This is a genomic window from Streptomyces sp. AN091965 (genome assembly GCF_022698285.1).
Taxonomy (GTDB): Bacteria; Actinomycetota; Actinomycetes; order Streptomycetales; family Streptomycetaceae; genus Streptomyces.
In genome coordinates this window covers 7,974,040-8,031,710 of record NZ_JALDMY010000001.1, presented here as the reverse complement: position 1 = coordinate 8,031,710, position 57,671 = coordinate 7,974,040, and the positions used below count along the sequence as shown (strand labels likewise).

The following is a 57,671-nucleotide window of genomic DNA, read 5'->3' as shown; positions in this document are numbered from 1 at the left end:
GACCGCGTCCCGCCCTTCGGCGACCAGGTCCCACAGGTCCTCCGGGGAGCGGACGCCGCCCGGGTAGCGGCAGCCCATCGCCACGACGGCGATCGGCTCCCCCGCGGCCTCCTCGACGTCGCGCAGGCGCTCGCGCGTCTCGTGCAGATCGGCGGTCACCCGCTTGAGGAAGTACCGGATCTTGTCTTCCGTCACCATCTGAAGTCCACCTCGTCGAGACGTCGCCGATGTCCGCTCGCGCCCGGGACGCGCCGCGGTGTCGGCCAGGGCCGTGTCCGCCGTCAGGAGATGCCGAGCTCCTTGCTGATGAAGTCGATGACCTCGTCGTCGCTCGCCCGGTCGAGACCGGCCGCGACGGCCGTGCGCCCGGACTCCTCGGCCCTGCCGCGCGTCCCCTCGCCCCAGCGCCGGGCCAGGGCGCGCAGGCGGGCCGCGATCCGGTCCCGCTCGTCGTCGTCGAGCCCGTCGCCGTCGAAGGACGCCGCCCAGTCGTCGAGCCGGGACAGGAAGGAGTCGGCCCGCGAGCCGAGGCCGGGCAGCAGCTCGGCCCCGATGTGGTCGCCCAGGGCGGCCGGGGTCGGATGGTCGAAGACGAGCGTGGTCGGCAGGGTCAGGCCGGTCGCGGCGCCCAGGCGGTTGCGCAGCTCCACCGCGGTGAGCGAGTCGAACCCGAGGTCCTGGAAGGGGCGTTGCGGATCCACGCTCTCGGGGGTCAGATGCCCGAGGACCAGGGCGATCTGGGCGCGCACCAGGTCGAGGACGGCCGCGCTCCGCTCCTCGGGCGCGAGCGGCACGAGGCGTTCCCGCAGCGCGTCCCCCGCGCCCGCCCCCGGGAGCGCGGCGGGGGCGCGGGCCAGGCCGCGCAGCGCCACGGGCAGGTCCCCGGCCGCGGCGGCGGCGCCCAGGGCCGAGGTGTCGAGCCGTACCGGGACGAGGCCCGCCGCGCCGGTGGCGAGCGCGAGGTCGAGCAGCGCGAGGCCGTCCTCGGTGGACAGCTCGCCGACGCCGGAGCGGCCCATGCGGTCCCGGTCCCGCCGGCCCAGGGCGGCCGCCATGCCGCCGCCCGCCCACGGGCCCCAGGCCAGGGACGTCCCCGGCAGGCCGGTGTCGTGGCGGTGCCGGGCGAGGGCGTCGAGGAAGGCGTTGGCCGCGGCGTAGTTGGCCTGGCCGCGGGCGCCGACGGCGGCCGTCGCGGACGAGAAGAGGACGAACGCGGCCAGGTCGGCGTCCCGCGTGAGCTCGTGCAGGTGCCAGGCGCCGTCGGCCTTGGGCGCGAACACCGTGCCGAGGCGGTCGGGGGTGAGGGACTCCAGGACGCCGTCGTCGACCACGCCCGCGGCGTGCACCACGGCCGTCAGCGGATGCTCGTCCGGCACCGTCGCGAGGAGCCGCGCCACCGCGTCCCGGTCGGCCACGTCGCACGCGACGGCCCGTACGGTCGTCGCGCCCGCCGGGGCGGGGCCGGTCAGTTCGGCCACGAGGTCCGCGATGCCGTCCGCGTCGGCTCCCCGGCGACCGGCGAGCAGCAGGTGCCGGGCGCCGTGGGCGCGGACCAGGTGGCGGGCCACCGCACCGCCGAGCGCGCCGGACGCGCCGGTGACCAGGACGGTGCCCTCGGGGTCCCACGCGGCGGGCAGGGTGAGGACGATCTTGCCCACGTGCCGGGCCTGGGCGAGGAAGCGGAAGGCCGCGGGCGCGTCGCGCACGTCCCAGGTGGTCACCGGGAGGTGGCGCAGGCTGCCGTCGCCGAACAGCCCGACGATCTCGGCGAGCATCGCGCCGACCCGCTCGATCCCGGCGTCCATCAGGTCGAACGCGCGGTAGGCGACGCCTTCGTGGCGCTCGGCGACCTCGGCGGGGTCGCGGACGTCGGTCTTGCCCATCTCGACGAACCGGCCGCCGGGCCGCACCAGGCGCAGCGACGCGTCGAGGAGGTCGCGCGCCAGGGAGTTGAGGACGACGTCCACGCCGCCGCCGCTCGCCGTGGTGAAGCGCGCCTCGAACGCGTCGGTGCGGGAGGAGGCGAGGTGCGCGTCGTCGACGCCGAGGGCGCGCACGGCGTCCCACTTGGCGGGGCTCGCCGTCGCGTACACCTCGGCGCCGAGGTGCCGGGCGAGCTGCACGGCGGCCATGCCGACGCCGCCCGCCGCGGCGTGCACGAGCACCTTCTCCCCCGGCCGTACGTCCGCGAGGTCCACCAGGCCCTCGTACGCGGTGAGGAACGCGACGGGCACGGACGCGGCCTCGGTGAACGTCCAGCCATGGGGCATCCGGACGATCAGGCGGTGGTCGACGACCGCCACCGGGCCGAGACAGCCACTGGCGAGCCCGAACACCCGGTCGCCCGGGGCGAGGCCCTCGACGTCGGGGCCCACTTCGCTGACGACGCCCGCGATCTCGCCGCCCAGGGCCCGCTGGTCGGCGACCATGCCCAGGGCCATGACGACGTCGCGGAAGTTGAGCCCGGCCGCGCGCACCGCGACCCGGACCTGACCCGGCGCCAGGGGCGCGGCGGCCTCCGGGCTCGGGGCGAGGACCAGGTCGTCGGCCGCGCCCCCGTCGGTGAGGTCGACGCGCCACCGCGGTACGCCGGCCGGGGGCACGAGGGTGCCCGCCGGTACGCCGCGGGCGAGGCGCGGCACGAGCGTCCGGCCCGACCGGAGCGCGACGTCGGGTTCGTCCCCGGCGAGCGCGGTGCGCAGCGCCTCGGTCGACGCGGGCGTGCCGTCCGCGTCGGCCAGGGCGAACCGTCCGGGGTGCTCCGACCGCGCGGAGCGCACCAGGCCCCAGAGCGCGGCGGCGGCCAGGTCGGTGATCCGCTCGTCGGGGGTGGCCGCGACGGCGCCGCGGGTCACGACGGCGAGGCGGGCGGGCGCGAGCCGGGGGTCGGTCACCCAGGTGCGGAGCACGGCGAGCACCGACGAGGCGAGGGCGCGGGCGGCGCCCGCCGGTCCGTCGGCCGCGGAGGCTCCCCCGGGCCCGGGGGTCTCGCCGTGGCTCGGCAGGAGCACCAGGTCCGGGACCCGCGCGCCGGAGTCGAGCGCGGCAAGGAGCGCCCCGGTGTCGGCGTACGCGGGCACGCCGAGCTCGGCGGCGAGCCGGTCGTCGCCCAGGACGGCGCAGTGCGGGGCCGGTTCGGCCGTGGCGCCGGGCGTCCGGAGCCAGCCGACGTGGAAGAGGGTGTCGTGGGTGCGGGTCGCGCGCAGTTCCCCGGCGGAGACGGTCCGGGTCACCAGCGCGCCGACCGACGCCACCGGGGTGCCCCGCTCGTCCCACAGGGACAGGCTCACCGCGTCCGTGCCCGCCGGGGCGAGACGCGCCCGCAGGGTCGGTGCGCCCGGGCCGTGGAAGGACACCTCCCGCCAGGAGAACGGCACCCGGACGCGGCCGTTCTGTCCCGCCGCGCCGTCACGGACGAGGGCCGCGTGGAGTGCGGCGTCGAGCTGGGCCGGGTGGAGTGCGTACCCGCCCGCGGCGGGCCGCGTACCGGCGGGGAGCGCGACCTCCGCGTACAGCTCGTCGTCCTTCCGCCAGGCCCGCGCGAGGCCCCGGAAGGCGGGGCCGTACGCGAAGCCCGCGTCGGCCAGGCCGTCGTAGAAGCCGTCGAGGGCGACGGGTTCGGCTCCGGCGGGCGGCCAGGTCTGCCCGGGGCCCGGCGGCGCGGGGGCGGCGTCGGGGGCGAGGTCGCCGCGCGCGTGGCACACCCAGGGTTCGTCGGGCGCCGCGTCCTCGGGCCGCCCGTACACGCCGAACGCACGGCGGCCCTGCTCGCCCTCCGCGCCGACGCGCACCTGGAGGCGGACGGCGCCGCGCTCGGGCAGGACCAGCGGGGCCTCCTGCGTCAGTTCGGCCAGGCGGCGGCAGCCCGCCTCGGCTCCGGCGCGCAGGGCCATCTCGACGACGGCGGTGCCGGGGACGAGCGCGGAGCCCAGCATGACGTGGTCGGCGAGCCAGGGCTCCGTGCGCCGGGACACCGTGCCGGTGAGGACGAGGCCCTGGGCGTCGGCGAGCTCCAAGGAGGCGCCGAGCAGGGGGTGTTCGAGCCCGGCGAGCCCGGCCGCGGTCACGTCCGCGGCGGCGCCGGAGCCGGAGCCGGTCCAGGGAAAGCTCCGGCGCTGGAAGGGGTAGGTGGGCAGGTCCACCGCGCGGGCCCCGGCGAGGAACCGGGTCCAGTCGACCCGTGCGCCGTGCGCGAAGGCCGTGGCGAGGGCCGTGCGCACGGTGTCGGCCTCGGGCCTGCGGGAGCGGGCCGTCGGGATCAGCACGGCGCCGGTGGCCGCGGGTTCCCCGGCGAGGCAGTCCTGGGCCAGGGCGGTGAGCGTCCCGGCGGGGCCCACCTCCACGAAGGTGCGGACGCCCGCCGCCACGAGCCGGCGCATCCCGTCGTCGAAGCGCACGGTCGCGCGGGCGTGGCGCACCCAGTACTCGGGCGAGCACAGCTGGTCCGCGCCCGCGATGTCGCCGGTCACGTCCGAGACGACGGGGATGCCCGGCGGGTGGAAGGTGAGCTTCTGCGCGACCTGGCCGAACGCGTCGAGCATCGCGTCCATCTGGGGCGAGTGGAAGGCGTGGCTGACGCGCAGCCTGCGCGTCCTGCGGCCCTCGCCCTCGAAGTGTCCGGCGAGGGCGAGCACGGCGCTCTCGGTGCCGGACACGACCACCGACGACGGTCCGTTGACGGCGGCGAGGGCCACGTCGTGCGGATGGTCCGCGAGCCACGGCGCGATCTCCGCCTCGGTGGCCCGCACCGCGACCATCGCGCCCGTGCCGGGCAGGTCCTCCATCAGCCTGCCGCGCGCGGCGACGAGCGTGCACGCGTCCTCCAGGGAGAGGACCCCGGAGACGTGCGCGGCGGCCAGCTCCCCGATCGAGTGGCCGAGCAGCAGGCCGGGGGTGAGCCCTCCGTGCGTGAGCAGCCGGTACAGCGCCACTTCGTACGCGAACAGGGCGGGCTGGGTGTACGCGGTGCGTTCGAGGAGCGCGGCCTGCGGTGTGCCGTCGGCGGCGAACAGGACGTCCCGCAGCGGCCGTTCGAGGTGCGGGTCCAGATGCTCGGTCACGGCGTCGAGCGCGCGGGCGAACTCCGGGAAGGCGGCAGCCAGTTCGCGGCCCATGCCCGGGCGCTGGCTGCCCTGGCCCGAGAAGAGGAACGCCGTCTCGCCGTCGGCCGCGGTGCCCCGCACCAGGCCCGGCGCGGGCCGGTCCTCGGCCAGGGCCGCGAGTGCGGCGAGCAGCTCTTCCCGGTCGGCGGCCCACACCACGGCCCGCTGGTCGAGGGCGGCGCGGGTGGTCGCCAGGGACAGGCCGAGGTCCGCGGTCCTGACCTCGGGCCGGGCGCGTACGTGTGCGGCGAGGCGCTCGGCCTGGTCCCGCAGGGCCTGTTCGCCCCGGGCGGAGACCACCAGCGGTACGGGTCCCGCGGGGGCCGTGGCCGCGTCGTCCGCGGCGGGCACCGGGGCCTCGGCCCGCGCGGGTACCGCTTCGGCGTCCTGGTCCGCCTGTTCCAGGATGACGTGGGCGTTGGTGCCGCTGATGCCGAAGGAGGAGACGCCCGCGCGGCGCGGGCGGCCGGTCCGCGGCCAGTCACGGTTCTCGGTGAGCAGCCGTACCGTGCCCGCCGACCAGTCGACGTGCGGGGTGGGCCCGTCCACGTGCAGGGTCCTGGGGAGCACGCCGTGCCGCATCGCCATGACCATCTTGATCAGCCCGGCGATGCCCGCCGCGCCCTGGGTGTGGCCCAGGTTCGACTTGACGGAGCCCAGCCACAGGGGCCGGCCCGCCTCGCGCTCCTGGCCGTAGGTGGCGATGAGCGACTGCGCCTCGATGGGGTCGCCGAGGGTGGTGCCGGTGCCGTGGCCCTCGACGGCGTCCACGAAGTCGGCGGAGAGCCGGGCGTTGGCGAGGGCCGCCCGGATCACGCGCTGTTGGGAGGGGCCGTTGGGCGCGGTCAGGCCGTTGGAGGCGCCGTCCTGGTTCACGGCGGAGCCCCGTACGACAGCGAGCACCGGGTGGCCGTTGCGCCGCGCCTCCGACAGCCGCTCCAGCAGGACGAGTCCTACGCCCTCGCCCCAGCCGGTGCCGTCCGCCGCCGCCGCGAACGCCTTGCACCGACCGTCCGGCGCGAGCCCCCGCTGCCTGCTGAACTCCACGAAGATGCCCGGGGTCGTCAGCACGGCGGCTCCCCCGGCCAGGGCCAGGTCGCACTCGCGCTGGCGCAGCGACTGGGCCGCCAGATGGACCGCCGCGAGCGAGGCCGAGCAGGCGGTGTCCACGGTCATGGCCGGGCCTTCGAGGCCGAACGCGTAGGCCAGGCGCCCCGAGAGGACGCTGGCGGCGCCGCCGGTGACCTGGTGGCCCTCGCTGCCCTCGGTCGCCGGGGCGCCGTTGCCGACGGTCATGAGGACCGAGCCGACGAACGTCCCGACGGCCTCGCCGCGCAGCGCGCCGGGGCTGATGCCCGCCCGTTCGAAGGTCTCCCACGCGGTCTCCAGGAGGAGGCGCTGCTGGGGGTCCATGGCGGCGGCCTCGCGCGGGCTGATGCCGAACAGGTCGGCGTCGAAGTCGCCCGCGCCGTCGACGAAGCCGCCTTCGAGGGCGTACGTCCGGCCCGGCCGGTCGGGGTCGGGGTCGTACAGCGCGTCGGTGTCCCAGCCCCGGTCCGCGGGGAAGGGCGCCATCGCGTCGGTGCCGGACTCCACCAGGCGCCACAGGTCCTCCGGGGAGCGGACGCCGCCCGGGTAGCGGCAGCCCATCGCCACGACGGCGATCGGCTCCCGGGCCGCGGCGGTCAGTTCCCGGTTCCGTGCGCGCAGCGTCTCGACCTCCTTGAGCGAGGCCCGCAGCGCCTCGACGAACCGCTCGTCACCAGGGGGCATCGTGGTCCTCCGTGTTCGCGTGCGCTCCGTTGTCCAGGGCCATGGCGAGGAGCCCCTCCGAGTCCAAGTCGTCGATCGAGCCCGGCTCCTCCGCTTCCCGCGGCGGCTCCTGCTGCCCGGCGGGGCGGCCCGCGAGCTCCAGGAGGGCGTCGAGGAGGCCCGCGTCCCGCAGCCGGGGCAGCGGGATCGCGGCCAGGGCCGCGCGCACCGCGGCCTCGGTGTCGCGCCGGGCCTCGTCCGCGCCGTCCCGCGGGGCGAGTTCGGCGGCCAGGCGCGCGGCGAGCGCGGCGGGCGTGGGGTGGTCGAAGACCAGCGTGGCGGGCAGCCGCAGGCCGGTCGCCGCGGTGAGCCGGTTGCGCAGCTCCACGGCGGTCAGGGAGTCGAACCCGAGGTCCTTGAAGGCCCGGTCGCGCCCCACCGCCTCCGGTGACGGGTGGCCGAGCACGGTGGCGGTCTCGGCCCGGACCACGTCGATCAGGTGCAGGTCGCGCTCCGCCGGGGCCAGCTCGGCCAGGCGGCGGCGCAGCGCCGCGGCCCCCGCGGCCCGGGTCGCGCCGCGCCGGTCCGTGACCCGGACGAGGCCGCGGAGGACCGGTGGCAGGGCGTCGCCGCGCGCCCGCAGCGCGGCCGTGTCCAGGCGCAGGGGAAGCGGCAGCGGCTCGGTGCCCGCCAGGGCCGCGTCGAGGAGGGCCAGGCCCTCGTCGGTGGCCAGTTCCCTCAGGCCCGAGCGCGCCAGGCGGGCCCGGCCCGCCCGGTCGAGCCCGCCCGTCATGGCGCTGGTGTCGGCCCACAGGCCCCAGCCCAACGACCAGGCGGGCAGGCCCTGTCGGCGGCGGCGCAGGACGAGCGCGTCCAGGAAGGCGTTGGCCGCCGCGTAGTTCCCCTGGCCCGCGCCGCCCAGGGTGGCGGCGGCGGAGGAGAACGCGACGAACGCCACGGGCCGGGCCGTGCGGGTCAGCTCGTCGAGGTGGAGCGCGGCGTCCACCTTGGGCCGGAACACCGTCTCGACGCGGTCCGGCGTCAGCGCCGGGATCACCCCGTCGTCCAGGACGCCCGCGGCGTGCACGACGGCGGTCAGGGGGTGTGCGGCGGGCACCGCGCCGAGCAGCTCGGCGAGCGCCGCCCGGTCGGCGACGTCGCACGCCGCCCAGGTCACCTCCGCGCCGTGGCCGGCCAGTTCGGCGCCGAGCGGCACGGCCCCCTCGGCCGCGTCGCCGCGGCGGCTCACCAGCAGCAGGTGCCGTACGCCGTGCGTGGTGACGAGGTGCCGGGCGACCGCGCGGCCCAGGGTGCCGGAGGCGCCCGTGACGAGCACGGTGCCGTCGGCGTCCCAGGGCGCCGCTCCCCCGTGCGCGACGGGGACGCGCTCGATCCGGGGCACGAGGATCCGGCCCGCCCGGAGCACGAGGTGGGGCTCGTCCGTGGCCAGCGCGGTGGCGAGGGCGGCGGTGGACTCCGGGTGACCGTCCGACTCGACGAGCACGAACAGGCCGGGGTGTTCCGCCTGCGCCGAGCGCACCAGGCCGTGGACGGCCGCGACGGCGGGGTCCACGAGCCCCTCGTCGTCGGGGTCGGGCGCGGCCGGGGCGCCGCCCGTGACGAGGACGAGCCGGGCCGAGGGGGCGGGGCCCGCCGGACGGGGCCCGCCGGGGCCTTCGGCGGCTTCGGCGGGACCCGTCCCCTCCGCCCCGCCCTCGGTGAGCCAGCCCTGCAGCAGCTCCAGCGTCCGGCAGGTCAGGGACCGCGCCCGGGCGGCGTCGTCGTCCGGGTCCGCCGCCGCGTCCAGCGGTACGAGGACCGTGTCGGGGGCGGGTGCGCCGGAGGCGAGGGCCGTGCGGTACGCGGCCAGGTCGGCGAACGTGCCTGCCGGGGCGGGCAGTTCCGTGGCCCCGTCACCGAGCACGGCCCACGCTCCGGGCAGGGCGGGCGCCGTGGCGGGGGCGGGCACCCGGGCGAGCCGGTAGAGGCAGTCCCCGGCGCCGCCCGCGGCCCGGAGCTGCTCGGGCGCGACGGGGCGCGCGGCCAGGGAGCGCACGCTCACCGCGGGCGTGCCGTCGGCGTCCGTCACCAGGACCGACACGTCCTGGGCCGCGCCGGGCGAGACGCGTACGCGCACGGCGGGTCCGCACGGCCCGTGGAAGTCCACGTCGTTCCAGGCGAACGGCATGGCCGCGCCGCCGGTGTCCGGGGTGCGCAGCAGACAGGAGTGCAACCCCGCGTCGAGCAGCGCCGGATGGGCGCGGTAGCGGTCCGCCCCCGCCTGGTCGTCGGCGGGCAGCGCCGCCTCGGCGAGGATCTCCTCGCCCAGGCGCCAGGCGGTGTGCAGGCCGCGGAACGCGGGCCCGTACGACAGGCCGATGTCCTCCATCCGGTCGTAGAACTCCGTGAGGTCCACGGGCTCGGCCCCCGGGGGCGGCCAGACGCCGTCGGGGGCGGGGGGCGCCTCGGGGCCCTCCTCGGTGAGCACGCCGCGGGCGTGGCACGTCCAGGGGTCCTCCGGGGGCGCGTCCTCGCGGCGCGCGTACACGCCGAGCGCCCGCGTGCCGTCGTCGTCGGGGGCCGCGACGCGGACCTGGATCCGCGTCGCGCCGCGTTCGCCGAGGACCAGCGGCGCCTCCTGGAGGAGTTCCCCGATGCGCGGGCACCCGGCCTCGGCCCCGGCCAGGGCGGCCAGTTCGAGGAAGGCGGTGCCCGGCACGACCACGGTGTCGCCCACGGCGTGGTCGGCGAGCCACGGGTGCGTGTCCAGGGACCAGCGCGCGGTGAGGACGGTCTCCGCCGAGCCCGCGAGCTCGACGCGGGCGCCGAGCAACGGGTGCGCCGCGCTGCCCAGGCCCGCCGCGGTGACGTCGCCGGAGCCCGCGGGCGTGTCCAGCCAGAACCTGCGCCGCTGGAAGGCGTACGTCGGCAGGTCCACGGCGCGCGGCGCGCGGCCCGCCCACGCGGCCGCCCAGTCGACGGCGACGCCGCGGGTGTACGCCTCGGCGACGGAGGCCGAGAAGCGGTCGAGGCCGCCCTGGTCGCGCCGCAGGGACCCCACGGCCACGCCCGTCCGCTCGGGCTGCTCGGCGAGGGTCTCGGCCACGCCCACGGTGAGCATGGGGTGCGGGCTCGCCTCGACGAAGGCGCCGTAGCCGCGGGCGAACAGCTCCCGCACGGCGGGCTCGAACCGCACCGGCTCGCGCAGGTTGCGGTACCAGTAGGCGCCGTCGAGCCCGGCGGTGTCCTGGAAGCCGCCCGTCACCGTGGAGAAGAACGCGACGTCGCCCGTGCGCGGGCGCAGCTCCGCCAGGTCGTGGCCGATCCGCTCGCGCACCGCTTCGACGTGGGGCGAGTGCGAGGCGTAGTCGACGGGGATCCGGCGCGCCCACGCGCCGGTCTCCGCGCAGCGGCCGAGGAGCGCGTCGACGGCCGCCGTGTCGCCCGAGACCACCACCGACGCGGGGCCGTTGACCGCCGCGAGCGAGAGGCGCCCGTCGTGGGCGGCGACCAGCTTCTCGGCCTCGGCGGCGGACAGCGCGAGGGAGACCATGCCGCCGCGCCCCGCGATCGCGGTCAGGGCGCGGCTGCGCAGGGCGACCACGCGCGCCCCGTCGGCCAGGGAGAGGCCGCCCGCGACGCAGGCCGCGGCGATCTCGCCCTGCGAGTGGCCCACCACGGCGGCGGGTTCCACGCCGTAGGAGCGCCACAGCTCGGCGAGCGACACCATGACCGCCCACAGCGCGGGCTGGACGACGTCGACCCGGTCCGGGTCGACACCGGCCGGGATGCCCCGTACGACGTCCACCAGGGACCAGTCGACGTACGGGGCGAGGGCGTCGGCGCACGCGGTCAGGCGCTCGCGGAAGACCGGCGCGGTCTCCCACAGGTCGGCGGCCATGCCCGCCCACTGCGCGCCCTGACCGGGGAAGACGAACACCGTCCTGCCCGGGTCACCGGCGAGCCCCTCCACGGCGCCCGGCGTCTCGCGCCCCTGGGCCACGGCGGCGAGGCCCGCGAGGAGGGCGTCCCGGTCGCCGCCCAGGACCACGGCCCGGTGCGCGAGGGCGGCCCGTGCCGTCAGGAGGGAGTGCGCGACGTCGAGGGGGTCGAGCCGCGGGTCGGCGGCGACGCGCTCGCGCAGCCGGGCCGCCTGGGCGCGCAGCGCGGGCTCGCTCCGGGCGGACACCGTCAGCGGGACGGGACCGGCGAGGCCGTGGGGAGCCGCCGGGGCGTCGCCGTCCGCCGTGGCGGGCGCCTGTTCCAGTACGACGTGCGCGTTGGTGCCGCTGATGCCGAACGAGGAGACCGCGGCCCGGCGCGGGCGGCCCGTCTCCGGCCAGGGGCGGGCCTCGGCGAGGAGTTCCACCGCGCCCGACGCCCAGTCGACGTGCGGCGAGGGCGCGTCCACGTGCAGGGTGCGGGGCAGCACGCCCCGGCGCAGCGCCATGACCGTCTTGATGACCCCGGCGACGCCCGCGGCGGCCTGCGGGTGCCCCAGGTTCGACTTGACCGAGCCCAGCCACAGGGGCCGGTCGGCGGGCCGGTCCTGGCCGTAGGTGGCGAGGAGCGCCTGGGCCTCGATGGGGTCGCCGAGGGTGGTGCCGGTGCCGTGCGCCTCGACGGCGTCGACGTCGGCCGCCGCGAGCCGGGCGGCGGCCAGGGCCTGGCGGATCACGCGTTCCTGGGAGGGGCCGTTCGGGGCGGTGAGGCCGTTGCTCGCGCCGTCCTGGTTGACGGCGGAGCCGCGGACCACCGCGAGGACGCGGCGCCCGGCGCGGACCGCGTCCGACAGGCGCTCCACGAGGAGGACACCGGCGCCCTCGCCCCACACCGTGCCGTCGGCGGCGGCCGCGAACGGCTTGCAGCGGGCGTCGGCGGCGAGCGCGCCCTGCCTGCTGAACTCGGTGAAGGCGTGCGGCGTGCACATCACGGTGACGCCGCCCGCGAGGGCGCGGTCGCAGTCGCCGCCGCGCACCGCCTGCACGGCCAGGTGCAGCGCCACGAGCGACGACGAGCAGGCCGTGTCCACCGTGACGGCCGGGCCCTCGAAGCCGAAGGTGTACGCGATCCTGCCGGTGGCGACGCTGCCGGACCCGCCGGTGCCGAGGTAGCCGCCCGCGTCGTCCGGCACGGTCGCGTGCCGCGTCGTGTAGTCGTGGTACATCAGGCCCGCGAACACGCCGGTGCGGCTGCCCCGGAGGCTGGTGGGGTCGAGCCCCGCGCGTTCCAGGGCCTCCCAGGAGACCTCCAGGAGGAGGCGCTGCTGCGGGTCCATCGCCACCGCCTCGCGCGGGCTGATGCCGAAGAACCCGGGGTCGAAGCCCGCGGCGTCGCGCAGGAATCCGCCCTGCGCGGCGTGCGCGGCGGAGCCGGGGTCCCAGCCCCGGTCGGTGGGGAAGGCGGAGATGGCGTCGCCGCCCCGGTCCACCAGGTCCCACAGCTCCTCGGGCGAGCCGACGCCGCCCGGGAACCGGCAGGCCATGCCGACGACGGCGATGGGCTCGTCGGCGGGGGCCGCGGCCGGTCCCCGCACCGGCGCCCGGGCCGGTGCGCCCTGCCCGGTGAGGCGGTCCAGGAGGTGCTCGGCGAGGGCCTGCGGGGTCGGCCGGTCGAAGACGAGCGTGGCGGGCAGGCGCAGCCCCGTCACCCGGGCGAGGCGGTTGCGCAGCTCGACCGCGGTGAGCGAGTCGAAGCCCAAGTCCTTGAACGCCAGGCCCGGTTCGACGGCGTCCGGCCCCGGGTGGCCGAGGACGGCCGCGACCTGGGCGCGGACCACGTCGAGGACCTTCGCGGCCCGGTCCCCCGGCGCGAGCGCGGCGAGGTCGCGCGTCAGGGCGGAGTCGTCGGCGGCGCCCGCGGCGGCACGCCGGGCCGGGGGCCGCACCAGGGCGCGCAGCAGCGGGGGCACGCCGTCGCGGGCGGCCCGGGCGCGCACGGCGGACAGGTCGAGGCGGGTGGGGACGACGACGGGCAGGCCGCCGGTGAGGCCCGCGTCGAGCAGGGCGAGGCCGTCCGCGGCGGTCAGACCGGTGACGCCGGAGCGGCGCAGCCGGTCGCGGTCGGTGTCCGACATCCGGGCCGTCAGGGCGCTGGCCTGCTCCCACAGGCCCCAGGCCAGGGACAGCGCGGGAAGGCCGCGGGCCCGCCGGACGCGGGCGAACGCGTCGAGGAAGGCGTTGGCGGCCGCGTAGCCGCCCTGGCCCGCGGTGCCGAACGTACCGGCCGCCGACGAGCACACGACGAACGCCGTGAGGTCCGCGCCCTCGGTCAGTTCGTGCAGGTGGACCACCGCGTCGACCTTGGGCCGGAACACGGTGTCGAGCCGCTGCCCGGTCAGGGCCGACACGACGCCGTCGTCGAGGACGCCACCGGCGTGGACGATTCCGCGCAGCGGCCGGTCGTGCGGTACGTCGGCGAGGACGGCGGCGAGGGCCGCGCGGTCGGCGAGGTCGCAGGCGGCCCAGTGCACGCAGGCGCCCGACTCCGTGAGCCGCGCGGTCAGTTCGGCGGCCTCGGGCGCGGCGGCGCCACGGCGGCTCACCAGGAGCAGGTGTCGTACGCCGTGTGCCGCGACGAGGTGGTGCGCCACGGCCCGGCCGAGCACGCCGGACGCGCCGGTCACCAGGACCGTGCCGTCGCCGTCGAAGCGGCCGGACGCCTCGGCCGCGGCAGGGGCCGCGTCCAGGGGGACCCTGCGGAGCCGGGGGACGTGTGTCTCCCCTGCCCGCAGGGCCAGTTGCGGCTCGTCGGCGCCCAGGGCGGCGGGCAGCGCGGCGGCCGAGGGCTCCCGGCCGTCCCAGTCGACGAGGACGAGCCGGTCCGGGTGCTCCGCCTGGGCCGAGCGCACCAGGCCCCAGGCCGCCGCGAGGGCGGGGTCCGCCGTGCCGCCGTCGTCCGTGGCGACGGCGCCCCGGCTCACCAGGACGAGCCGGGCGGTGGCGAACCGGTCGTCTCCGAGCCACTCCTGAAGGAGCGTCAGGGTCGCGCCGACGGCCTCCCGGGCGGCCGTGGGCAGGTCACCGGAGCAGGGCGGCAGCGGGGCGAGCACCACGTCCGGGACGTCCCCCGGTCCGGCGGCGACGGCCGCGAGGTCCGGCGCGCGGCGCACGGCGGCGCCGGTGGCCGCGAGGGCCGGGGCGAGCGCGTCGAGGCCGTCGAGGACCGCCCACGACCGGGGCGGCGCGGCGGCGGCGCCGGGTGCCCGGGCCCAATCCACGGCGAACAGCGCGTCCGTGGGCTTCCCCCCGGCCGGGCGCAGGGCGTCCAGGGGTACGGGCCGTACGGCGAGGGACTCCACGGACACGACGGGGGCGCCGGTCGCGTCGGCCGCCTCCAGGGCGACGGCGTCCGGGCCGAGCCGGGTGATCCGTACGCGCAGCCGGGTGGCGGCGACCGCGTGGACTTCGACGCCGGACCAGGAGAACGGCAGGCGCGGGCCCGCGTCCGCGTGCGCCCCGGCGTCGTCGAGGGCCACCGCGTGCAGCGCGGCGTCGAGCAGCGCGGGGTGGACCGCGAAGCCCTCCGGCTCCGTGTCGTCGGCGAGCGCGACCTCGGCGTAGAGCGCGTCGCCGAGGCGCCAGGCGGCCCGCAGTCCCTGGAAGGCGGGGCCGTAGCGCAGGGAGAGCTCCGCCAGGTCCGCGTACGCCCGCTCCACCGCGACGGGGGCGGCACCCGGCGGCGGCCAGGTCTCCGGGGCCCGGCCGCCGCCCTGTTCGGCGGGGGCGAGGGAGCCCGCCGCGTGGGTGGTCCACGGCGCGTCCGGGGTGTCCTCGAGCCGGGCGTGCAGGGTGAGCGCGCGGGCGCCGTGCGCGTCGGCGGGGCCCACGAGGGCGCGCAGCTGGACCCCGCCGCGCGGCGGGAGCACCAGCGGCGCCTGGAGGGTCAGTTCCGCCACGCGGTCGCAGCCGACCTGCTCGGCGGCCCGGACGGCCAGCTCAAGGAACGCGGTGCCCGGAAGGAGCACGGCCTCGCCGACCGCGTGGTCGCCGAGCCAGGGGCCGGTGTCGCGGGACACGCGCCCGGTGAGCAAGGTGCCGCCGGAGTCGGGCAGTTCGGTGGCCGCGCCCCACCACGGGTGGTCGAGCGGGCTCAGTCCGACGGCCGTGGCGTCGGCGGCAGCGGGGGCGGCGTCCAGCCAGTAGCAGTGCCGGTCGAAGGCGTACGTCGGCAGGTCCACGCGGCGGGCGCCGGTGCCCGCGAAGAGGCGCTCCCAGTCGGGGGACCGCCCGCCGGCGTGGACGGCGCCGAGGGAGCGCAGGAAGCGGTCGAGGCCGCCGTCGTCCCGCTGGAGCGTGCCCGTGACGAGGGCGTCCCCGCCGAGCTCGCCGAGCGTCTCGGTGAGGCCGAGGGCGAGGACGGGGTGGGGGCTGCACTCGACGAACGCCCCGTGCCCGGTGGCGGCGAGGCGCTCGACGGCGTCGGAGAGCCGTACCGTCCGGCGCAGATTGCGGAACCAGTAGTCGGCCGTCAGCTCCTCGCCCGCCAGGACGTCGCCGGTGACCGTCGAGTACAGGGGGAGCTTCCCCGCGCGCGGGCGCAGCGGCGCGAGCTGGGCGAGCAGCTCGTCGCGCAACAGCTCGACCTGCGGGGAGTGCGAGGCGTAGTCCACGGCGACGCGCCGGGTGCGGACGCCGTCGCGCTCGCAGTCGGCCATGAGGTCGTCGAGCGCCGCCGGGTCGCCGGAGACGACCACCGACGAGGGGCCGTTGACGGCGGCGAGGGCGACGCGGTCGCCCCACCGCTCCAGGCGGGCGCGGACGTCGGCGGCCGGGGCCGCCACCGAGACCATGCCGCCCGCACCGGCCAGCTTCCCGGCGATCAGGCGGGACCGCAGGGCCACCACGCGGGCGCCGTCCTCCAGGGAGAGCGCGCCCGCCACGCAGGCCGCCGCGATCTCGCCCTGCGAGTGCCCGACCACGGCCGCGGGCTCCACGCCGTGGGAGCGCCACAGCTCGGCGAGGGACACGAGGACCGCCCACAGCACCGGCTGGACCACGTCGACGCGGTCGGTGGCCTCGGTGTCGGCCGCGCCGGACACCACGTCCGTCAGTGACCAGTCGACGTACGGTCCGAGCGCGGTCGCGCAGGCGAGCATCCGCGCGCGGAAGACGGCGGAGGAGCCCATGAGTTCCACGGCCATGCCCGGCCACTGCGAGCCCTGGCCGGGGAAGACGAAGACGGCCTTGCCGAGGTCCCGCGCCACGGACTCGACCAGGTCGGGCCCCGGCTCCCCGGCGGCGAGCGCGGCGGTGCCGCGCAGCAGTTCGTCGCCGTGGCGGCCCACCACGACGGCGCGGTGGGCCAGGGGCGCGCGTGTGGTCGCCAGCGCGTACGCCACGTCGAGGGGGCGCAGGCCGGGGCGGTCCCGCACGTGGTCGCGCAGCCGGGCCGCCTGGGCGCGCAGCGCCTCGGGGGTGCGGGCGGACAGCACCCAGGGGACGGGGGGCGGGGCGGTGCTCCCGGTGCCCTCGCCGCTCCCGGCGTCCGGCACGTCGGGCACGTCCGGCACGTCCGGTACGGGCTCGTCCGCGGCCTCCTCGACGATGACGTGGGCGTTGGTGCCGCTGATGCCGAAGGAGGACACGCCAGCCCGGCGCGGCCGGTCGTCACGCGTCCACGGCCTGGCCTCGGTCAGGAGCCGGACAGCGCCCTGGGACCAGTCCACGTGCGGGCTCGGCTCGTCGGCGTGCAGGGTCCGGGGCAGCGTGCCCGCCCGCAGCGCCATGACCGTCTTGATGACGCCCGCGACGCCCGCGGCGGCCTGGGAGTGGCCGATGTTCGACTTCAGCGACCCCAGCCACAACGGCCGCTCCCGGTCCCGCTGTTGTCCGTACGTGGCGAGCAGGGCCTGTGCCTCGATGGGGTCGCCGAGGCTGGTGCCCGTGCCGTGCGCCTCCACGGCGTCGACGTCGGCCCCGGTGAGTCCGGCGTTCGCCAGGGCGGCGCGGATGACCCGCTGCTGGGAGGGGCCGTTCGGCGCGGTGAGCCCGTTCGACGCGCCGTCCTGGTTGACGGCGCTGCCGGTGACGACGGCGAGCACGGGGTGGCCGTGCCGCCGCGCGTCGGAGAGCCGCTCCACCAGGAGGATGCCGACGCCCTCGGCGAGTCCCGTGCCGTCGGCTCCCGAGGCGAACGCCTTGCACCGGCCGTCGGGGGCGAGCACGCGCTGACGGCTGAACTCCAGGAGCGTGGCCGGGCTCGACATCACCGTGACGCCGCCGGCGAGGGCGAGGTCGCACTCGTTGTTCCGCAGCGCCTGCACGGCCAGGTGCAGGGCCACGAGCGAGGAGGAGCAGGCCGTGTCCAGGGTGACGGCCGGCCCTTCGAGGCCGAAGGTGTAGGCGACGCGGCCGGAGGCGACGCTCGCCGCGCGCCCCGTCTCCAGCTGCCCCTCGTACTCCGTGAGCGTGCCGGGGAGCCGTGCCGTGTAGTCCTGGCCCATCATCCCGGTGAACACCCCGGTGCGGCTGCCGCGCAGCGCGTCGGGGGTGAGCCCGGCGCGCTCGAAGGTCTCCCAGGAGACTTCGAGCAGCAGCCGCTGCTGGGGGTCCATCAGCAGGGCCTCGCGCGGGCTGATCCCGAACAGGCCCGCGTCGAAGGACGTGACGTCGGCGAGGAACCCGCCCTCGCGCGCGTAGGTGGTGCCCGGCCGGTCCGGGTCGGGGTCGTAGAGCCCCTCGGTGTCCCAGCCCCGGTCGGTGGGGAGCGCGGAGATCCCGTCCGTGCCCGAGCCGACGAGGCGCCACAGCTCCTCGGGGGACGTCACGCCGCCCGGGAAGCGGCAGGCCATCGACACCACGGCGATCGGCTCCCGGCCCGCCGCCCGGACGGCCCGCAGCCGCTCCCGGGTCTGGCCCAGCTCGGCGGTGAGGCGCTTGAGGTAGTCGAGCGTCCTGTCGTCATCGGTCATGTCGAACGTGCTGCCCTTCCCGGGAAGATGTCGGACCTCGTGGGCAGGGGGCCCGTCGCGGCGCGTTCGGAGTGGTGCGCCGCGGGGCCCCTCCCCTCACGCCCCGCCGAAGCGCAGCGGCAGGGCGTCGGGGCCGGACACGCCGGTCGAGGGCCGCCAGGTGATCGGTCCGGTGACCCGGGGCGCGTCGAGCCGGGCGGACAGCGCCTGGAGGGCCTCGGCGAGTTCGAGGCGGGCGAGGGCCGCGCCCAGGCAGAAGTGCGTGCCGCCGCCGAAGGCCAGGGTGCCCGCGTCGCGCTTGACGGTGATGTCGAAGCGGTCGCCGTCCTCGAACACCAGGGGGTCGCGCTGCGCGGAGTGGGCGCACAGCCACACCGGGGTCCCGGCGGGGATGAGCAGGTCGTTGAAGGTGAAGGTCTCGGCCGCCGCCTTGGTGGCGACCACGGTCGTGGTCGGGCACCAGCGCAGCACCTCCTCGACGGCCTGGGGCGCGAGTTCGGGCCGCTCGCGCAGCAGCGCCCACTGCTCGGGGTACTCGGAGAACGCCACCATGGCGTGGCCGAGCTGGTGGCTCGTCGTCTGGTACCCGGCGACGAGCAGGGTCGCGATGAGGGTGCGCAGTTCGCGGTCGTCGAGCGCGTCGTCCTCCTGCTGGGCGCGCAGGATGTCGGAGAACAGGTCGTCGCCGGGGTTCTCCTTGAGCTTCTGTACGACCTTCTCGAAGTAGCCGTACATGCCCGCGAGGCCCTCCTCCACCTCGAAGACGCGGCTCTGGTCGGGGCCGAGCGCGAGGACCAGGTTGGTGTTCTTGCACCAGCGGCCGACGACGGCGTGGTCCTCCGGCGGGAAGCCGAGCATCTCGCACACCACGGCGGCGGGCAGCGGGTCGGCGTAGGCGGACACGAACTCGCACGCGCCCCCGGCCGCCACGAGCTCGTCGGCGAGGCGCTCGGCGGTGGCGCGGATGAACGGCTTGAGTGCGTTGATGCGGCGGGAGGTGAACCCGTGCGTGACCAGGCCGCGCAGCCGGCGGTGGTCGGGCCCCTCCAGGCTCTGCATGAAGTCGCGCATGAACTCGCGCACCAGGCCTTCGGAGGGCCCGACGAGGTCCACGACCTCGCGGAAGCCGGACACCAGGCGCGGGTCGCGGGACAGGCTGTGCGCCTCGGCGTAGCGCAGCACGAGCAGGCCGAGGGGGGTGCCCGCGATCCAGGACCGCTCCCTGGCCTCGGCGACCTCGGCGGAGTCCCACACGAACGCCGGGTCGGTGATGTCCAGGAACGGCAGGTTCTCCCAGGCTGTCTCGGTCTCTTCGACGGTCGTCATGCTCGGTCCTCTTCTCGCGGATCGGGGAGGCGGGTGCTGCTCGGGACGGGGGTGCGCTGCCGCACCGCATTGTGTTCAGGGGCTCTTGGTGCCTTCTTGGAGCCGACTTGGATCTTGGTCGGGGCGCCCGTCACAGGAGGTCGGCGGGCACGTCGGCGTAGCGGGCGGTGAGCGTGGCGGTCAGGGCGGCGACGTCCGGGTCCGGGGCGAAGGTCACCTCGTCGACGGAGGCGACGGGCCGTACGCCGAAGGCCGCGTTGGTCGCGAACGCGCCGCGCAGCGCGCCGAGTCCGGCCCGGGTGACGGCCCTGTCGCCGACCGTCACGCCCGCCCCGGCGGCCGCGTCCCGCAGCAGGCGCGCGGTCACGCCGGGCAGGCAGCGCCCTCGGGGCCACAGCAGCCGGGCCCCGTCCCAGAAGCAGATGTTCCAGGTGGTGCCCTCCAGGACGTGGCCTTCGCGGTCGAGCAGCAGGGCGTCGTCGAAGCCGCGCCGCCGGACGTCCGCGCGCAGCCGCAGCGTGCCGAGGAGCCCGGTGTGCTTCACCTCCGGCAGCTCCCGTACGTACGTGGCGGTCGTCAGCCGCAGCGGCGGCGCCTGCGCGGCGGGCGCGGGCCGGGTGCTGAGCAGCGCGGTCGGGGCGGCCGTGCCGGGGCCTTCGAGGGTGGTGTCCGGCGCGCACACGGTCACGCGGACCGTCACGGGCGCCTCGTGGGCGCGGGCGACGCGCCGCAGCGCCGCGCGGACCCCGTCGGTGAGCCCGGTGACGGTGTGCGGGTCCGTGCCGAAGAGCGTGCGGCAGTCGTCGGCGAGGCGGCGCAGGTGCAGACCGAGCCCGCGGACGCGGCCTTGCTCGATGCGCAGGGTGGTGAAGTGGCCGTAGTTGTACAGGGCGAGGCCCGCCAGGTCGCCGGGGGTCGCGGGGCTCCCGTCGACGCGGGTGACGGCCACGGGGGCCCGGGGCGCGGCGGCCGGGGCAGGGGTGTGCGGGGCCGTCACGGGGCGCTCCGCTCGGGGTCGCCCGCCGCGTCGAGCTGGGCGTGCGCCCGCACCAGGGCCTGGCCCTTGAGGAGCACTTCGTCGAACTCGTCGTCCGGGTCCGAGTCGAGGACGATCGCGCCGCCCGCGCCGATGACCGTGCCCGCGGCCGAGGTCACCGCCGTGCGGATGACGATGTTGAGGTCGGCGCCGCCGCACAGCCCGAAGTAGCCGATGGTGCCGGAGTAGATGCCCCGGGCCTCCTGTTCGAGGCGGTCGATGATGGCCATCGTCCGCAGCTTCGGGGCGCCGGTCATCGAACCGCCGGGGAAGCACGCCCGGACGCAGGCGACGGGGTCCACGTCGTGCCGCAGCCGCCCGCGGACCGTGGTGACGAGCTGGTGGACCGTCGCGTACGACTCGGTGACCATGTACGCGGGGACGCCGACGGAGCCCACCTCGCAGACCCGGCCGAGGTCGTTGCGGAGCAGGTCGACGATCATGAGGTTCTCGGCCCTGGTCTTCGCCGACGCGGCCAGGGAGCGGCGCAGTGCCTCGTCGCTGACCGGGTCCGCGCCCCGGGGGGCCGTGCCCTTGATGGGCTTGCTCTCCACCGTGCCGTCGCGTTCGACGCGCAGGAACCGCTCCGGGGACGAGCAGACGACGCTGACCTCGCCGAGGCGCAGATAGGCGGCGTAGGGCGCGGGGTTGAGGGCGCGGAGCTTCAGGTGGTAGGCGAGCGGGTCCTTCAGGGGCGGCAGGCGGACCCGGTTGGTGAGGCAGATCTCGTAGCTCTCGCCGCTGCGCAGCTGGTCGAGGCAGTCCTCGATGTCGTCGACGTACGCGGCGCGGTCGCGGCTGAGGACGGCCCCGTCCGACGGCGTGGCGGCCACCGGCGCCGGGGCGGGGGCGGGCGCGGCGTCGGGCAGCGCCCGCACCTGCTGTGCCGTGTCCCGCACCCAGGCGCGGGCGGCGTCGAGGTCGCCCGCCGCGGGGGCGCTCAGGGCCAGGACGTAGGTCGTGTCCTGAAGGTGGTCCACGGCGACGAGGCGGTCGGCGAACAGCCAGGCCGCGTCGGGGGTCTCGGCGCTGTGGACGTTCGGGCTGCCGCACTCGCCCTTGAGTTCGTAGCCGAAGTAGCCGACGTAGCCGCCGTTGAGGTCGAAGGGCAGGTCCGGCGTGGTGAGGCCGCGGGCGCGCAGCCGGCCCTGGAGCACCTCGAATATGGTGCCGGGCTCGGCGCGTTCGCCGGTGGCGTCGCGGACCGTCACCGAGGTGTCGCCGGTGCGGTAGGTGAGCGTCTCGGCGAGCGGGCCCCGGTCGTCGCCGAGGAAGGAGAACCGGGCGGGGCCGACGCCGGGCGCGCTGCTGTCCAGCCAGAAGGCGCGGGCGCTGTCCGCGTAGCGCGCGGTGAACAGGGCCTCGGTGTCGACCGCCCGGTCCACGACCTCGACCACGGCCTGGAGGTGGGTGCTGGGGGCGCCGCCGAGGGGCGGGGACCAGTGGGCGCGCTCCGGCGGGGCCGCGGCGTAGTGGCCGCCTATGAGTTCCGCGAAGTTGCGCAGGAGCTGGGCGCCCCACTCGCTCGCGACGGACTCCGGGTGGAACTGCAGGCCCCAGCGCGGCAGGGTGCGGTGCCGCAGGGCCATCACGGTGCCGTCCTCGGCCCAGGCGGTGGCCCGCAGCACCTCGGGCAGCGGCTCGGTGACCCGCAGCGAGTGGTAGCGCACCGCGGTGAACTGCTGGGGCAGGCCGTCGAAGAGGTCCTCGCCGCCGTGCCGGACCCGGGTCAGATGGCCGTGCCGGGGCGTGCCGGGCTCGACGCGGCCGCCGTAGTGGTGGGCGATCGCCTGGTGCCCCAGGCACACCCCGAGCACCGGCACGTCCTGCCAGCTCTCCAGGACCTCCTGGACGAAGCCGAGGTCGGTGGGGCGCTGGGGGCGGCCGGGCCCCGGGGAGATCACCACGCAGTCGAACGCCGCCGGGTCGTGCTTCGCCCACGCCGGGTCGTCGTTGACGAGGACCGTCGGTTCCTTGCCGTACACCTGGGCGAGGAGCTGGAACAGGTTGTAGGTGTAGGAGTCGTAGTTGTCGATCAACAGCGCGCGCATCGGGCTTCCTTCCCCGGTTCCAGCGGGACCGGATCGTGGCGGACGGGGCGCGGGGGCCTATTCGGCGAGCATGTCGTCGATGAGGTCGAAGACCTCTTCCCGGGAGGCCGAGCCGAGCTGGGCCAGGACCGCTTCGTCGGCGCCCGGCCGCTCGCCGCCCGCGGCGGGCTCAGGCCCGTCGTCCGCGTCCGGTACGAGCAGCGTGCGCAGGTGCCGCCCGAGCGCGAGCGGCGTGGGGTAGTCGAAGACGAGCGTGGCCGTCAGGCGCAGGCCGGTGGCGCCGCCGAGCCGGTTGCGCAGTTGCAGCGCGCGCAGCGAGTCGAAGCCGATGTCGGTGAAGGGGCGGCGCTCGCCGACGGTCCTCGGGTCGTCGTAGCCAAGGACGGCCGCGACGTGGCCGCGGACCAGGTCGAGCAGGAGCTCGTGCTGCTCGGGAGCGGCGAGGCGGCCGAGCCGGTCGGCCAGGGAGTCCTCGCCGGGCGCCGCGCCGGCGTCGGCGGCGGCGCGCCGCACCGGGGTGCGGGCGAGCCCGCGCAGCAGGGGTGACACCTCGTCAGCGGCGGTGCCGCGCAGCCCGGCCGGGTCCAGGCGCAGGGGGAAGACGACCGGTTCGCCGGTGGCGCGGGCCAGGTCGAACAGGGCCAGGCCCTGGTCGCTGGAGAGCGGCTTGACGCCGGAGCGGGCGATGCGGCGCACGTCGGTGTCCGCGAGGTCGCCGGTGAGGCCGGAGCGCTCGCCCCACAGGCCCCAGCCGAGGGCGAGCCCCGGCGCGCCCTCGGCGTGGCGCCGGGCCACCAGGGCGTCCACGAACGCGTTCGCCGCCGCGTATCCGGCCTGTCCGGCCGGGCCGAGGGCGCTCGCCACGGACGAGAACGCCACCAGCGGCACGCCGGAGCCCGCCGTCAGCTCGTGCAGGTGCCAGGCCGCGTCCGCCTTGGGGCGCAGCACGCGGTCGACGCGCTCCGGCGTCTGCGCGGCGACGACGCCGTCGTCCAGGACGCCCGCCAGGTGCACGACGGCCGTCAGCGGGGCGTCGTCGGGGAGCGCCGCCAGGGCGCCCGCCAGGACGTCGCGGTCGCCCGCGTCGCCCGCCACCACGTGGAGCTCGGCGCCCGCCGCGCGCATCTCCGCCACGAACCGGGCCGCGCCCGCGCCCGAGGTGCCCGAGCGCGCCACGACGGTCAGCCGGCGCACCCCGTGCGTCACCACCAGGTGCCGGACCAGGACGCGGCCGAGCGTGCCGAGGCCGCCCGTGACCAGGACGGTGCCGTCGGTGCGCCAGGCCGGCGCGTCGCCGGGCCCGGCCGGGGCGGGCACGCGGGCGAGGTGCGGGGTCAGCGGGGTCCCGGCGCGCACGGCGAGCTGGGCCTCGGCGCTGTCCACGGCGGCGGGCAGCGCGGCCAGGGACGCGGCCGTGCCGTCCAGGTCGAGCAGGGAGATCCGGTCCGGGTACTCGGCCTGCGCCGACCGCACCAGGCCCCAGACGGCGGCGAGGGCGGGGTCGGGCGATGCCTCGGGGGCGGCCGCGACCGCGTCCCGGGTGAGCACGGTCAGCCGGGTGTGGGCGAGCCGGTCGTCGGCCGACCAGTCCCGCACGGCGGCCAGGACGCGGTGGACGGCCCGGTGCGCGGCCGCAGCCAGGTCGGTGCCGCGGTCGGTCGCGGGCTCCGCGAGGACCACGGCGTCGGGCGGGGCGTCGCCCGCGGCGAGACCGGCGCTCAGGGCGGCGACATCGGGGTGGGCGGTGCGGGCGATGCCCCGCGCGGCGAGCGCGTCGTCCGCGGCGGCGTCGTACGGCCCGATCCAGGCCCAGCGTGCGGTGCCGGGCCCGCTCGGCGCGGGCAGCGGCTGCGGCCGCCACTCCAGGCGCAGCAGCGAGGCGTCGGCCAGGGCGGCGGCCCGGCGCAGCGCCTCGGCGGTCACCGGGCGCATCCCGAGGGCCTCGACGCTGACGACCGGGCGCCCTGCGGGGTCGGTGGCGGTGAGGGACAGCGCGTCAGGACCGGTGCGCCGGACGCGGGCCCGCAGCCGGGCTGCGCCGGTGGCGTACAGGGTGACGCCGGTCCAGGAGAACGGCAGCCGGGTCGCACCGTCGCCGTCGCCCGCGCCGGGCCCGCCGGGCAGGGCCGCCGCGTGCAGCGCGGCGTCGAACAGGGCGGGGTGCAGGCCGTAGCGGTCGGTGCCGCCCGCGGCCTCGGGGAGTTCGGCCTCCACGTACAGCTCGTCGTCGAGGCGCCAGCAGCGCCGCAGGCCCTGGAGGGCGGCGCCGTAGTGGAGCCCGGTCTTGGCCAGCTCGCGGTAGCAGTCGTCGAGTTCGACCTCCTCTGCCCCGGCGGGCGGCCAGGCGGCGGGCGGCGCGGCGGCCGGGCGGGCGGCGCGCGTCAGGGTGCCGCCCGCGTGCCGGGTCCACGGCTCGTCGATGCCCGCGTCCTGCGCCCGGGAGTACAGGGTGACGGCGCGCCGCCCGCCCTCGTCGGGCCCGGCGACGCTCACCTGGACGCGTACGACGCCCTGTTCGGGCAGGATCAGCGGCGCTTCGAGGACCAGCTCCTCCAGGGCGTCGCAGCCCGTCTGCGCACCGGCGTGCAGGGCGGCCTCCACGAGCGCCGTGCCGGGTACGACGAGGACGTCCGCGACGGCGTGGTCGGCGAGCCACGGGTGCGTGCGCGCGGACACGCTGCCGGTGAGGAGCGTGCCCCCGCTGCCGTCCGCCAGCGGCACCGCGGCGCCGAGCAGCGGGTGGTCGACGCCGTCGAGCCCGGCCGCCGCCACGTCCGCCACGGGCGGGGCCGCGTCCTGAAGCCAGTAGCGGCGCCGCTGGAAGGCGTACGTCGGCACGTCCGCCGGGCGCGGCGCGGCGTGCCGGAAGGCCTCCGTCCAGTCGACGGCCACGCCGTGCGCGTGGGCCTCGGCGACCGCGGTCAGGAACCGGGCGGGGCCGCCCTCGTTGCGCCGCAGCGACTCGACGGTCAACGCGTCGTGGGCGCCCGCCTCGTCGGCGGTCTCCTGGATGCCGATGGTGAGCACGGGGTGCGGGCTCATCTCGACGTACGTGGTGTGCCCGGCGGCGAGCAGCCGCGTCACGGTGCGGTGGAACTGGACGGTGTCGCGCAGGTTGTTCACCCAGTACGTGGCGTCCAGGGCCGTGGTGTCGAGCGGCTCGCCGGTCACCGTCGAGTGGAACGGCACGGCGGCCGGGCGCGGCCGGATGCCGGAAAGGGCCTCGACGAGCGTGTCGCGGATCTCCTCGACCTGCGCCGAGTGCGAGGCGTAGTCCACGGGGATGCGGCGCACGCGCACGCCGTCCCGCTCGAACGCCGCCATGGCCGCGTCGAGGGCGGCGGGATCGCCGGAGATCACCACGGAGCGGGGCCCGTTGACCGCCGCGACGGACACGGCGCCGGCCCACGGCGCGAGGCCGCGCCGCACCTGGTCGACGGGGGCCACGACGGAGACCATGCCGCCGCGCCCCGAGAGGACCCGCAGGGCGCGGCTGCGCACGGCGACGACGCGGGCGGCGTCGTCCAGCGAGAGCGCGCCCGCGACGTGGGCGGCGGCGATCTCGCCCTGCGAGTGCCCGATGACGGCGGCGGGCTCCACGCCGTAGGACCGCCACAGGGCCGCGAGGGAGACCATCACCGCGAACAGCGCGGGCTGGACGACGTCGACGCGCTCCAGGGTGGGCGCGCCGGACTCGCCGCGCAGCACCTTCGTCAGGGACCAGTCGACGTGCGGGGCGAGGCTCGCGGCGCAGGCCTCGATGGACGCGCGGAAGACCGGTGAGGTGCTCATCAGCTCGGCCGCCATGCCCGGCCACTGGGAGCCCTGGCCGGGGAAGACGAAGGTGACGCGGTCGCGCGCGGTCGCGGTGCCGACCGCGGTGTGTTCGCCGTACGTTCCGTCACTGGAGTCGGCGAGGGCCGCGAGGCGCGTGGCGGCCTCGGCGCGGTCGGCGGCCACGACGACGGCCCGGTCCGCGAGCGCGGCCCGTGTCGTCGCGAGGGAGTACGCCAGGTCGGCGTCGGGCACGGCAGGCGCGTCGGGCCCCGGGGCGAGGAACTCCGCGAGGCGCCGCGCCTGGGCCCTGAGCCCGGGCGCGCCGTTCCCCGAGACGAGCCAGGGCAGGGGTCGCCCGGGGCTGTCCGCGCCGTCCGTGGTGCGCGGGGCCCTGCCGTCGGGTTCGGGGTCCGCCTGCTCCACGATGACGTGGGCGTTGGTGCCGCCCACGCCGAAGGAGGAGACGCCCGCCCGGCGCGGCCGTCCCGTGTCGGGCCAGGGCTCGGCCCCGGCGAGGAGCCGGACCGCGCCCGACGACCAGTCGACGTGCGGTGTCGGCTCGGTGATGTGCAGGCTGCGCGGCAGCACCCCGTGCCGGATCGCCATCACCATCTTGATGACGCCGGACACCCCGGCGGCGGCCTGGGTGTGGCCGATGTTGGACTTCAACGAGCCGAGCCACAAGGGCTGTTCGACGGGGCGGCCGCGCCCGTAGGTGGCGAGCAGCGCCTGCGCCTCGATGGGGTCGCCGAGCTGGGTTCCGGCGCCGTGGGCGTCCACGCAGTCCACGTCCGCCGTGGTGAGGCCCGCGTGGGCGAGGGCCTGGCGGATCACGCGCTGCTGGGCGGGGCCGTTGGGCGCCGTCAGGCCGTTGGACGCGCCGTCCTGGTTGACGGCGGAGCCGCGGACCACGGCGAGGACGCGGTGCCCGTTCCTGACCGCGTCGGAGAGGCGTTCCAGGAGGAGTACGCCCACCCCTTCCGACCAGCTGCTGCCCGCCGCGTCGGCGGAGAACGAGCGGCACCGCCCGTCCGGCGCGAGCCCACGCTGCCTGCTGAACTCGACGTACCCCCAGGGCGTCGCCATCACGGTGACGCCGCCCGCGAGCGCGAGCCGGCACTCGCCCTTGCGCAGCGACTGGGCGGCCAGGTGCAGGGAGACCAGGGAGGACGAGCAGGCGGTGTCGACGGTGACGGCGGGCCCTTCGAGGCCGAGGGCGTAGGCGAGGCGCCCCGAGGCCACGCTCGGCATGCTGCCCACCACGCGGTAGCCCTCGGCGCTCGGCGGGACGTGCCGGATCCGGGCGCCGTACTCGCTGTACATGATGCCGACGAACACGCCGGTGCTGGTGCCGCGCAGCGAGGTCGGGTCGATCCTGGCCCGTTCGACGGCCTCCCACGCGGTCTCCATGAGGAGGCGGTGCTGGGGGTCGATCGTGACGGCCTCGCCGGGGCTGATCCCGAAGAAGTCGGCGTCGAAGTCGGCCGCGTCGTACAGGAATCCGGCGTGCTGGGTGACGGTGGTGCCCACGTGGTCCGGGTCCGGGTCGTGGGCGACGGTCCAGCCCCGGTCGCGGGGGAACGCGGAGATCGCGTCGGTCTCGGAGTGCACCAGGCGCCACAGGTCGTCCGGCGAGCGCACCTCGCCGGGCAGGCGGCAGCCCATGCCCACGATCGCGACCGGCTCGTCGACGGCCGCGTCGGCGGCGGTGGCGTCGGCGTCGCCGGTGGCGGGTTCGCCGAGCACCCGTGAGCACAGGTGGGCGGCGAGCCCCTCCGGCGTCGGGTAGTCGAAGAGGGCGGTCGCGGACAGGGCGACGCCCGTGGCCTCGCCGAGGCGCTCGCGCAGCCGCGCGGCGGCCCGTCCGCGCACGCCCTGCGCGCCGAACGCCCGGGCGGCGTCCAGCGGCGCCGGGTCCGTCCGCTCCAGGGCGGCCGCCGCGTGGGTGCGGATCAGGTCGAGCAGCAGCCGGTGCCGCTCGACGTCCCCGGCGTCCGCGAGGCGTCGGCGCAGCGCCCGGTCGCGTCCCTCGTTGCGCTCCATCGTCGCCTCCTCGGTCATCGGCCCACCATCGCGTGGTCGGCGACGGGCTCCATCGGCTCCGCGCTGTGCAGGATCCGGCCGGTGCGCGCCACCAGGGCGCCGAACTCGTCCGGTGTGATCGCCTGTTTGCCGTCGCACAGGGCGGTGTGGCCCGCCTCGTTGACGTCGACCATCACGCCGTCGGCACCGGCGACGGCGGCGGCCGCGGCCAGCGGGGCCACCAGGTCGCCGTGCCCGCAGGCGTGGCTGGGGTCGACGATCACCGGCAGATGGCTGAGCCGCTTCAGCAGCGGCACGGCGGTGATGTCCAGGGTGAAGCGGCTCGCGTCCTCGAAGGTGCGCACGCCGCGCTCGCACAGCAGCACGCGGCCGTTGCCCGCCGCGAGCAGGTACTCGGCGCTGTGCAGCCACTCCTGGACGGTGCAGCCGAAGCCGCGCTTGAGCAGCACGGGGCGGCCGGTCAGCGCCGCCTCGCGCAGCAGCGGGTAGTTCTGGGCGTTGCGCGTGCCGATCTGGAGCACCTCGGCCACTTCGGCCACGGCCTCGACGTGGGCGACGTCGACGACCTCCGTGACGACGCCGAGCCCGGTCGCGGCGGCCGCGTCGCGCAGCAGCGCGAGCCCGTCGGTGCCGAGCCCCTGGAACGCGTAGGGGGACGTACGGGGCTTGAAGGCACCGCCCCGCAACAGGTGCGCGCCCCGGGCCCGTACGCCCCGGGCCACGGCCATCAGCTGGTCCGCGCTCTCCACGGCGCAGGGCCCGGCTATCCAGGTGAAGGAGCCGCCGCCCACGCTCAAGGCGTCGGCCACGCGGACGGCGCTCGGCTCGCCCGTGGCCGCGAGGCTGCCCAGGGGCGGCGCCTGCGCGCTGTCGACGACGGCCTCGACGGCGGCCGTGGCGCGCAGCAGGGCCACGAACTCCTCGCCCGCGGGCGAGGCCGGGGCGAGGTCGGGGAAGGTGACGAGGGCGTGGCGGCCGGCCCGGCAGTGGAACGACCGGTGTCCGTCGTGCCGCCACGCGGAGGTCAGCCGAGTCTGCTCGTCGATCGGCACATGGGGGCGGAGGCGGGCAACGATCATCAGGTCACCTTTCTGCGGCTGTCGGAGGTCGGCCGTGCGGGCGGCCGTTGACGGGCCGTGCGGGTCCTCGGGCGGCCCTCGGTGCGCGGGCGCGGCCGGGTGCGGGCCCGCCCCCGCCCCGGTGCCGGCGCTCGCCGGACGCGGCCTCAGTGGGGCGTCGCCGCGCCGGGCGACCACGCGGGCCGTTCGGGGAAGTCGAAGTCGACCTCGCCCGCCAGGCCCAGCTGTTCGACCATCCGCTGCGCGCCGGAGAAGTCGCGGACGAGCCGCCGCCCGGTGGACGTCGCGCGCAGGTCGCCGACGATCTCGTCGGCGCCGTGGACGCCCGCGGTGGCCAGTTCGAGCCGCAGCGTGGACAGGTCCTGCTCGGCGAACGCCTCCAGGGCCAGCGGCAGACAGCGCACCAGGGTGCGGCGCTGCGCGGCGTTCATGCGCGCGTACAGCTCTCTGACGACCTCGGTGACGACCGAGCCGTGTGCCGTCTCGTCGCGCAGGTGCAGGGTGGTGATCAGGGAGTGCGCGGGCTGGATCGACTCGTCCCTGGCGAGCAGGGCGAGCAGGGAGTTGATGCAGGTCTCGGCCACCGCGCCCCAGACGAGCACGGCGACGTGGCGCTCCCACTCCTCGGGCATCGTGGCGAGGAGCCGGCACAGCCGCCGGTAGGTGACGAGCGGGGGCTGCTCCGGCCGGGTGCGGACGTCGCGCAGCTCCCGGGTGCGGGCGATGGCGAGCATGTGCATATAGGTGTGGAAGCTCTCGTCCACGACGGCCTGCTGCACGCTCTGGCGGATCAGCGGGTCGTCGCCGCCCGGGAAGACACCGCACATGACCAGGTCGAAGGCGGGCTCGGCGATGAGGTGTTCGGTGGCGATGACGCGTTCGTTGTAGCCGATCCACAGGCCGGTGAGGACCTGTCGCCGCTGGTCCGGGCGGGCCGCGAGGAAGCGGGGGTGCTCCGCGAACGGCACGATCTCCAGCGGGTAGTCCGGCAGCGCCGGGTCGTAGTCGGCGCTCTCCTCCATGGCCTCGGGCCTGGTGGTGACCGCCGCCCGGCGCGGCCAGGCCCGCACCAGGCGGCGCAGTGTCGCGCTGCCGATGCCGTTCTCCTCGGCCCAGCCCCGGGCGGCCCAGGTGGTCACCCCACCGGGCACGCCCGACTCCTCGTATCGCATCGGTCCTCCCCGCCTTCGCACCCGTGGCCCGTGGTGCCGCTGCATCGTCACCGGCCGCTCTTGGCGGTTTCTTGGAGGCGACTTGGCGCGGGCCGACCGAGGCTTTCTGGATGCGGATCGGGGATGTCAGGATGAGGTCCAGGCGCGGTGACGCGGGTGTGTGGCCCCGGCGCGTGCACCGCCAGGAGTGAGCACCACGCCGTCGTTCCCCTTCGGCCCCGCCCGGTGTCCCGGGCGCCGCGCCGTCCCTTCCGGTTCTTCGCGCGCCTTGTCCGCACCCGCGCTGTTCCGGCCTCGTGCGAGGCCGCCGCGGCCCGCTCCCGTCCGCTGTGTTCGCTCCCTCGCTTCTCCGTTGTCTCCGGCACACCACTGTGAGGACGCATCATGCTCGTTCCGCTCACCATGGCCGACTTCCTCGACCGCGCCGAGGCGGCCGCCGCAGGGCGCACGGCGCTCGTCGACGAGCCGGAGCAGCCGGCTCTCCCGGTGCCGACGACGACGTACGGCTCGCTGCTGCGCCGCATACGGGCCTGGCAGGCGGGTCTGGACGCGCTGGGGATCGGCGCCGGCGAGCGGGTGGCCGTCGTCAGCCCCAACTGCTCCCGCCTCCTTGAGCTGTTGTACGCCGTCACGGCGAGCGGGCGGATCTGCGTGCCGGTCAACTACCGGCTCACGCCCGAGGAGATCGCGTACGTCCTGCGCCAGTGCGACGCCTCGGTGGTGTTCGTCGACCCCGACGTCGAGGCGGTCCTCGGCTCGGTCGACGTGCCGAAGCGGTTCGTCCTCGGGGAGCAGACCGAGGCGGAGGTCATGCGCTTCGACGTCGAGCCGCGCCCCTGGGAGCGGCCGGACGAGAACGCGGTGGCGACCCTCAACTACACCTCGGGCACCTCCGCGCGCCCCAAGGGCGTCGCCCTGACGCACCGGAGCATCTGGCTGAACGCGATGACGTTCGGCGTGCACGGGCGGATCTGGGAGGGGGACGTCTATCTGCACACCCTGCCCACGTTCCACTGCAACGGCTGGGGCGTGCCGTTCCTGCTCGCCGGGCTCGGGGCGCGGCAGGTGCTGCTGCGCCGGATCGACGGTACGGAGATCCTGCGCCGGGTCCAGGAGCACGGCGTGACCCTGGCGTTCGGGGCGCCCGCCGTGTGGGACGCGGTGATCCGGGCGGCCCGCGACTGGCCGGGCGAGGTGCCCGGGCGCGGCAGGACCCGGGTGGTGTGCGCGGGCGCGCCCGTCGACGAGCGGCTCGTCGCCCAGGTCGAGGAGACGCTGGGCTGGGAGTTCCTCCAGGTCTACGGCCTGACCGAGACGACCCTGCTCACCTTCAACCGGCGCCTTCCGGGGGCGCCCGGCAGCGGCGGCCTGACACGGGCGGGCGCGCCCGCCCTCGGCGTACGGCTGCGGACCGGTGAGCGCGGCGAGGTCCTGGCCCGCTCGAACATGGTCCTCGACGGCTACTGGCAGGACGAGCGGGCCGACGGGGACGCCCTGCGCGAGGGGTGGTTCCGCACCGGTGACGCGGGCTCCTTCGACGACGAGGGGCACCTGCTGCTCTTCGACCGGCTCAAGGACGTCATCGTCACCGGCGGCGAGAGCGTGTCGTCGGTCGAGGTCGAGGACTGCCTCCTGGGCCATCCGGCCGTCGCGGAGGTGGCCGTCATCGGCGTGCCGGACGAGCGCTGGGGCGAGACCGTCAAGGCGGTGGTGGTGCCCGCCGCGGGCGCCGAGGCGCGCGCGGCGGAGATCATCGCGTACTGCAAGCAGCGCCTGGCCCGGTACAAGGCGCCCACCTCCGTGGACTTCCGGGACGCGCTGCCGCGCACGAGCAACGGGAAGGTGCAGAAGAGCCGGCTCCGCGAGCCCTACTGGGCCCACGAGGACCGGCGCATCCACTGAGGCGGCCCCGTCGCGGCGGGGGCGGAGTGCCGCCCCCGCCGCGACGGGCCCCCTCCCCCGGCGCACGCCCGCGTCAGTGCAGCACGCACACCCGCCCGACGAACTCGTCGCGCAGGATCCGGCCGAAGAGCGCACGCAGTTCGCGTCCCGGGTCCACGCCCAGCTCCTGCGCGAGGGCCCGGCGTATCCGGTGGTAGACGCGGACGGCCTCCGCCTGCCGGCCCACCTCGCACAGGGCGACCATCAGGAGCCAGCCGAGGCGTTCCCGCGTGGGGTACCGGGCGCTGAGCGCGGCCAGTTCGGCCACCACGCCGCCGTTGTCCCTGCCCCAGGCCAACTCGGCCTCCCACAGGGCCTCCCAGGTCATGAGCCGCAGTTCCTCCAGGCGCGTGGCCTCGCGCACGGCGGGTTCGTAGTCGCCGAGCTCCGCGTACGGCGCGCCGCGCCACAGGGCGAGGGACGCCTCCAGGGCCCGGCACGCCTCCGGGTAGCGGCCCGCCCGCAGCAGCCGCCGTCCGGCGCGCAGCTGGCCCTCGAAGCGGCAGGCGTCCACCCGCTCCGACTCCACCGCGAGCAGATAGCCCTGCGGCTCCCTGCGCAGGACGCGGTTGCGGCCCCGGGGCGGGCCGTCCGGCTCCAACTGGCGGCGCAGATGGGACACGTAGCTGTGCAGGCTCGCGACCACGTTGCCGGGCGGGCCCGCGGGCCAGATGGCCTCCGTGAGCCGTTCGGTGCCGATCACCTGCCCGGGCGCCAGCAACAGGGCGGAGAGGACCGCGCGCTGCCGCGCGGGGCCCAGCGGCAGCGGCCCCTCGGCCGACCACACCGCCAGCGGCCCAAGAATGTTGAAGGACAGATTACCCGGTAACACCGTGGGAAATTGTGTAACAGCTTTCACAGCATTCACAGTCATAACGTTTTCCCCCTGGTGCCACCCGTTCCCCATAACCACCCGGTTTCCCCCTCGCGAAGATCGATACGGTGTCGGCACCGGCGGTCAAGGATCCTGGCCGACCTGCTCCTGTACTTTTCGCTGCGCACTGCATGAGTAAAGAGGGGGAAGCGTTCCCCACATGACCGCGCGTTACTCTAGGCCAGGTTCCCGAAAGGGCACGCCCCTCGCTGATGCGCCGCCGTGGCGTAAAACTGAGGGTTCTTCAGCAGTTTCGCCTGGGATACATTGGGAAGTTGCGTAATCCTGTCGAAGATCTTGACTTCCCTCCCGTCATGGCAGGCCCGGGGCGAGAAGAGGACCGGAGAAACGCAAGGGATCGCGAGCACGTGCCCTGAGGTGACGAGATTGCATTGTTCACCCCTTCCTCAGGCGCGGTGAAACGATCACGCAATTCAAGCCAGCCCCACGCCCGCCGGAACCACCTCGTCGAATAAGCAACTACCCCGGGAGAAGGCCCGCCCTAAACGAGGCGCAGAGCGGCCGATCCTCCCTGGGAAAGGGGAGAATCCGCCACCCCATTGCCGTGCGCCCGGCACTGCGCCGGTGTGCGCCCGGAGGCCCCTGTGGTTGACGGTTCATTTTTGGCGTCAATTTTTCGCTATCGGGCGGACGCCGTCGGCGGCCACTCCCCGGACGCCAGAAAGCGCCGGACGGACTCGGCCGCGCGCCGCCCCTCCGCCGTCACCACCCGTGCGGGGGTGACGGCATGGGCCACATTCCCGACCGCGAACACTCCAGGAAGCCCCGTACGGAAGGCGGCGTCGACATCGGGGAAGCGCGTGCCGGGCGCGAGCGGCACACCGCCGCGCCGCGCGAGCTCGTGGTCGGGGACGAAGTCACCGGTGAACACCACGGTGTCGCAGCCGAGGTGGGCGCTCCGCCCGGTGCGGTGGCGCAGGCGCACGCCCGAAAGGCGTCCCCGGCCGACGAGTTCGACCACGTCCGTCTCCGTGAGCAGGGGGATCCCGTGCCACAGCCGGGCCACGGCGGCGCGCGGGGCCGGGGCCTCGGTGCGGGCCGAGGACGTCACGTGGGCGACCACGTCGACGCCCGCGCGCCGCAGCGTGCCCAGGGCCGCGTACGCGACGGCCGCGCCGCCGACCACGACCGCCCGGGCGCCGACGTGCTGCCCGAAGAGGTGGACGGCCTGCTGGAGTTCGCCGGTGGTGTAGACGCCCGCGGGCCTGCTGCCCGGCACCAGGCGCGCGGCGCGCGGCCGTTCGCGGGCCCCGGTGGCGAGCACGACGGCCCGCGCGGTGAGCCGCTCCAGGCCCTGCGGCGAGGTCGTGTCGAGAGTGCGGGGACCCGCCCAGGCGGTGGCCGTGACACCGGTGCGCACGGTGGCGCCCGCGCGCACGGCCGCCTCGACGCACCGGCGCGCGTACCGGGGCCCGCTCGTGCCGGGGACGGCAAGGCCCGCGACCGTGCGGTCGCCGAAGCCGCCGTGGTGGCAGTGGCGCGGGACGCCGCCCGCCTGCCGCTCCCGCTCCAGGACCTCGACGCGGCCCGCTCCCGCCGCGGCGAGCCCCGCCGCGGTGGCGAGGCCCGCCGGGCCCGCGCCCACGACGAGGACGTCGACCGCGCGTTCACGCCGCATGGGGGCCTCCGACCGCTCGCCGTCGCTCGTCCTGTCTCTGTTGCTGTCGCTCATCGCCGTACCGACCGGTCGCGTCCGTCGAGGAGTGCGCGTACGGCCGCTCCGCAGGAGAAGCCCTGGCACCGGCCGCCGCGCGCCCGCGTGCGGCGGCGCAGCCCGTCGACGGTGACCGGCGGGACCGTGCTGCGCAGGGCGTCGCGGATCTCCCCGTGGGTGACGCGTTCACAGTGGCAGACGACGGTGCCGTACGCGGGATCGGCGGCGATCAGCTCCGCGCTCTCGTAGGGGCGCGGGAAGGCCTCGCCCAGGTTCGGCATCCGCACCGGCGCGAGGTCGCGGGCCCCGCCCAGGCGCAGCCCCGCCCCGGCGAGCAGGTCCGTGACGTGCGCCGCGATGGCCAGGGATGCCGTCAGGCCGGTGGAGCGGATGCCGCCGACGGTCACGTAGCGCTGCCGGGGCCAGGCGTCGATGCGGTAGTCGTCGTGCTCGGTGGCCGCGCGCAGCCCCGCGTACACGGCGGTGACCTCCTCGTCGAGGAGCGGCGGCAGGACGCGGGCGCCCTGGCGGCGCAGCCCGGCGAGCCCCTCGGCGGTGGAGCCGGTGGCCCGCTTGTCGTCCAGGTCCTCCGCGGTGGGGCCGAGCAGGACGTTGCCGTACACCGTCGGCGCGACGAGGACGCCCTTGCCGAGCGCCGTCGGCACGGGCAGCAGGATGTGGCGCACCAGGTCGCGGGCGAGCTTGTCGAAGACGATGAGCTGGCCGCGCCGGGGCGTGACGGTGAAGGTGTCGTGGCCCAGCATGCGGTCCACGGTGTCGGCGTACAGGCCCGCCGCGTTGACGAGGTGGCGGGTGCGCAGGGGGCCGCGGCCGGTGCTGAGGACGTGCCCGTCCCCGTCCGTGGCGACCGCCGTCACGCGGCAGCCGAGGTGCAGGTCCGCGCCGGAGCGCACGGCCTGCGTCGCGTAGGCGAGCGGCGTCGTCCAGGGGCAGATGACGCTCTCGCCGGGCACGTCGAGGGCGCCGAGCGCCCCGGGGCCGAGGTGGGGCTCGCGGGCCCGCACGGCGGCGGCGTCCAGCAGCCGGGCCGCGTGGTAGCCGTTGCGCACGGCCTTGGCGAGGAGGCCCGGCAGCGCGGCGAGCTGCTCCGCGTCCCAGGCGACCAGGAGCGCGCCGACCGGCTCCACGGGGATGCCGGTCTCGGCCGCGTAGGCGGCGAGCAGCCGCTGCCCCTCGCGGACGAGCCGGGCCTCCAGGGAGCCCGGCGCGGCGTCGAAGCCGGTGTGCAGGATCGCCGTGTTGGCCTTGGACGTGCCCTCGCCCACGTCGTCGGAGGACTCGACCACCGCGATCCGCAGCGGGTATCGGGCCAGTTCGCGGGCGATGGCCGTGCCGACGACGCCCGCGCCGACGACGGTCACGTCGTACGGGTCGTCCGGGAGCGCGCCGGAGCGGGTGACGCGGCCCTGCCGCGCGGCGGTCGTGCGGTCGTGTCGCTCGGTGCTCATGGGGTCCGGTCTCGTGCGTCGGAGGTCGTACGGGCGGGTCCGTTCGAGGCGCGCGCGGCCCGTCGGTCGGGAGGCGGCGGGCCCCGGCGCGCGGCGGTCAGGACGGGGGCGTGCGCTCCAGGAGTGCCGTGACCTCGGCGCGGAAGGCGGCGCGGCGCGTCGCGGCCTCGTCCGGGCCGATCCGCGGCTCGTAGACGGTGACGGGCCGCCACGCGGGGACGACGTCGTCCAGGCCGAGCCCCGAGTCGAGGCCGAGGCGTGCCACCGCGCCCACGCCCAGGGCCGTGACGTCGGGCAGGGCGGAGACCTCGACGGGCCGCTGGAGCAGGTCGGCCTGGGTCTGCATGAGCAGCGCCGAGCGGGTCAGGCCGCCGTCGACGCGCAGGCTCCGCAGGGGCTCGCCGAGGTCGGCGGCCGCGGCGTCGGCGAGCTCGGCGACCTGGGCGGCGAGACCCTCGCACAGGGCGCGCACCAGGTGTCCGGGGGCGGTGTCGAGGCCGAGCCCGGTCAGGGAGCCGCGCACGTCGCCGCGCCACCAGGGGGCGGCGAGCCCGGCGAGGGCGGGCACGAAGGTGACACCGCCGCTGTCCGGCACGGCCGCGCCGACCGGGTCGAGGTCCCGCGCGCCCTTGATCACGCCGAGGTCGGCGAGCCAGCGCACGGCGGACGCGGCCGTGTAGACCTGGCCGTCCAGGCAGTAGCTGCTGCGGCCCGCGAGGCGCCAGGCGACGCAGGCGACCAGGCCCGAGGCGCCCCGGCGCGGCCGGGCACCGGTCTGCGCGAGCAGGAACGCGCCGGTGCCGTAGGTGCACTTGGCGGTGCCGGGCTCGGTGACGTCCTGGGCGAGCAGCGCGGCCTGCTGGTCGACGAGGAGGCCGGTCAGCGGGAGCTCGCCGCCGAAGGCCCGGGTCGTGCCGACCTGTCCGGCGGCGTCCACGACCCGGGGCAGCTCCTCGCCGTCGAGGCCGAAGAGGGTGCGGGCGCGCGCGGACCAGGTGACGGAGTCCAGGTCGAGGAGCTGGGTGCGGCCCGCGGTGGCGGCGTCCGTCACGAAGGCACCGGTGAGCCGGTGGACCAGCCAGGCGTCGCTGGTGGTGACCACGCCCCCGCGGGTGAGGTGGCGGCGTATCCACGCCATCTTGGGGGCGGCGAAGTACGGGTCGAGCGGCAGTCCGGTGAGGTCCTTCAGCTCGTCGGCGTGCTCGGCGAGTTCCGCGCACAGGGGTTCGGCGCGGCGGTCCTGCCAGACCAGGGCGTCGGTCAGCGGCTCGCCGGTCGCCGGGTCCCAGGCGAGGACGGTCTCGCCCTGGTTGGCGAGGCCCACGGCGGCGACCGGCTCGCCCGCGCGGTCCAGGGCCTCGCGTCCGGCGTCGAGCACGGAGGCGAGGAGTTCGCCGGGGCCGACCTCGACCCGGCCGCCGGGCAGATGGCGGGGGCGGACGGGCGCGCTGCCGGAGGCGATCACTCCGCGCTCGGGGCAGACGACGAGGGCCTTGGTGCCGGAGGTGCCCTGGTCAACGGCCAGAACCGGGCCGCCGCCCGTCATCCGCGGCCTCGTCCCCGCCCGGCGGCGCGGGCCGCGCTGTAAGTCGTGATCACGGCGGCAGCCTGCTACAGGGGCCAGGGGGCCGTCAAGGGACGCGCATCGCCCAAAGTACGCAATAGGGGCCGCTGTTGAACAAGTGAGAAACCAAAGTGCGCAACGGCGTGCCGCGTTGACACAAGTTGGTCAAGAAAGATCCGAGGACTGCCCAGTAATCGGAAGTCTCCGCTCTACACTGACCGCCGAACAACAACACCCTCTCGCACATCAGTTCATCACTCACGGAACCCGCAGACCACAGCCTCCTGCCCCAGCCCACCGCCCCACGGAAAGACCGCAGACCCACACGGACCGCGGCGCACCCGGACCGGACCGCACCCGCAGTGCGGGCCGATCCGCTCCGCCGTCAGAGCCCAGAGGACCCCCGATGCCCCTAGCCCGCCCGGTGTATCACCCGGCCGGTCACGACGCGCCGCTGCGCGCCGTGCTCCAGGACCTCAAGGCAGGCCGCTGGGTGTCGACGAGGAACCTGCTCACCGAGACCCCCGACTGGGGCCTGTGGACCCAGCGCACCCAGGTCCTCGCGGCCGCCGTCGCCGGCTCCGACGTGGTGCGGGCCTGGCTCGCCGAAGAGCCGCGCAGCGTCGCCGCCACGGTCCTGCACACCCGGGTCACGGTGGAGCGCGCCCTGCGCGCGCACCGGGCGGGCCACCGCCACACCAACGACCTGTGGCGCGAGGCGACCACCGCCTGCCGCATCGCCTCGCAGACCTCCCCCGAGGACCCCGTTCCGTGGATCTGCCTGCTGGCGCTCGCCCAGCTCGACGAGGGCCAGCGGTGGGACGAGCACCGGGTCGCGGCGCCGGAGCCGATGCTGTTCCCCGGCCCGTGGCAGATCCTCGCCGAAGCCGACAAGCGCGACCCCGGCAACCGCGAGGCGTACCACCGCATGCTCCAGTTCGCCTACCACCGCAGGCCGGGCGCCCCGCTGACCGAGGCGGTCAACTTCGTGCACTGGGCGTCCGCCGCGGCACCCGCGGGCTCGCCCCTGCACGTGCTCCCGCTGTACGTACGGGTGGAGCGCTACCGCCGCGAGGGCGGCAGCGAGCGGGCGCTCGACCTGCACTGGATCGCGGAGGACGCGACGCGCGGCGCGCTGCGGGCGCTCCAGCTGTGGTTCGACCACACACAGCCCGAGGCGGCCTCGCTGCTCGACCTCAACTACCTGGCGCACGCGCTGTGGGGCGCGCACCACTTCCACGACGCGGTGCGGGTGTTCGAGGCCCTCGACCCCTTCTACGCCGTCGTGCCGTGGACGTACCGCACCACGTCACCGGGCGACGCGGAGGCCGCCGCCGAGTCCTTCGTGCAGGCCCGGGCGCGGTGCTACCACGCCGCGCGCGGCGCAGGGCCGCGCGGCTGACCCACCGGGCGGCGCCCCCGCGACACCGTTGCGCCACCCCTCTCTTGACACACCCCTCACACCCCTCACACCCCCGCACCCCCGCTCTCCCCGGAGGTTGATCCGTGTCCCGCACCACCGTGTCGAGTTCTGCCGCGATACCACCGCTCCCCGATGAGGAGCAGCGGCTCAGGGAACTCGGCTACCAGCCCGTCCTGGCCCGCCGCATGGGCGGCTTCGGCAACTTCGCCATCAGCTTCTCCGTCATCTCCATCCTGTCCGGCTGCATGACGCTGTACGGCTTCGGCCTCGGCACCGGCGGGCCCGCGGTGATGATGTGGGGCTGGGCCGGAGTCGGCCTGATGGTCCTGTTCGTGGGCCTGGCCCTGGCCGAGGTCACCAGCGCCTATCCGACCTCCGGCGCGCTCTACTACATGGCGGACCGGCTCGGCGGCAGGCGCTGGGGCTGGTACACGGGCTGGCTCAACCTCCTGGGCCTCCTCGGCGCGATCGCGGGCATCGACTACGGGGCGGCCCTGTTCAGCGGCGCCCTGCTGAGCATGCACACCGACTTCCACCCGACGGCCGGATCCACCTTCGTGATCTTCCTGGGCATCCTGCTCGTGCACGCGCTCCTGAACCTGTTCAACGTCCGGCTCGTGAGCCTCCTCAACTCCATCTCCGTGTGGTGGCACCTGGCGGGCGTCGCGGTGATCGTCGGCGTCCTCGCGATCGTCCCCGACTCGCACCAGTCGCCGTCGTTCGTGTTCGGCGAGTTCGTCAACGACACCGGCTGGGACAGCCCGCTGTACGTGTGCATGATCGGCCTGCTGCTCGCCCAGTACACGTTCTCCGGCTACGACGCCTCCGCGCACCTGTCGGAGGAGACCAACAACGCGTCCGTGACCGCCGCACGCGGCATCGTGCGCGCCATCTGGGTCTCCTGGCTCGCCGGGTTCGTGCTGCTCGCCGGGCTCACCTTCGCCATCCAGGACTACGTGGGCACCCAGGAGAGCGCGACCGGCGTACCGCCCGCGCAGATCTTCATCGACGGGCTCGGCACCTCCGGCGCCACCGCGCTGCTGCTCATCGTGATCGTGGCCCAGCTGTTCTGCGGCAACGCCGAGACGGCCGCGGCCAGCCGCATGGTCTTCGCCTTCAGCCGCGACAACGCCCTTCCGGGCTCCGCGGTGTGGCGCAAGGTGAGCCCCAAGACGCAGGTGCCGGTGCCCGCCGTGTGGCTCTCGGTGGGCCTCGCGGGCGTCATCGCGCTGCCGTCGCTGTACTCCGAGACCGCGTACGGCGCCGTCACCGCCATCAACGTCATCGGCATCACGCCCGCCTACGCCATCCCGGTGCTGCTGCGTCTGAAGGCCGGTGACCGGTTCCAGCCGGGGCCGTGGAACCTGGGCCGCTGGAGCAAGCCCGTGGGCTGGATCGCGGTGTGCTGGGTCGCCTTCGTGACGGTCCTGTTCTGCCTCCCGCAGTCCTCGCCGGTGAACGCCGACACCATGAACTACGCGTCCATCGCGCTCGCCGTGGTCCTGGTCCTCGCCACGATCTGGTGGTTCGTGGCCCGCCGCACCTACAACACCCCGGCCGCGTACGGCACGGACAAGGAGCAGGCGGAGATCGCCGAGGGCATCGTCTAGCGCCCGTACCGCGCGGGGCGGGGCCCGACCCCCGTCCGGGCCCCGTCCCGCTCCGCCCCTGCCCTCGCTCCAGTCAACCGGCGTACGCCGGTGCGGAGTGAGGAATTCGACCACGTTCGAATTGGCCGGGTTCCGCGTCGCGCCCGCCACGGACGGCGCCTAGCATCCGGTGACGTGATCCACGCGCATCTGGACGCGGAGTCCGTCGGCCGGATCCGGCTCGCGATATCCCCGGTGAACGAGGCCGTCTGGTGGCTGCGGTACGCCGTGAGCGGCGGGCGGCACCCGGTGTTCGGCGACCCGGGGGCCGCGGCCCGCTGGGCGCTGCGCCGCCCCGACGTGCGCCTGGTCGCCCAGTGCCTGTCCGTGCCGGGCGGACCCACGTACATGCCGGACCTCCTGACGCCCAAACCCGCCGTGGGGCCCGCCCGTCGGGCGTTCGCCGACCAGGTGCAGGCCATCGGCGCCGCCTCGCCGGAGGAGGCCGCGTTCCAGGTGTGCGAGATGCGCTTCCTGAACGGGCCCGTGCCCGGGGACGTGCTCGACGCGGTGGAGTCGGGCACGTTCGCCGAGCGGGCGGCCAACGGCCTGCGCGAGTTCTGGCAGGACGCCGTCGCCGACGGCTGGAGCGGCCTGAAGTCGGTGCTCGACGCCGATCTGGCGGCCCGCGCCGCGGAGTTGGCCACGTACGGCGTCGGCCACGTCCTCAGGTCCCTGCACTCCGACGTCACCTGGGCCGACGGCTGTCTGACGGTCCGCAAGAACTATGACGAGACCGTCCGCTTCCAGGGCGCCGAGGTGGTCCTGACCCCCATGGCGGCGTCCTGGCCCCGGGTCAGCGTGCAGCTGGGCGTGCCGGGCAACGCGGTGCTCGGTTACCCGGCCGCGGGCATCGGCGCGGCCGCCGACCGCCCCCGGCGCCCGGCCGTGTCCCGGCTCCTCGGCAGGAGCCGGGCCGCGCTGCTCGGTGATCTCGCCGCGCCCCGCACCACGGGCGAACTCGCCGCCCGGCACCGGCTCGCGCCCGCCACGGTCTCCTACCACCTGGGCGTGCTGCACCGCTCGGGCCTGGTCCTGCGCGAGCGCGACCGGAACGTGGTCCTCTACCGCAGGAGCGCGGAGGGCGACGCGCTGCTCGGCGACTGAGGCCCGGCGGACCCCTCGCGCGGGACCGCGCCCGCCGCGACGAGGACGTCGGCCGTCTCCGGACGGGAGCACGCGCGCGCCCAGTCCAGCGGGGCCCAGCCCGAGCCGTGGTCCTCGCGGAGGTTCGGGTCCGCGCCGTGCGCCAGCAGTTCGCGCACGGTCGCGGTGTGCCCCCAACAGGCCGCTGCGCACAGGGGCGTGCCCTCCGCGCCGAGCCCGGCGCTCTCGGCGTCCGGGGCGGCCCCCGCCCTCAGGAGCACCCGGGCGACGGCCGTCCTGCCGGTCACGGAAGCCTCGTACAGCGGGGTGGTGCCCTCGCTGTCGGGGCGCTGCGGGTCGATTCCGGCCCGCAGCAGCGCCCTGACCTGAGAGGTGTCGCCGGCCAGGACGGCCTCGAAGAAGCGGCGGGAGTATTTCTTCCGCTTGCGTTGATTCACGGGGCCGAGGCTAATCGCCGGACAGCGGGCGTGACCAGCGAATTCAGGCGTCGAAGCGCTCCGTGTACGCCTCGGTCGGCGGGTAGGGCGACGACCTGGTCATCCCGGCCGACCAGAAGCCCGAGGTGCCCGGAACGCGCGCGACGTCGTTGACGTACGGCGAGGGGGCGGGTCCCGCGGGGCCGCGCACGACGGTCCAGGTCCCCGCGTCGTGGCGCAGATACGTACTGCGGCTCTGGTCCTGGTAGTTCCAGGCCGAGATCCACGCCGGTCGGCCCTGGGCGTCGCCCGCGATCGAGGACAGCGAGCCGAGCGTGAAGCCCGCCTCCACCGTGTGCCAGGCAGTGCCGTCCCAGTGCCGCAGGATGGGGTTGCCGGGGCGTCCCGGCGGCCCGCCGACGCCGAACTCGTTGCCGACCGCCCAGACGTCGTCCGCGGCGACCGGGTGGACGTCGGCGATGGTCTGCCGGAGGCCCAAGAACGACGGCAGCACCGTCCACGAGCCGTTCCAGCGGGCCACGAACCCGACCCAGCCGCCGCCCGACGCCTGGTCGCCGCAGACCCAGACCTCGTCCGGCGTGCGCGGCACCACCCGGTACAGGTTCACGCCCGCCGCGGGCAGCGGGTCGAGCCACCGCCACCGCTTCCCGTCCCCGAGCAGCAGCCGGGCCGAGCCGCCCCGGGTGCCGCTGATCCACACCCGCCGGTCGGAGCCGACGGCCACCGCGCTCAGCCGCACGTCCGGCTCGCCCTTGCCGGGGAACGCGGCCTCCCGCCAGGTGGTCCGGTCCCAGCGGAGCAGCGGACTCGCGCTGCCGGTGGGCGAGCCCACGCTCCACGCCGCGTCGGCGCAGACCCCGGCGACGTCGCTCAGGCGTCCCGCGTAGGCCAGGTGGGACAGGTCGGTCTTGGCCCAGGCGCTGCCGTTCCAGACCATGGCGAGGGCCCGCGCGGGCGACGAGCCGCCCTGGCCCTCCTCGCCCACGGCCCAGGCGAGGCCGGGCCCGGCGGCGGCGATCCGGCGCAGCTGCGCGGCCGGGGTGCTGCCGGGCGCGGGCACCGCCTGCCAGCCCCCGGTACGCGGCGCCGACGCGGCGGCGCGCACCGCCGCCGGGCCGAGCGCGATCCCCGACAGCGCACCGAGCGTCCCCGACACGAATCGTCTTCGTCTCACGGCTGGTCCCCTCCCCACGGTTCGGGCGGACAGAAGGGACCACAGTGGGCCGTCACGGCTGGCGGGGTCTAGGTACGCGGGTGACAAACCGGGGCACCCGCCACCTTCCCCACGGCTCGCGGTCGTTGAGGATGCGCCGGCACAGCCGGTGGTCCTGCCGGGCCCCGTTGACGCGGGGAGAGGCGGGAGGGAGGCCGAACTCCGTGCCGGGGATCGCTCCCGTCACATCCCGCCCGCGACGCGCAGCACCGCGCCCGTCGCGTACGAGGCGTCGTCCGACAGGAGCCACGACACGGCGCCCGTGATCTCCTCCGGGCGGCCGGAGCGGCCCATGGGGATGCGGTCGGCGAGCTTCGCCGGGCGCTGCGGGTCCTCGTGGAACTCGGTCCAGATGATGCCCGGGGCCACGCAGTTGACGCGGATGCCGAGGCCCGCGACCTCCTTGGCGAGGCCGACGGTCATGGCGTCCGTGGCGGCCTTCGTTGCGGCGTAGTGGACGTACTGGCCGGGGCTGCCGAGGGTGGCGGCCGCCGAGGAGACGTTCACGATCGCGCCGCCGCCGGTGCGGGTCATGTCGCGCACGGCGCGGCGGGCGCAGAGCAGATAGCCGAGGACGTTCACGTCGAGGGCGCGGCGCATGCCCTCCGCGTCGGCCTCGGCGAGGGGGCCGTTGGGGCCGCTGACGCCCGCGTTGTTCACCAGGCCCGTGACCGGGCCGAGTTCGGCGGCGGCGGTGTCGAAGAGCCGGTCCACGTCGCGCTCGTCCGCCGTGTCGAGGGCGACGGTGACGCAGCGGCGGCCGGTCGCGCGGACGGCCTCCACGGCCTTCTCGGCGGCCTCGGCGTCCGAGCGGTAGCCGATGGCTATGTCGTGTCCGTCCTGTGCGAGCCGCAGGGCGACGGCGGCGCCGATGCCGCGGCTGCCGCCGGTGATGACCGTCACGTTCACGGGTGCCTCCGACCGTTCGGGATCTTGTGGCCGCAGTGTAGGCACAGCCGTGCGACCCCGGGGCCGGGAGCGGACGAGCGGGAGAAGGGGCCCGCTCGCCCGCCGCTCAGCTCACGGGGCGAGGCACCCCGTGGCCGGCACCTCGGCCGGGACGCCGGGGTGGGCGAGGTCCACGAGGCCCGCCACCTCCTGGACGGCGCAGTCGACGGTGGCCACCGGGTCCGGGACGGCACTCGCGGGCCCGGCGAGGGCCCCGAGGACGGCGAGCGTTCCGACGGCGAGGGCAGCGATACGGCGCATGAACAGCCTTTCTGCGGACGAGACGGGTGATCTCCGCAGGGCTGCCCGCCGTGTTGTCCCGATATCCGCCCCGTCACCCGGAAGAGGCCGCTGAATCGATCCCGCACGGCGCGCGGGGCGCGCTACACCTTCTCGGGTGCCTCGGGCGCCGTCTGCTCCGCCGGGAGGCTGTCCATGAAGGAGCTCACCGAGAACACCGCGTTGCCGGGGCCCGCGGGGCCGTATCCGGGCGGCGAGGAGAGCCCGAACTCCGCCATCGTCGCGCGGTACTCCTGGAGCAGCCGCACGTGGTACTCCAACGGCGCGCCCAGCGGATTGGCCTTGCCGAGCGGCGTCGTGGGCTCCGGGCACCAGGTGGTGAAGCGGGGCGTGATGCCGTGCGCCATGAAGTAGCGCAGGCCCTCGACGGTGGAGTCGATGGCCTCGTCCACCGTCGTGAAGCCGAACGGCTCGGCCATTTCGACGCCCGCGACGAAGTTCGGGATGACGTTGCGCGCCCCGAAGACCTCGGCGGAGTCGAGGATGCGGCGGTGCCACTCGTCGCGGCCGACGTAGCGCTCCTTGCCGGGGCAGTACAGCTCGAAGAGGCGGCGGTCCCACACCTCGTAGTTCGGGTGGTAGATGCGCACGCCGTAGTCGTGGAAGCGCTGGACGTCCTCCTTGGGCAGCGCCTGGGCGACGACCTTGCCGATCCAGCGGCCGGGGAAGCGCTCCTCGATGGCCTTGGCGTACTGGCCGTAGAAGTCGGCCTCGTCCTTGCCGCCGATCTGCGAGGTGACGGCGCCGCCGGTGAGCGTGTACGCCGTGGAGGCCTTCGCGGTGTCGTACTTGTCGATGATCTCCAGCGCCTCCAGGACCTCCTCGACGGGCTTGACGCCCGTGTAGGGGCGGCCCGCCGCCTTGTGCTGACGCCAGTTGTGGTTGATGTCGCAGTACTGGCACTCCTCCTTGGCGCCGAAGTACTGGCAGACCCGGAAGACCGTGAGGTAGATCAGGTAGCCCCACTGGATGGTGGGCGCGACCTCCATGACCGACTTGCCGTTCGCGAGCTTGTGCCGGTAGTACTCCGGCATCGGCGGCACGCCGACGTCGGAGATGCGCTGGCCGTCCAGGTAGAGGCCGAGCACGCCGTCCTTGTCGGCGGCCACGCGGTACGGGGACGACGGGTTGACGCGCACGGACACCACGGTGCGGCGCAGCTCGTAGGGGCCGCCGGTGAGGACGATCTCCTCCGGCGGGCGGCGCAGCGCGGCGGCGCCCAGCTCGGGCAGGGTGCCGTGGTCAAAGGAGAAGATGAAGTACGACTTCGGCTTGACGTCGCCGGAGGCCTCGTTCGCGCTGTCGCTGAGCGCCGACTCGTCGAAGGCGACGCCACCGCGCAGCAGGTCCTCCTTGATCACGGCCTCGCGCGGCACCAGCGGATGCCGCTGCATGAGTCCTTCGATCAACTCCGTACGCCTGGGCATGGGGCGGGCACCTCGGATCCTGTCGGGGCTTGACTTGTTTGTCGGGTTCAGCCTGTTTTGCTGGTTTTGCCGGTGTGTACGGGATCGCCGTGCACGGGTCCACGCTAATACCGGCGCGGGCCGCGCCGAATCCGGCTCCGGTCCCGGGCGCCCGGAGGCGTCCGTGCCGCGCGCGGGAGCGGGCCCGGCCCCGGGCGCGCCACCGCGCTCCGGCAGCGGCCCTCCGCCGCGGGAACCCGGGCAGCGGGCCCGCGCGTTCTCCCGTCAGCGCCCGGCCGAGACGGGCACCACCGACCCGACCCCCAGGCGGCGCCCATGATCGAGCTGGTCCCGGGAGGCAATACGCCCCTGCCCGACGGCACCCTGACGCTGCGCGTGCCCGGCCCCTTCGACCTGTCCGCCCTGATCACCGGCGACAGCGGCAAGGTGGCGGGCGACGCCGACTTCGTCTTCTACAACCAGCCCGCGGCCCCGGGCGCCCGCATCGCCGGGGACACGCTGACGGTCGAGGCGCACCGGCTGCGCCCCGGCGCGAGCCGCGTCACCCTGGTGGTCAGCCCGGCCGAGCCCGACACGCCGCTGGGCCGGCTGCCCTCGATCGCGCTCCAGGTCGGCGGCCCGCGCGGGGAGGCCGTCGCGCGCTTCGCGCCGCCGCGCCCGCGGCAGGAGACCGTGCTGCTGCTCGCCGAGATCTACCGCCGCGGCACCGCCTGGAAGCTGCGCGCGCTGGGCCAGGGGTATGCGGAGGGGCTCGCGGGGGTGGCACGGGACTTCGGCCTGGAGGTGACGGACGAGCCCGCCGCGGTGGACGGGGCCGGTGCGGCGGGTGCCGCGGCGGGCGGGCGCGGCGCCGCGAGCGAGGCCGTCACCGTCGTCATGCCCCGGCCCCGCGCCACGGCGGCGCCCGCCGCCCCACCGCCTCCGGCGTACGCACCCGCGCGCGGGGCGGGCGGATCGGCGCCACCGGGCCCGCTCCAGGACTTCGTCGCCCGGGTGAACTCCGCGCGGGCGGCCGCCGGCGCCCCGCCGGTCCAGTGGGACACCCGCCTCGCCGAGGCCGCCCGTGCGCACGCGGCGGGCATGGCGGCGCGCGGGGCGCTCGGCTCCGAGAGCGCGGACGGCACCTCCCTCTACCAGCGCGCGACGGCGGGAGGCTATGCGTACCTCACGATCGGCGAGCACCTCGTGTCCGGGCCCCCGACCCCGGCCGACCTCCTCGACTACTGCCTGGGCGACGGCAGCTCCCGACGCACGGTCCTGAACCGGGCCTACGCCCACGTCGGCCTGGGGCAGGTGCCGGACCCGCGCTCCGGTGACGTGTTCTGGACGGCACTGTGGGCCGAGCCGTTCACCCCGCAGAGGCTCGCCCGGTGCACCGCCGAGGTGCTCGCGCTCACCAACGGCCACCGGGCGGCCGCCGGGCTCCGGCCCCTCGCGCCGGACCCCTGCCTCACGGCGGCGGCGCAGGCCCACAGCGCGGACATGATCGCCCGCGCCTTCTACGCCCACACCGCGCCGGACGGCAGCGAGCCCTGGCACCGCGCCGCGGCGGCGGGCAGCCGCCACCGCGCGGTCGGGGAGAACATCGCCTGCGGCCAGCGTTCGCCCGCCGAGGTCGTCGAGGGCTGGATGAACAGCCCGGGGCACCGGGCGAACATCCTCAAGCCCTCCTTCACGCACCTGGGCGTCGGCTTCGCGGGCGGGGGCTCGGCGGGCACGTACTGGACGCAGCTGTTCGGGGGCTGACCGTGGGGTGCCCCGCGCCCACGGGGGCCTCTGCGGGCCTAGACCAGGACCGGCACCCCCTCGCGTGCCGAGGTGTATCCCGCCGCCACGATGCTCAGGGTGCGCAGCGCCGCTTCGCCGTCGGGGACGGTGGTGCCGCCCTGGTCGGGGCCGAAGAGGAACGCGCGGAGCATGCGCGCGTCCAGGTCCACGCCGTAGGGCAGCTCGACACCGCGGCCGAGGCGTTCGCTGAAGCCGTGCACCTTCTGGTCGAAGGCGTCCATCTCCAGGGTCGCGCGCTCGCCGACGACGGTGAGTTCCAGGCCGCCCCAGGAGGGGTGGGAGCGCGGATGGGACCAGCTGCAGTCGATGGTGGCGACGGCCCCGTTGTCGTAGGTGACGGTGACCAGGCCGCTGGTCTCGACGGGGACCTCGCCCGCGTGGAGGAGGTTGTTGGTCTGCGCGTACACCTCCACGGCACGGGCTCCCAGCAGGTCGTCCAGCAGGTCGGCGATGTGGACGGTGTGGTCCATCAAGGCACCGCCGCCCGCGAGTCCGGGGTCGGCGAACCAGCGGCGCACACGGGTGGGCATGTGCCCGTTGTTCGCACCGGACACGGCGAGCACCTGCCCCGTGTCGCCCGCGGCCACAGCGCGTTTGACGGCCGCGTACGCCGGGCTGAAGCGCACCGGGTGCGCGACCGCGAGGCGTACCCCGGCGGCGCGGCACGCGGCGACCATCGCCTCGCCGTCGGGCACGGTGGCCGCGAGCGGCTTCTCGCACAGCACGTCGACGCCGTGCGCGGCGGCCAGCTCCACGAGCGGGCGGTGGCGCGCGTTCTCCGAGCAGACCACCACGGCGTCGGGCCCCCAGGCGAAGACCTCCTCGTACGCGTCGGCGTACGGGACGTCGAGGGACACGGCGCACGCGCGGCCGCGCACCTCGCCGGGCGCGGCGGACGCGGTGTCCGGATCGCTGCCGAGCACCTCCACGCCCGGCATGTCCCGCAGCAGGCGCAGATACGCGGCCGCGTGGACGTGGGCGAACGACAGGACGGCGACCTTCATCGGGTGTCCTCCTCCAGTTCCACGGCCCGCCCGGTGCGGCTCGACTCGATGGCGGCCCGCGCGACGCGCACCGCCGCCACGCCGTCGTCGGCGCACACCCGGGGCACGAGCCCGGGGTCGTCCCAGGACGCGGCGAACTCGCGCAGCTGGGTGAGGTAGGGGCTCTCGTTCATGGGCGTCGACGGGATGCCCTCGTTCGGGGCGCGCACGCCTTGCGCGGTGACGCGAAAGCCGGGCACGGCGGCCGAGTCGTGGTGCAGCAGACCGTCGGACCCGGCGACCCGGAACGTCGTGCGGAACGGCTGGTCCGGCAGCCCCCACAACCCGTTCACCTGGCTGATCGCTCCGGAGGCGTGGGTGAGGACCGCGGTGGCGGTGACGACCTCGGCGGGGGTGCCGGTGGCCAGCTCGGTGCCGCGCGTGCGGGCGTGCACGCGGACCACGCCGCCCGCGATCCAGCGGGCGATGTCGATGTCGTGCACCATCAGGTCCATCAGGACCCCGCCGGACTGCTCGGGGTCCCCGAACCAGGGCGCCCACTGCGGGCGCGCGCTCGCCCGGGTGAAGCGAAGGACGGCGACCCGGCCGAGGTCACCGCGGACGACGGCCTCGCGCAGGGCGGCGTACGCCGGGAAGTACCGCACGACGTGCGCGGGGTGCAGCCGGACGCCCGTGGTGGCGGCGGCCGCGGCCATCCGCTCGGCGTCGGCGGCCGTCAGGGCGAGCGGCTTCTCGCAGACGACGTGCCGTCCCGCGGCGATCGCGGCGAGCACGAGCTCCTTGTGGGTGGGCGTGGGCGTGCAGACGTCGACGGCGCGGGACCGCTCCAGGAGCGCGTCGAGGGTGGGCACGGCGGTGACGGGGTGGCCCCGCCCGGCGTACTCGGCGGCGAGCTTCTCGCCCGAGCCGTCCTGGGTGTGGACGACGACGGCGGCGCCGAGGTCCAGCCAGCCGGGCAGATGGGCGCGGGCGATGCCGCCCGCGCCGAGCAGGCCGATGGAAAGCGGTGGCATAAGGGAGGTGGCCCCTCTCTGTGCGTCGGAGGTGTGGTCCCCGTTGTCCGTACGTCGATGGTGTGGTGACGGGCTTCGGTCACCTCAACTCCGGTCCGCCGTCATCCCTTCACTCCGGAGGCGGCGACGCTCTGGACGAAGTGCCGCTGGAGGACGACGTAGACGAGCAGCATGGGCAGGCTCGCGATCAGGGAACCGGCCATCATCACCGGGTAGTTGGTCTCGTACTGGCCCTCCAGGGAAGTCAGTCCCGCGCTGATGGGCATGGCTTCGGGGTCGGTGTTGACGATCAGCGGCCACAGCAGGTCGTTCCAGGCCGCCATGGCGGTGATGACGGCGAGGGCGGCGAGGGCGGGCCGGATCAGCGGCAGCATGACGGACCAGAAGATCCGGAAGGAGCCCGCGCCGTCGATGCGGGCGGCCTCCTCCAGCTCCCTGGGCAGCGCCAGGAAGGCCTGGCGCAGCAGGAAGGTGCCGAACGCGCTGAACATGCCGGGCAGGAAGAGCGCGGGCGCCGAGTTCAGGAGCCCGAAGCTCTGGATGATGTCGTACTGCGGCAGGACGAGCAGGGAGCTGGGCACCATCAGGACGGAGAGGAAGAGCCCGAACAGCGCGTCGCGGCCCCGGAAGCGCATCCGCGCGAACGCGTAGGCGGCCAGGGAGCAGAACACGAGCTGGCCCGCTGTGCGGCCCAGGGTGTTCAGGGCACTGTTGGTGAGCATCTCGCGGAACGGCAGAGCCGTGAACACCTCGTCGAAGCTCGCCCACTTCCAGTCCTCCGGCAGGAACGTCGGCGGGACGCGGGAGACCTCGGCGAGCGACTTCAGGGCGGTGAGGAGCTGCCAGCAGAACGGGAAGACCATCACGAGCGCGCCGAGCCCGAGCGCGAGGTGGGTGGCGACCGAACCCGGGGCGAGCCGGGGCCGACGGGCTCGCCTTGCAGCTGACGGACCATCAGTCACCTTGGCGGCAGGGTCTGTTGAACGCGTGGCGGCCGTGTCACTCATAGTGCACCCACCTCCTCTGGAGCCGGAACTGGAGATACGTGAGGGCCGCGATGAGCAGCATCAGGAAGAAGGCGAGGGCCGCCGCGGCGCCCTGGGCGTTCTCGGTGAACGCCCATTTGTAGAAGAGGCCCACGACGGACTGGGTGTCGCCGACCGCCGGGTTCTTCTCGCCCATCATGATGTAGATCAGGTCGAAGACCTGGAGCGACTGGATCATGCAGATCACGGACGCGAAGAAGATGGTGGGGCTGAGCAGCGGCAGCGTGATGGTGAAGAAGCGCCGCACCGCGCCCGCACCGTCCAGCTCGGCGGCCTCGTAGTAGTCCCGGGGGATGCCCTTGATGCCCGCCATGAAGATGATCAAGTAGTAGCCGGTGGTCGACCAGACCATGACGGCGCCGATGGCGAAGACGGCCGTCGAGGGGTCGGAGACCCAGTAGTGGCGGTCCACGCCGAACCAGCCGAGGACCTCGTTGAGGAGCCCGAAGTCGCCGTTGTAGAGCCAGTTCCAGACCAGGCCGACCGCCACGGGCAGGGTCACGAACGGTACGAAGTACAGCGCGCGGTAGAGCGGGACGGCACGCAGGCCGCGGCGGTTGAGCAGCGAGGCGACGACGAGGGCCAGCGGCAGCGCGGTCAGGCCGATGCCGCAGTAGACGAGGGTGTTGCCGAGCGCCTGCCAGACGGTGACGTCCTTCACGACGCGCGCGTAGTTGTCGCCGCCGATCCAGGTGTGCCCGCCGAAGGGGCCGAACTCGGTGAAGCTGAAGTAGAAGGTCTGGATCATCGGCCAGAAGTAGAAGAGGGCGAAGCCGAGGCCGAGGGGCGCGATGAACAGATACGCGGTGCGCTGGTTGCGGCTCGCGGGGCCGGTGCCCGCGGCCCGGGCGGCGCGCCGGTCGGCCGCCTTTGCGGCGGCGGTCGCGGGGAAGACACTCATCGGTCGCGCTCCTCCTTCAGGGCCCGGTCCATCTGCTCGCCCAGGGTGCGCGCGGCGCCCTCGATCCCGCCCTTGCCGCTGAACGCGGCGCCGAGGAGCGGATATTGGAGGTTCTCCCAGACGGCGGTGTTCTTCGAGCTGGGGTAGGGAACGGCGTACTTCTTCATGGCGATGAAGTTCCGCAGGTCGAACTCCGGCATGGAGCTGATCCAGGCGTCCTGGGTGCCGGCGTGGCTGGAGATCGTCACCCCCGAACTCGCCTGGATCTCGGCGGCCTCGCGGCCCGCCATGAAGTGCACGAACTTCCAGGCTGCGGCCTTCTTGTCGCTCTTGGCGGAGACCACGTTCGCCAGGCCGTGGATGACGGTGGCCCGCTCGCGGCCCTTGGGCAGGACGGTGACGCCCGCGTGGTCCTTGAGGGCGGGCACGGCGTACATCTGCCCGGCCATCGCCGACAGGTCGTACACCATGGCGGTCTTCTCCGACCAGAAGCGGACCCGGCCGATGTTCTCCACCATCGCGCTCTGCGGCGGCGACCAGCCCCGGTCGATCATGTCGGTGAGGAAGCGGAGGCCCTCGACGGTCCGCTCGTCGCCGAAGCCGGAGCGTCCGTCGCGCAGGACGTAGCCGCCCGCTGCGAAGACGCTGGGGTAGATGACGATCTGGCGATGCATCTCGGCGGCGAAGCCGTGCACGCGCTCGTGCGGGTCGGTCAGCTCGGCGGCCGCGTCGCGCAGGTCGTCCCACGTCCAGGTGGGGCCGGGGTAGGGGACGCGCGCCTTGTCGAAGAGGGCCTTGTTGTACCAGAGCCCGATGGTGTCGAAGTCCTTCGGGATGCCGTACTGGGTCCCGTCGTAGGCGTAGAGCCGGACGAGCTGCGCCGGGTGGCGGTCCAGCGGAGTGGCGTCGCGCGCGATGCGCTCGGAGAGGGGCTCCAGGACGCCGTGGGCCGCGTACAGCTGGAAGTTGACGGCGTTCATCCAGAACACGTCGGGGGCGGTGCCGCCGCGCATCGAGGTCCTCAGGGTGGTCCAGTAGCTGGCCCAGGGGGTGAGCTCGATGCGCACGGATATCCCGGGGTTGCGCCGCTGGAACGCCGCGATGATCCGTTTCATGCCCGGCACCTGCGCCGGGTCCCACATGCCGTACGAGAGCGTGCCGCGGCCGCCGCCTTCGCTGCCGTCGCCGCCCTGGTCCGCGCAGGCGGCGAGCACGGGTGCCGACGCCGCCGCAAGGCCAGAGCAGAGGAGGGTCCTCCTGCGCATTCGTGCCTCCGCTTCGGGTGGGGTTGGGGGCCGCCGGGCGTCGCCTAGTCGGCCGTGTCCGCGAGCAGTTCCTCCTCCACGAGGTCGAGGGCCTTGCGCACCGCGCCGAGGGCGACGCCGCGCTCGCCGAGGGAGCTGACCGCGATCCTCGGCACGTGCAGCGTCAGCGGGCGCAGACGCGCCTCCAGGAGCGGCACGAGGTGCGTGCCGAGCGGGGTCGCGCCGCCAGTGAGCACGATCAGCTCGGGGTCGACGGCGAGCGCGAGGGCGGCGATGCCGGGCGTGAGCCGCTCGGCGAAGTCCCCGATGGCGGCGAGGGCGCGCGGCTCCGCGGCGTCCGCGGCGCGGGCGAGCGCGGCCACCTCGGACTCGCCGGGGCGCCGCGGCCCCGGCCAGGCGAGGGCCTCCTGCGCGGTGTCGAGGCCGAGCAGCGGCAGCAGGCCGAGCTCCCCGGCGCCGCCCCGGCCGCCGCGGTGCAGTTGCCCGCCGATGGTCAGGGCGCAGGAGACGCGGTGCCCGGTGAGGACGCACACGACGTCGCCCGCGAGCGTCGCGGCGCCCTGCCAGCGCTCGGCGAGGACGGCGAGGTTCACGTCGTTCTCCACGAACGTGTGGCCCGGCTCGCCGTCGGAGAGCAGCCGCCGCAGGTCGACGCCGGACCACTCGGGCACGACGAAGGAGGTGAGGTAGCCGCCCGCGTCGACGACGCCGGGCACGCCGACGCACCGCGCGAGGAGGGTGTCGCGGCGCACGGCGTGCGCGTCGAGGAAGGCGTCCATCGCGCGCTGGAGCAGTTCGAGCCGGGCGCCGCCGCCCAACAGCGGGTCGATGTCGGCGCGTTCAGCCGCGAGGACGGTGCCGCCGAGGTCGGTGAGGAGCAGCACCATCTTGTGCAGCCCTATGTCGGCGCCGAGGACGCACCCGGCCTCGCTCCGGAAGCGGAACCGCCGCGCCGGACGGCCCCGCGCGCGCTCCCCCGCCGCCGCCTCCGTGACCCAGGCCCGCGCGACGAGGTCCTCCAGGACGGCCTCGACGGTGGGCCGGGACAGGCCGGTGCCCGCGGCGAGTTCGGCGAGGGTCTGGGGGCTGCGGCGGTGCAGGGCACGCAGGATGACGGTGGTGTTCAGACGGCGCAGCCCGGCCAGGTCGTGGCCGCGCGTCCGTTTCCGCATCACTTCTGCACCCCGGAAGTCGTGATGGCCGAGCCCTGCTGGCGGGCGCGAGCCCGTCGCCGCCGGGATTTGGTAGGAGAGTTGCAGAAAGAGCGGGCGCCGGGAAGACCCCGCGCGCGTACTTTCGCGTACGGGGCCTTCGCGTGTGGACTCGGGGCGTACGGACTCTTGCTCACGGGCTCTCGCGTACAGGCTCCTGCCCCGCCGGTGGTCCGAACGCCCCCGCACCTCTGAGGAGTTACCGCATGGCAGCAGCACCCTTCGACGCCGCCGACGGCACCGACACCGGGAGGCCGCACCCCGCCCGCGTCTACGACTGGTTCCTGGGCGGCACCCACCACTACCCGGCGGACGCGGAGTTCGGCACGCGGATCGTGGAGCTCGACGCGACCGCCCGGTACGGCGCGCGGCACAACCGCTGGTTCATGCAGCGCGCGACGCGTCACCTGGCGGGCCCGGCGGGGGTACGCCAGTTCCTCGACGTCGGCAGCGGCATCCCGACGGAGCCGAACCTCCACCGCGTCGCGCAGGACCTCGCGCCCGAGGCGCGGGTGGTGTACGTGGACCACGATCCGCTGGTCCGCGTGCACGCGGCGGGGCTCCTCAGCGGGACCGGGGCCGGTGCCACGGCGTTCGTCGAGGCGGACGCGCGCGACCCCGGGCTGATCCTCGAACGCGCCGCGGAGGTACTGGACTTCACGCGGCCCGTCGCACTGTCGCTCGTCGCCGTGACGCACTTCCTCACCGACGACGACGGCGCCCACGCGATCGTCGCCCGCCTCCTCGACGCGCTCGCGCCCGGCAGCCATCTGGTGCTCTCCCAACTGTCGGGCGACCAGGAGACCGCGTGGGTCGGCGAGGCCGTGGACCAGTACACGACGGGCGGGGTCACGCTCGTGCCGCGCACGCGCGCGGACACGGAGCGCTTCTTCACCGGCTGCACGCTCCTCGCACCGGGCCTGGTGCAGCCCCCGGACTGGCGGCCCGAACTGGGCGTCGACGAAACGCGGGACGGAACGCGGGTGCCGCTGTACGCGGGGGTGGGGCGGAAGGAGTGAGGGGCGAGGGGCGGCAGCGTCTCGCCCCTGGGCAACACCGGGCCGCTACGGGCGGCACCCCGGTTCGCCTGACGCCCCCCGGTTCCGCGCACCCCGCCAGTTCGGGTCACCTTGACGATAAGAGCGTGCCCTAATATCGTCGAGGTGACGAAAAACGGGGAGGTCCCACCATGGCCGACATCACCCGGCGCCTCGGCCTGCGCCATCTGCGTTCCGCGCCCACCGCCCACGTCCGCCACCACCAGGGCGGCAGGCTGCGCCACGACGGGCCGGGGCTCAGCTTCTGGTTCCGGCCGCTGAGTGCCGTCCTGTCCGAAGTGCCGGTCGACGACCGGGAGTTGGCCGTGCTCTTCCACGCCCGTACCGCCGACTTCCAGGACGTCACCGTGCAGGCCACCGTGACGTACCGGATCAGCGACCCGGCGCTCGCCGCCGCCCGCCTCGACTTCTCCGTGGACCCGGACACCGGCGCCTGGCGGTCCGCTCCCCTGGAACAACTGTCCACGCTGCTCACCGAGTCGGCGCAGCAGCACGCCCTGGACCTCCTGGCCCGCACGCCGCTCGCGGACGCGCTCGCCGACGGGGTCACGGCGGTCCGCGAGCGCGTCACCGAGGGCCTCGCGGCCGATCCCCGGCTGCCCGCGACGGGCCTCGACGTCGTCGCCGTGCGCGTCGTCGCGATCCGGCCCGAGCCCGAGGTGGAGCGGGCCCTGCGCACCCCGGCGCGCGAGCGCGTGCAGCAGGACGCGGACCGGGCCACGTACGAGCGCCGGGCGGTGGCCGTCGAGCGCGAGCGCGCCATCGCCGAGAACGAGCTGGCGAGCCGCATCGAACTCGCCCGCCAGGAGGAGCGCCTGGTCGAGCAGCGCGGCACCAACGCGCGCCGCGAGGCCGAGGAGAACGCCGCCGCCGACGCCGTGCGCGCCGAGGCGGAGGCCGCCCGCACGGTGCGCATCGCGCGGGCCGAGGCGGAGGCGGCCCGTGCCGTCGGGGAGGCCCGCGCGGCGGCGCAGACCGCCTGGCTCGCCGCGCACGCGAGCGCCGACGCGGCCACCCTGCACGCCCTCGCCGCCACCCGCCTCGCCGAGAACGTGCCGCGCATCGAGAGCCTCACGCTGTCGCCGGACGTCGTCACAGGGCTCCTCGCGAAGCTGGGCCGGAACTCCGGCTCCGGCGAGGGCGCCCGGTCATGAGCCTCGCGCCCCGCGCCGTCCTCGTGCACCGGCGCACCGAGTACGAGGAGCTGATCGCCCGGCACGGCACGCACGGGCAGGCCGCGTTCTTCCTGTCCTCGCGCGGGCGCCCCGTCGAGGAGGTGGCCGAGCGGCACCGGCGCACCCGGCGCGCCCTCGCCGACGCGGCGGCCGCGGTGCCGCTGCGCTGGCGGCACACCCGGGTCGAACGCGCGGACCTCGACCGGTTCCTGTTCGCGCCCGAGGACGTGGTGGTCGTGGTCGGGCAGGACGGGCTCGTCGCCAACGCGGCCAAATACCTGACGGGCCAGCCCGTCATCGGCGTCGACGCCGAGCCGGGGCGCAACCCGGGCGTCCTGGTGCGGCACCGGGCCCGCGACACGGCGAAGCTGCTCCCGCACGCGGCGGCGGGCGCCCCCGGGGCCGAGGAGCTCACCATGGCCGAGGCGGTCACCGACGACGGCCGACGCCTGCGCGCCCTCAACGAGATCTACGTCGGGGCCGCGGGGCACCAGACCGCCCGCTACCGCATCGGCTCCACGGCGGACCCCTCGGGCCCGGAGGCCCAGGCCTCGTCCGGCGTGGTCATCGGCACCGGCACCGGGGCCACCGGCTGGCTGCGGTCGCTGTGGCCGCGCCCGGACGGCGCCCCGCGGCCGCCGGGCCCGACGGACCCCCGCCTGCTGTGGTGCGTGCGCGAGGCCTGGCCCTCGCCCACGACCGGCACCACCCTGGTGCGCGGCGAACTGGCGGCCGGTCAGCGCCTGTGGCTCACCGCCGAGTCGGACCGCCTCGTCGTCTTCGGCGACGGCATGGAGAACGACGCCCTGGAGCTCGGCTGGGGGCAGAGCGTGCGGGCGGGGGTGGCGCAGGGGGCGCTGCGCCTGGTCGTCTGAGGCTCAGCCGACGGGAAGATCGCAGGTGGGGCCCGGTGCGGAGGGGTCGTACGGGTAG

The 57,671-nt window shown here is 75.8% G+C and carries 30 protein-coding genes and 2 pseudogenes (1 of these 32 running past the window's edge); 8 read left to right on the top strand and 24 right to left on the bottom strand.

The features are described from left to right. The 9 genes and pseudogenes from MQV74_RS33970 to MQV74_RS33925 form a co-directional block, all read right to left on the bottom strand. A protein-coding gene (locus tag MQV74_RS33970) for a type I polyketide synthase (RefSeq protein WP_278194274.1) crosses the window boundary here: on the bottom strand, window positions 1-198 show its beginning. 6,609 nt of this gene lie to the left of the window's left edge; 198 of the gene's 6,807 nt are visible here — the first part of the coding sequence; it begins with the start codon at window positions 196-198; its stop codon lies beyond the left edge, outside the window. A gap of 83 nt (window positions 199-281) precedes the next feature. Beyond that, a complete protein-coding gene (locus MQV74_RS33960; RefSeq protein ID WP_374120809.1) occupies window positions 282-6,842 on the bottom strand; it encodes a type I polyketide synthase in 6,561 nt (2,186 codons plus the stop codon). Window positions 6,843-6,861: 19 nt separating this feature from the next. After that, the gene (locus tag MQV74_RS33955; RefSeq protein WP_242726648.1) at window positions 6,862-17,766 is read right to left on the bottom strand and encodes a type I polyketide synthase; all 10,905 of its coding nucleotides are present in this window, start codon (window positions 17,764-17,766) and stop codon (window positions 6,862-6,864) included. A gap of 96 nt (window positions 17,767-17,862) precedes the next feature. Continuing rightward, window positions 17,863-19,092, bottom strand: coding sequence for a cytochrome P450 (locus MQV74_RS33950; protein ID WP_242726646.1), 1,230 nt, complete (start codon window positions 19,090-19,092; stop codon window positions 17,863-17,865). 130 nt (window positions 19,093-19,222) lie between these two features. Then, a complete protein-coding gene (locus tag MQV74_RS33945) occupies window positions 19,223-20,089 on the bottom strand; it encodes an aminotransferase class IV (protein ID WP_242726636.1) in 867 nt (288 codons plus the stop codon). Further along, entirely contained in the window at window positions 20,086-22,179 is a 2,094-nt protein-coding gene (gene pabB, locus MQV74_RS33940; RefSeq protein ID WP_242726634.1) for an aminodeoxychorismate synthase component I, read from the bottom strand. The genes MQV74_RS33945 and pabB overlap by 4 nt, the downstream gene beginning before the upstream one ends. Window positions 22,180-22,236: 57 nt before the next feature. Continuing rightward, window positions 22,237-27,984: pseudogene (locus tag MQV74_RS33935) on the bottom strand (type I polyketide synthase); the annotation flags it as partial. Between the two features lie 29 nt (window positions 27,985-28,013). After that, window positions 28,014-29,078 carry a 3-deoxy-7-phosphoheptulonate synthase gene (gene aroF / locus MQV74_RS33930; protein ID WP_242726629.1) on the bottom strand — a complete coding sequence of 355 codons (1,065 nt, stop codon included), beginning with the start codon at window positions 29,076-29,078 and terminating at the stop codon, window positions 28,014-28,016. Between the two features lie 146 nt (window positions 29,079-29,224). Next, window positions 29,225-30,250, bottom strand: a complete 1,026-nt coding sequence (locus MQV74_RS33925; RefSeq protein ID WP_242726627.1) for a 4-aminobenzoate N-oxygenase — start codon at window positions 30,248-30,250, stop codon at window positions 29,225-29,227. Between the two features lie 384 nt (window positions 30,251-30,634). Here MQV74_RS33925 and MQV74_RS33920 point away from each other — a divergent pair, with 384 nt between their 5' ends. Further along, window positions 30,635-32,152, top strand: coding sequence for an AMP-binding protein (locus MQV74_RS33920; protein WP_242726624.1), 1,518 nt, complete (start codon window positions 30,635-30,637; stop codon window positions 32,150-32,152). A gap of 73 nt (window positions 32,153-32,225) precedes the next feature. Here the strand turns inward: MQV74_RS33920 and MQV74_RS33915 are convergent, their stop codons facing one another. The 4 genes and pseudogenes from MQV74_RS33915 to MQV74_RS33900 form a co-directional block, all read right to left on the bottom strand. After that, window positions 32,226-33,023, bottom strand: coding sequence for an AfsR/SARP family transcriptional regulator (locus MQV74_RS33915; RefSeq protein ID WP_242726622.1), 798 nt, complete (start codon window positions 33,021-33,023; stop codon window positions 32,226-32,228). A gap of 703 nt (window positions 33,024-33,726) precedes the next feature. Then, window positions 33,727-34,704: pseudogene (locus MQV74_RS33910) on the bottom strand (FAD-dependent oxidoreductase); the annotation flags it as partial. Window positions 34,705-34,754: 50 nt separating this feature from the next. Further along, window positions 34,755-36,209, bottom strand: coding sequence for an FAD-dependent oxidoreductase (locus MQV74_RS33905; RefSeq protein ID WP_242726612.1), 1,455 nt, complete (start codon window positions 36,207-36,209; stop codon window positions 34,755-34,757). Window positions 36,210-36,306: 97 nt separating this feature from the next. After that, window positions 36,307-37,755, bottom strand: a complete 1,449-nt coding sequence (locus MQV74_RS33900; RefSeq protein WP_242726609.1) for an FGGY family carbohydrate kinase — start codon at window positions 37,753-37,755, stop codon at window positions 36,307-36,309. Between the two features lie 424 nt (window positions 37,756-38,179). Here MQV74_RS33900 and MQV74_RS33895 point away from each other — a divergent pair, with 424 nt between their 5' ends. The 3 genes from MQV74_RS33895 to MQV74_RS41235 all read left to right on the top strand — a co-directional run bounded on the left by MQV74_RS33895 (window position 38,180) and on the right by MQV74_RS41235 (window position 41,952). Then, window positions 38,180-39,175, top strand: a complete 996-nt coding sequence (locus MQV74_RS33895; RefSeq protein ID WP_242726607.1) for a hypothetical protein — start codon at window positions 38,180-38,182, stop codon at window positions 39,173-39,175. Between the two features lie 104 nt (window positions 39,176-39,279). Further along, on the top strand, window positions 39,280-40,806 hold the full coding sequence (locus tag MQV74_RS33890) for an amino acid permease (RefSeq protein ID WP_242726605.1): 1,527 nt from the start codon (window positions 39,280-39,282) through the stop codon (window positions 40,804-40,806). 174 nt (window positions 40,807-40,980) lie between these two features. Continuing rightward, window positions 40,981-41,952 carry an ArsR/SmtB family transcription factor gene (locus MQV74_RS41235; protein WP_242726603.1) on the top strand — a complete coding sequence of 324 codons (972 nt, stop codon included), beginning with the start codon at window positions 40,981-40,983 and terminating at the stop codon, window positions 41,950-41,952. Here the strand turns inward: MQV74_RS41235 and MQV74_RS33880 are convergent. The 5 genes from MQV74_RS33880 to MQV74_RS33860 all read right to left on the bottom strand — a co-directional run bounded on the left by MQV74_RS33880 (window position 41,910) and on the right by MQV74_RS33860 (window position 46,277). Then, a complete protein-coding gene (locus MQV74_RS33880; RefSeq protein ID WP_242726601.1) occupies window positions 41,910-42,389 on the bottom strand; it encodes an ankyrin repeat domain-containing protein in 480 nt (159 codons plus the stop codon). The two genes, MQV74_RS41235 and MQV74_RS33880, sit on opposite strands and share 43 nt — an antisense overlap. Before the next feature lie 43 nt (window positions 42,390-42,432). Then, a complete protein-coding gene (locus tag MQV74_RS33875; RefSeq protein ID WP_242726597.1) occupies window positions 42,433-43,563 on the bottom strand; it encodes a hypothetical protein in 1,131 nt (376 codons plus the stop codon). A gap of 222 nt (window positions 43,564-43,785) precedes the next feature. Continuing rightward, the gene (locus MQV74_RS33870; RefSeq protein ID WP_242726589.1) at window positions 43,786-44,511 is read right to left on the bottom strand and encodes an SDR family NAD(P)-dependent oxidoreductase; all 726 of its coding nucleotides are present in this window, start codon (window positions 44,509-44,511) and stop codon (window positions 43,786-43,788) included. Between the two features lie 111 nt (window positions 44,512-44,622). Then, window positions 44,623-44,811, bottom strand: coding sequence for a hypothetical protein (locus tag MQV74_RS33865; protein ID WP_242726587.1), 189 nt, complete (start codon window positions 44,809-44,811; stop codon window positions 44,623-44,625). A 122-nt stretch (window positions 44,812-44,933) separates the two neighbouring features. Then, window positions 44,934-46,277 (bottom strand): radical SAM protein, encoded by a 1,344-nt coding sequence (locus MQV74_RS33860; protein ID WP_242726585.1) that lies wholly within the window; start codon window positions 46,275-46,277, stop codon window positions 44,934-44,936. 315 nt (window positions 46,278-46,592) lie between these two features. Between MQV74_RS33860 and MQV74_RS33855 the strand changes: the two genes are divergently transcribed. Next, the gene (locus MQV74_RS33855) at window positions 46,593-48,023 is read left to right on the top strand and encodes a CAP domain-containing protein (RefSeq protein ID WP_242726583.1); all 1,431 of its coding nucleotides are present in this window, start codon (window positions 46,593-46,595) and stop codon (window positions 48,021-48,023) included. 38 nt (window positions 48,024-48,061) lie between these two features. On the opposite strand, the gene MQV74_RS33850 is transcribed toward MQV74_RS33855, so the two are convergent. The 6 genes from MQV74_RS33850 to MQV74_RS33825 all read right to left on the bottom strand — a co-directional run bounded on the left by MQV74_RS33850 (window position 48,062) and on the right by MQV74_RS33825 (window position 54,466). Continuing rightward, complete coding sequence (locus MQV74_RS33850; protein ID WP_242726581.1) at window positions 48,062-49,069, bottom strand: Gfo/Idh/MocA family protein; 1,008 nt, start codon at window positions 49,067-49,069, stop codon at window positions 48,062-48,064. Further along, entirely contained in the window at window positions 49,066-50,082 is a 1,017-nt protein-coding gene (locus tag MQV74_RS33845; RefSeq protein WP_242726579.1) for a Gfo/Idh/MocA family protein, read from the bottom strand. Before MQV74_RS33845 ends, MQV74_RS33850 begins: the two co-directional genes overlap by 4 nt. 101 nt (window positions 50,083-50,183) lie before the next feature. Continuing rightward, entirely contained in the window at window positions 50,184-51,089 is a 906-nt protein-coding gene (locus tag MQV74_RS33840) for a carbohydrate ABC transporter permease (protein WP_242726576.1), read from the bottom strand. Next, window positions 51,082-52,029: a carbohydrate ABC transporter permease gene (locus MQV74_RS33835; protein WP_242726574.1), complete on the bottom strand. Its 948-nt coding sequence runs from the start codon at window positions 52,027-52,029 to the stop codon at window positions 51,082-51,084. Before MQV74_RS33835 ends, MQV74_RS33840 begins: the two co-directional genes overlap by 8 nt. After that, window positions 52,026-53,294, bottom strand: a complete 1,269-nt coding sequence (locus tag MQV74_RS33830) for an ABC transporter substrate-binding protein (RefSeq protein WP_242726572.1) — start codon at window positions 53,292-53,294, stop codon at window positions 52,026-52,028. The genes MQV74_RS33835 and MQV74_RS33830 overlap by 4 nt, the downstream gene beginning before the upstream one ends. A 44-nt stretch (window positions 53,295-53,338) precedes the next feature. Next, the gene (locus MQV74_RS33825) at window positions 53,339-54,466 is read right to left on the bottom strand and encodes an ROK family transcriptional regulator (protein WP_242726570.1); all 1,128 of its coding nucleotides are present in this window, start codon (window positions 54,464-54,466) and stop codon (window positions 53,339-53,341) included. Window positions 54,467-54,711: 245 nt separating this feature from the next. Here MQV74_RS33825 and MQV74_RS33820 point away from each other — a divergent pair, with 245 nt between their 5' ends. From MQV74_RS33820 to MQV74_RS33810, 3 genes are all read left to right on the top strand, one after another. After that, window positions 54,712-55,524: an SAM-dependent methyltransferase gene (locus MQV74_RS33820; protein WP_242726568.1), complete on the top strand. Its 813-nt coding sequence runs from the start codon at window positions 54,712-54,714 to the stop codon at window positions 55,522-55,524. Window positions 55,525-55,694: 170 nt separating this feature from the next. Further along, window positions 55,695-56,717, top strand: coding sequence for an SPFH domain-containing protein (locus tag MQV74_RS33815; protein ID WP_242726566.1), 1,023 nt, complete (start codon window positions 55,695-55,697; stop codon window positions 56,715-56,717). Next, the gene (locus MQV74_RS33810) at window positions 56,714-57,613 is read left to right on the top strand and encodes a hypothetical protein (protein ID WP_242726564.1); all 900 of its coding nucleotides are present in this window, start codon (window positions 56,714-56,716) and stop codon (window positions 57,611-57,613) included. Before MQV74_RS33815 ends, MQV74_RS33810 begins: the two co-directional genes overlap by 4 nt. Window positions 57,614-57,671 lie beyond the last annotated feature (58 nt).

Bases quoted from the DNA above. Each gene is read 5' to 3' on its own strand.
- MQV74_RS33955 (WP_242726648.1), bottom strand. From the start codon at position 17,766: ATGACCGATGACGACAGGACGCTCGACTACCTCAAGCGCCTCACCGCC.
- MQV74_RS33950 (WP_242726646.1), bottom strand. From the start codon at position 19,092: ATGACGACCGTCGAAGAGACCGAGACAGCCTGGGAGAACCTGCCGTTC.
- pabB (WP_242726634.1), bottom strand. From the start codon at position 22,179: ATGCGCGCGCTGTTGATCGACAACTACGACTCCTACACCTACAACCTG.
- aroF (WP_242726629.1), bottom strand. From the start codon at position 29,078: ATGATCGTTGCCCGCCTCCGCCCCCATGTGCCGATCGACGAGCAGACT.
- MQV74_RS33925 (WP_242726627.1), bottom strand. From the start codon at position 30,250: ATGCGATACGAGGAGTCGGGCGTGCCCGGTGGGGTGACCACCTGGGCC.
- MQV74_RS33920 (WP_242726624.1), top strand. From the start codon at position 30,635: ATGCTCGTTCCGCTCACCATGGCCGACTTCCTCGACCGCGCCGAGGCG.
- MQV74_RS33905 (WP_242726612.1), bottom strand. From the start codon at position 36,209: ATGAGCACCGAGCGACACGACCGCACGACCGCCGCGCGGCAGGGCCGC.
- MQV74_RS33900 (WP_242726609.1), bottom strand. From the start codon at position 37,755: ATGACGGGCGGCGGCCCGGTTCTGGCCGTTGACCAGGGCACCTCCGGC.
- MQV74_RS33895 (WP_242726607.1), top strand. From the start codon at position 38,180: ATGCCCCTAGCCCGCCCGGTGTATCACCCGGCCGGTCACGACGCGCCG.
- MQV74_RS33865 (WP_242726587.1), bottom strand. From the start codon at position 44,811: ATGCGCCGTATCGCTGCCCTCGCCGTCGGAACGCTCGCCGTCCTCGGG.
- MQV74_RS33860 (WP_242726585.1), bottom strand. From the start codon at position 46,277: ATGCCCAGGCGTACGGAGTTGATCGAAGGACTCATGCAGCGGCATCCG.
- MQV74_RS33855 (WP_242726583.1), top strand. From the start codon at position 46,593: ATGATCGAGCTGGTCCCGGGAGGCAATACGCCCCTGCCCGACGGCACC.
- MQV74_RS33850 (WP_242726581.1), bottom strand. From the start codon at position 49,069: ATGAAGGTCGCCGTCCTGTCGTTCGCCCACGTCCACGCGGCCGCGTAT.
- MQV74_RS33845 (WP_242726579.1), bottom strand. From the start codon at position 50,082: ATGCCACCGCTTTCCATCGGCCTGCTCGGCGCGGGCGGCATCGCCCGC.
- MQV74_RS33840 (WP_242726576.1), bottom strand. From the start codon at position 51,089: ATGAGTGACACGGCCGCCACGCGTTCAACAGACCCTGCCGCCAAGGTG.
- MQV74_RS33835 (WP_242726574.1), bottom strand. From the start codon at position 52,029: ATGAGTGTCTTCCCCGCGACCGCCGCCGCAAAGGCGGCCGACCGGCGC.
- MQV74_RS33830 (WP_242726572.1), bottom strand. From the start codon at position 53,294: ATGCGCAGGAGGACCCTCCTCTGCTCTGGCCTTGCGGCGGCGTCGGCA.
- MQV74_RS33825 (WP_242726570.1), bottom strand. From the start codon at position 54,466: ATGCGGAAACGGACGCGCGGCCACGACCTGGCCGGGCTGCGCCGTCTG.
- MQV74_RS33820 (WP_242726568.1), top strand. From the start codon at position 54,712: ATGGCAGCAGCACCCTTCGACGCCGCCGACGGCACCGACACCGGGAGG.
- MQV74_RS33815 (WP_242726566.1), top strand. From the start codon at position 55,695: ATGGCCGACATCACCCGGCGCCTCGGCCTGCGCCATCTGCGTTCCGCG.
- MQV74_RS33810 (WP_242726564.1), top strand. From the start codon at position 56,714: ATGAGCCTCGCGCCCCGCGCCGTCCTCGTGCACCGGCGCACCGAGTAC.